The organism is Hyphomicrobium sp. NDB2Meth4 (assembly GCF_900117445.1).
Lineage (GTDB): Bacteria > Pseudomonadota > Alphaproteobacteria > Rhizobiales > Hyphomicrobiaceae > Hyphomicrobium_A.
In genome coordinates this window covers 1,038,049-1,095,241 of record NZ_FPEJ01000001.1, presented here as the reverse complement: position 1 = coordinate 1,095,241, position 57,193 = coordinate 1,038,049, and the positions used below count along the sequence as shown (strand labels likewise).

48 protein-coding genes, 1 tRNA gene and 1 pseudogene (2 of these 50 running past the window's edge) are annotated in these 57,193 nt (G+C 62.8%); 24 read left to right on the top strand and 26 right to left on the bottom strand.

Annotation, left to right across the window (positions count from 1 at the left end; genetic code table 11):
• Positions 1-866 carry the 5' portion of a flagellar motor stator protein MotA gene (motA, locus tag NDB2M4_RS05175; RefSeq protein ID WP_072370967.1) on the bottom strand. 25 nt of this gene lie to the left of the window's left edge, so only the first 866 of its 891 coding nucleotides appear in the window; it begins with the start codon at positions 864-866; its stop codon lies beyond the left edge, outside the window.
• 160 nt (positions 867-1,026) lie between these two features.
• Between motA and NDB2M4_RS05170 the strand changes: the two genes are divergently transcribed.
• From NDB2M4_RS05170 to fliI, 3 genes are all read left to right on the top strand, one after another.
• Positions 1,027-1,809 (top strand): DUF1217 domain-containing protein, encoded by a 783-nt coding sequence (locus tag NDB2M4_RS05170; RefSeq protein ID WP_072371893.1) that lies wholly within the window; start codon positions 1,027-1,029, stop codon positions 1,807-1,809.
• A 3-nt stretch (positions 1,810-1,812) separates the two neighbouring features.
• The gene (gene flgF, locus NDB2M4_RS05165) at positions 1,813-2,538 is read left to right on the top strand and encodes a flagellar basal-body rod protein FlgF (protein WP_072370964.1); all 726 of its coding nucleotides are present in this window, start codon (positions 1,813-1,815) and stop codon (positions 2,536-2,538) included.
• Between the two features lie 62 nt (positions 2,539-2,600).
• Complete coding sequence (gene fliI / locus NDB2M4_RS05160; RefSeq protein WP_083555923.1) at positions 2,601-3,887, top strand: flagellar protein export ATPase FliI; 1,287 nt, start codon at positions 2,601-2,603, stop codon at positions 3,885-3,887.
• Between the two features lie 15 nt (positions 3,888-3,902).
• Here fliI and NDB2M4_RS05155 read toward each other — a convergent pair whose 3' ends face one another.
• The 14 genes and pseudogenes from NDB2M4_RS05155 to NDB2M4_RS05090 form a co-directional block, all read right to left on the bottom strand.
• Positions 3,903-4,394: a hypothetical protein gene (locus tag NDB2M4_RS05155; RefSeq protein ID WP_072370958.1), complete on the bottom strand. Its 492-nt coding sequence runs from the start codon at positions 4,392-4,394 to the stop codon at positions 3,903-3,905.
• Positions 4,391-4,786, bottom strand: a complete 396-nt coding sequence (locus NDB2M4_RS05150; protein ID WP_072370956.1) for a hypothetical protein — start codon at positions 4,784-4,786, stop codon at positions 4,391-4,393. Before NDB2M4_RS05150 ends, NDB2M4_RS05155 begins: the two co-directional genes overlap by 4 nt.
• Positions 4,786-5,319 carry a rod-binding protein gene (locus NDB2M4_RS05145; protein ID WP_072370953.1) on the bottom strand — a complete coding sequence of 178 codons (534 nt, stop codon included), beginning with the start codon at positions 5,317-5,319 and terminating at the stop codon, positions 4,786-4,788. The genes NDB2M4_RS05150 and NDB2M4_RS05145 overlap by 1 nt, the downstream gene beginning before the upstream one ends.
• Positions 5,320-5,379: 60 nt before the next feature.
• Positions 5,380-5,769, bottom strand: a complete 390-nt coding sequence (locus tag NDB2M4_RS05140) for a hypothetical protein (protein ID WP_072370950.1) — start codon at positions 5,767-5,769, stop codon at positions 5,380-5,382.
• A 4-nt stretch (positions 5,770-5,773) separates the two neighbouring features.
• A complete protein-coding gene (locus tag NDB2M4_RS05135; RefSeq protein WP_083555788.1) occupies positions 5,774-6,532 on the bottom strand; it encodes a flagellar biosynthetic protein FliR in 759 nt (252 codons plus the stop codon).
• On the bottom strand, positions 6,529-8,619 hold the full coding sequence (gene flhA, locus NDB2M4_RS05130) for a flagellar biosynthesis protein FlhA (RefSeq protein WP_072370947.1): 2,091 nt from the start codon (positions 8,617-8,619) through the stop codon (positions 6,529-6,531). The genes NDB2M4_RS05135 and flhA overlap by 4 nt, the downstream gene beginning before the upstream one ends.
• Before the next feature lie 74 nt (positions 8,620-8,693).
• Entirely contained in the window at positions 8,694-8,960 is a 267-nt protein-coding gene (fliQ, locus tag NDB2M4_RS05125) for a flagellar biosynthesis protein FliQ (protein WP_072370945.1), read from the bottom strand.
• Positions 8,960-9,376, bottom strand: coding sequence for a flagellar hook assembly protein FlgD (gene flgD, locus NDB2M4_RS05120; RefSeq protein ID WP_072370943.1), 417 nt, complete (start codon positions 9,374-9,376; stop codon positions 8,960-8,962). The genes fliQ and flgD overlap by 1 nt, the downstream gene beginning before the upstream one ends.
• A pseudogene (gene flbT, locus NDB2M4_RS05115) lies at positions 9,373-9,820 on the bottom strand (flagellar biosynthesis repressor FlbT); the annotation flags it as partial. The gene flgD and the pseudogene flbT, both read right to left, overlap by 4 nt.
• The gene (flaF, locus tag NDB2M4_RS05110; protein WP_072370939.1) at positions 9,817-10,164 is read right to left on the bottom strand and encodes a flagellar biosynthesis regulator FlaF; all 348 of its coding nucleotides are present in this window, start codon (positions 10,162-10,164) and stop codon (positions 9,817-9,819) included. The pseudogene flbT and the gene flaF, both read right to left, overlap by 4 nt.
• A gap of 44 nt (positions 10,165-10,208) precedes the next feature.
• A complete protein-coding gene (locus NDB2M4_RS05105; protein WP_072370937.1) occupies positions 10,209-11,258 on the bottom strand; it encodes a flagellar hook-associated family protein in 1,050 nt (349 codons plus the stop codon).
• A 4-nt stretch (positions 11,259-11,262) separates the two neighbouring features.
• A complete protein-coding gene (gene flgK, locus NDB2M4_RS05100; RefSeq protein ID WP_072370935.1) occupies positions 11,263-12,732 on the bottom strand; it encodes a flagellar hook-associated protein FlgK in 1,470 nt (489 codons plus the stop codon).
• A gap of 35 nt (positions 12,733-12,767) precedes the next feature.
• Entirely contained in the window at positions 12,768-14,030 is a 1,263-nt protein-coding gene (locus NDB2M4_RS05095; RefSeq protein ID WP_072370933.1) for a flagellar hook protein FlgE, read from the bottom strand.
• Positions 14,031-14,128: 98 nt separating this feature from the next.
• Positions 14,129-14,800: a response regulator transcription factor gene (locus NDB2M4_RS05090; RefSeq protein ID WP_072370931.1), complete on the bottom strand. Its 672-nt coding sequence runs from the start codon at positions 14,798-14,800 to the stop codon at positions 14,129-14,131.
• 228 nt (positions 14,801-15,028) lie between these two features.
• Here NDB2M4_RS05090 and NDB2M4_RS05085 point away from each other — a divergent pair, with 228 nt between their 5' ends.
• The 3 genes from NDB2M4_RS05085 to NDB2M4_RS05075 all read left to right on the top strand — a co-directional run bounded on the left by NDB2M4_RS05085 (position 15,029) and on the right by NDB2M4_RS05075 (position 16,429).
• Positions 15,029-15,757, top strand: coding sequence for a hypothetical protein (locus NDB2M4_RS05085; RefSeq protein WP_072370928.1), 729 nt, complete (start codon positions 15,029-15,031; stop codon positions 15,755-15,757).
• 104 nt (positions 15,758-15,861) lie between these two features.
• A complete protein-coding gene (locus NDB2M4_RS05080; protein ID WP_072370925.1) occupies positions 15,862-16,062 on the top strand; it encodes a hypothetical protein in 201 nt (66 codons plus the stop codon).
• A 103-nt stretch (positions 16,063-16,165) separates the two neighbouring features.
• Positions 16,166-16,429 (top strand): transglycosylase, encoded by a 264-nt coding sequence (locus tag NDB2M4_RS05075; RefSeq protein WP_072370922.1) that lies wholly within the window; start codon positions 16,166-16,168, stop codon positions 16,427-16,429.
• A 77-nt stretch (positions 16,430-16,506) separates the two neighbouring features.
• Here the strand turns inward: NDB2M4_RS05075 and NDB2M4_RS05070 are convergent, their stop codons facing one another.
• Positions 16,507-18,360, bottom strand: coding sequence for a hypothetical protein (locus tag NDB2M4_RS05070; RefSeq protein ID WP_072370920.1), 1,854 nt, complete (start codon positions 18,358-18,360; stop codon positions 16,507-16,509).
• Positions 18,361-18,562: 202 nt separating this feature from the next.
• On the opposite strand from NDB2M4_RS05070, the gene NDB2M4_RS05065 reads away from it, so the two are divergent.
• Positions 18,563-18,934 carry a Crp/Fnr family transcriptional regulator gene (locus NDB2M4_RS05065; protein WP_072370917.1) on the top strand — a complete coding sequence of 124 codons (372 nt, stop codon included), beginning with the start codon at positions 18,563-18,565 and terminating at the stop codon, positions 18,932-18,934.
• 14 nt (positions 18,935-18,948) lie between these two features.
• On the opposite strand, the gene NDB2M4_RS05060 is transcribed toward NDB2M4_RS05065, so the two are convergent.
• The 6 genes from NDB2M4_RS05060 to NDB2M4_RS05035 form a co-directional block, all read right to left on the bottom strand.
• On the bottom strand, positions 18,949-19,914 hold the full coding sequence (locus NDB2M4_RS05060; RefSeq protein WP_072370914.1) for a cobalamin-binding protein: 966 nt from the start codon (positions 19,912-19,914) through the stop codon (positions 18,949-18,951).
• A gap of 70 nt (positions 19,915-19,984) precedes the next feature.
• Positions 19,985-21,649, bottom strand: coding sequence for an FAD-dependent oxidoreductase (locus NDB2M4_RS05055; RefSeq protein ID WP_072370911.1), 1,665 nt, complete (start codon positions 21,647-21,649; stop codon positions 19,985-19,987).
• A gap of 167 nt (positions 21,650-21,816) precedes the next feature.
• On the bottom strand, positions 21,817-23,787 hold the full coding sequence (locus NDB2M4_RS05050; RefSeq protein WP_072370908.1) for a glycosyltransferase: 1,971 nt from the start codon (positions 23,785-23,787) through the stop codon (positions 21,817-21,819).
• Positions 23,788-23,791: 4 nt separating this feature from the next.
• Positions 23,792-25,204 carry an HlyD family secretion protein gene (locus NDB2M4_RS05045; protein WP_171988026.1) on the bottom strand — a complete coding sequence of 471 codons (1,413 nt, stop codon included), beginning with the start codon at positions 25,202-25,204 and terminating at the stop codon, positions 23,792-23,794.
• Between the two features lie 227 nt (positions 25,205-25,431).
• The gene (locus tag NDB2M4_RS05040; RefSeq protein ID WP_072370903.1) at positions 25,432-27,111 is read right to left on the bottom strand and encodes an acyl-CoA dehydrogenase family protein; all 1,680 of its coding nucleotides are present in this window, start codon (positions 27,109-27,111) and stop codon (positions 25,432-25,434) included.
• A 131-nt stretch (positions 27,112-27,242) separates the two neighbouring features.
• A complete protein-coding gene (locus NDB2M4_RS05035) occupies positions 27,243-27,716 on the bottom strand; it encodes a hypothetical protein (protein ID WP_072370900.1) in 474 nt (157 codons plus the stop codon).
• Positions 27,717-27,972: 256 nt separating this feature from the next.
• Between NDB2M4_RS05035 and NDB2M4_RS05030 the strand changes: the two genes are divergently transcribed.
• Entirely contained in the window at positions 27,973-28,851 is an 879-nt protein-coding gene (locus tag NDB2M4_RS05030) for a YihY/virulence factor BrkB family protein (RefSeq protein ID WP_072370897.1), read from the top strand.
• Between the two features lie 65 nt (positions 28,852-28,916).
• Here NDB2M4_RS05030 and ccrA read toward each other — a convergent pair whose 3' ends face one another.
• Positions 28,917-30,227 (bottom strand): crotonyl-CoA carboxylase/reductase, encoded by a 1,311-nt coding sequence (ccrA, locus tag NDB2M4_RS05025; RefSeq protein WP_072370894.1) that lies wholly within the window; start codon positions 30,225-30,227, stop codon positions 28,917-28,919.
• A gap of 241 nt (positions 30,228-30,468) precedes the next feature.
• Between ccrA and NDB2M4_RS05020 the strand changes: the two genes are divergently transcribed.
• From NDB2M4_RS05020 to NDB2M4_RS05010, 3 genes are all read left to right on the top strand, one after another.
• Positions 30,469-30,846, top strand: a complete 378-nt coding sequence (locus tag NDB2M4_RS05020; protein ID WP_072370891.1) for a hypothetical protein — start codon at positions 30,469-30,471, stop codon at positions 30,844-30,846.
• Between the two features lie 93 nt (positions 30,847-30,939).
• Positions 30,940-32,937 (top strand): protein meaA, encoded by a 1,998-nt coding sequence (locus tag NDB2M4_RS05015; protein WP_072370888.1) that lies wholly within the window; start codon positions 30,940-30,942, stop codon positions 32,935-32,937.
• A 31-nt stretch (positions 32,938-32,968) separates the two neighbouring features.
• Complete coding sequence (locus NDB2M4_RS05010) at positions 32,969-33,322, top strand: hypothetical protein (RefSeq protein WP_072370884.1); 354 nt, start codon at positions 32,969-32,971, stop codon at positions 33,320-33,322.
• Positions 33,323-33,561: 239 nt separating this feature from the next.
• On the opposite strand, the gene NDB2M4_RS05005 is transcribed toward NDB2M4_RS05010, so the two are convergent.
• Positions 33,562-34,602 carry an AI-2E family transporter gene (locus tag NDB2M4_RS05005; RefSeq protein ID WP_171988025.1) on the bottom strand — a complete coding sequence of 347 codons (1,041 nt, stop codon included), beginning with the start codon at positions 34,600-34,602 and terminating at the stop codon, positions 33,562-33,564.
• A 327-nt stretch (positions 34,603-34,929) separates the two neighbouring features.
• Here NDB2M4_RS05005 and NDB2M4_RS05000 point away from each other — a divergent pair.
• A tRNA-Leu gene (locus NDB2M4_RS05000) sits at positions 34,930-35,016 on the top strand.
• Between the two features lie 106 nt (positions 35,017-35,122).
• Positions 35,123-36,418: an MFS transporter gene (locus tag NDB2M4_RS04995; RefSeq protein ID WP_072370881.1), complete on the top strand. Its 1,296-nt coding sequence runs from the start codon at positions 35,123-35,125 to the stop codon at positions 36,416-36,418.
• Positions 36,419-36,433: 15 nt separating this feature from the next.
• Here the strand turns inward: NDB2M4_RS04995 and NDB2M4_RS04990 are convergent, their stop codons facing one another.
• A complete protein-coding gene (locus NDB2M4_RS04990) occupies positions 36,434-37,429 on the bottom strand; it encodes a TolB family protein (RefSeq protein WP_072370879.1) in 996 nt (331 codons plus the stop codon).
• A 293-nt stretch (positions 37,430-37,722) separates the two neighbouring features.
• On the opposite strand from NDB2M4_RS04990, the gene mgtE reads away from it, so the two are divergent.
• The 5 genes from mgtE to NDB2M4_RS04965 all read left to right on the top strand — a co-directional run bounded on the left by mgtE (position 37,723) and on the right by NDB2M4_RS04965 (position 43,161).
• Positions 37,723-39,072 (top strand): magnesium transporter, encoded by a 1,350-nt coding sequence (mgtE, locus tag NDB2M4_RS04985; RefSeq protein WP_072370876.1) that lies wholly within the window; start codon positions 37,723-37,725, stop codon positions 39,070-39,072.
• 118 nt (positions 39,073-39,190) lie between these two features.
• Positions 39,191-39,826 (top strand): DUF975 family protein, encoded by a 636-nt coding sequence (locus tag NDB2M4_RS04980; RefSeq protein ID WP_072370873.1) that lies wholly within the window; start codon positions 39,191-39,193, stop codon positions 39,824-39,826.
• A gap of 155 nt (positions 39,827-39,981) precedes the next feature.
• Positions 39,982-41,103 carry a D-alanyl-D-alanine carboxypeptidase family protein gene (locus NDB2M4_RS04975; RefSeq protein ID WP_072370870.1) on the top strand — a complete coding sequence of 374 codons (1,122 nt, stop codon included), beginning with the start codon at positions 39,982-39,984 and terminating at the stop codon, positions 41,101-41,103.
• A gap of 422 nt (positions 41,104-41,525) precedes the next feature.
• Positions 41,526-41,744 (top strand): hypothetical protein, encoded by a 219-nt coding sequence (locus NDB2M4_RS20155; RefSeq protein ID WP_072370867.1) that lies wholly within the window; start codon positions 41,526-41,528, stop codon positions 41,742-41,744.
• 10 nt (positions 41,745-41,754) lie between these two features.
• The gene (locus NDB2M4_RS04965; RefSeq protein ID WP_072370864.1) at positions 41,755-43,161 is read left to right on the top strand and encodes a lipopolysaccharide biosynthesis protein; all 1,407 of its coding nucleotides are present in this window, start codon (positions 41,755-41,757) and stop codon (positions 43,159-43,161) included.
• 117 nt (positions 43,162-43,278) lie between these two features.
• On the opposite strand, the gene NDB2M4_RS04960 is transcribed toward NDB2M4_RS04965, so the two are convergent.
• Positions 43,279-43,953 (bottom strand): CAP domain-containing protein, encoded by a 675-nt coding sequence (locus NDB2M4_RS04960; protein ID WP_072370861.1) that lies wholly within the window; start codon positions 43,951-43,953, stop codon positions 43,279-43,281.
• A 384-nt stretch (positions 43,954-44,337) separates the two neighbouring features.
• On the opposite strand from NDB2M4_RS04960, the gene NDB2M4_RS04955 reads away from it, so the two are divergent.
• The 6 genes from NDB2M4_RS04955 to NDB2M4_RS04930 form a co-directional block, all read left to right on the top strand.
• Positions 44,338-45,477 (top strand): hypothetical protein, encoded by a 1,140-nt coding sequence (locus tag NDB2M4_RS04955; protein WP_072371884.1) that lies wholly within the window; start codon positions 44,338-44,340, stop codon positions 45,475-45,477.
• A gap of 19 nt (positions 45,478-45,496) precedes the next feature.
• Positions 45,497-48,883, top strand: a complete 3,387-nt coding sequence (locus NDB2M4_RS04950; RefSeq protein WP_139247088.1) for a BREX system ATP-binding domain-containing protein — start codon at positions 45,497-45,499, stop codon at positions 48,881-48,883.
• 552 nt (positions 48,884-49,435) lie between these two features.
• The gene (locus NDB2M4_RS04945; RefSeq protein WP_083555775.1) at positions 49,436-51,865 is read left to right on the top strand and encodes a transglycosylase domain-containing protein; all 2,430 of its coding nucleotides are present in this window, start codon (positions 49,436-49,438) and stop codon (positions 51,863-51,865) included.
• Between the two features lie 449 nt (positions 51,866-52,314).
• Positions 52,315-54,882: a hypothetical protein gene (locus NDB2M4_RS04940; RefSeq protein WP_072370855.1), complete on the top strand. Its 2,568-nt coding sequence runs from the start codon at positions 52,315-52,317 to the stop codon at positions 54,880-54,882.
• Between the two features lie 152 nt (positions 54,883-55,034).
• Positions 55,035-55,619, top strand: a complete 585-nt coding sequence (locus tag NDB2M4_RS04935) for a hypothetical protein (protein WP_072370852.1) — start codon at positions 55,035-55,037, stop codon at positions 55,617-55,619.
• 225 nt (positions 55,620-55,844) lie between these two features.
• Positions 55,845-57,193, top strand: partial view of an alpha-2-macroglobulin gene (locus tag NDB2M4_RS04930; protein ID WP_072371879.1) — the 5' end (the start) only. The gene runs 3,982 nt beyond the window's last position; the window shows 1,349 of its 5,331 coding nt (coding positions 1-1,349); it begins with the start codon at positions 55,845-55,847; its stop codon lies off the right edge, out of view.

Genomic DNA, 57,193 nt, shown 5'->3' with positions numbered 1-57,193 from the left:
TCCCCACCGGCGCCGCTGGAGCTGAGTGCGATCTGCTCCACGTCGTCGATTGACGGGCGCTCATAGACCGAGATGGTCTTGCGGCCGTGCTCGAGCGCGACTTGCGGCATGGCGCCATTCATGAAGGCGAGCAGGGCCTGCTTGACGATCACGTAGGAGCGCAGCTGCTTCTCGCGCAGCGTCTTGATCTTGGTCGCGAGCGGGGTGAACACCGCGTACGACATGAAAATGCCGGCGAAAGTGCCGACAAGCGCGGCGCCGATGAGGTGCCCCAGGACTTCTGGCGATTCATCGAGCGCGCCCATGGCTTTCACAACGCCGAGGACCGCGGCGACGATGCCGAGGGCGGGCAGGCCTTCCCCCACCGCTACGAGCGCGTGATACGGCTTCGTCTTGTCGGTGCGGACGGTGTTGATCTCTTCATCCATCAGCGCCTCGATCTCGTGGGTGCGAGCGTTGCCGATGATGATCAGACGAAAGTAATCGCAGATGAACGTCGTCAGGTCGCGGTTGGCGGCGATGGACGGGAACTTCTGGAACAGGGCGGACTGCTCCGGGCTGTCGATGTGCTCCTCGACCTCGTTGCGGGGCTTTGAGCGAAGCTCGCGCATGAGGAAGTAGAGGATGCCGAGAACCTCAAGGTACTGCTGGCGGCCCGGCGCATCGCCGGTTACCGCTTCCTTAATGCCGGCCCCGGTGTCCTTGATGGTCTTCATCGGGTTGGCAACGATGAACGTGCCGAGGGCAGAGCCGCCGATGATGACGAACTCCCACGGCTGCCAGATAACGCCGACGTGCCCGCCCATGGCGACGAAACCACCGAGCATGCAGGCGAGGGTAACGATCAGGCCAATCGCGATGGTCACGTCAGGGAATCCGAAGTGATTTTATCCTCTTATGAGTTGAAGCATCACTTCCTTGCGTGAAGCTGGCTGCCACAGGGATCCAGATTGCGGTTTGGCCACCAGCTTCGCGAAAGCCAATTCGTGCAGCTTTCCGGCCACCCATTCATTTGGAACCCAGATCGTGCTCACCACCCTCGCGAATTACCGTCTGGTCAGCCAGAACCTGGAGCGGACGCTGTCGGCGACAGCCGAGCAGCCTCAGGTGGAGCGGGAGACCGCCTACTACCTCGAAAACATCGGCAATGTGAAGTCGATCGACGACTTCCTCTCCGACGACAGGCTGTTCAAGTACGCCATGAAGGCGTGGGGCCTGGAGGAGATGGACTACGCCAAGGCATTCATGCGCAAGGTGCTGACGGAGGGCGTCGATGCGGACAAGGCATTTGCAAACACGCTGTCTGATTCGCGCTACAAGGAATTTGCCAAGGCCTTCAACTTCAAGCTCTACGGCGAGACGACCACGACGTGGAACTCTGCAAAGCAGGGCACCGTCGACCGCTACATGCGCCAGCAGCTGGAAGAGGATGCCGGCGAGCAGAACGAGGGCGTGCGGCTGGCGCTCTATTTCGAACGCAACGCTTCGAACATCACGAGCGCCTACTCCATCCTGGCAGACAAGGCGCTACTCAAAGTTGCACAAACGCTCTATGGGCTGCCCGAGACGATGTCGCTGCTCGACATCGACCAGCAGGCGAAGATGCTGGAAAAGTTCATGAACCTCGAGGACTTCCAGGATCCCGTGGAAATTCAGAAGATGCTGATCAGTTTCTCGGCGAAGTGGGACGTCGAGAACTCGACCGCCGCGGAGACGAACCCCGCCGTTGCGCTGTTGCAGCCGATCGAGGCGGGGATCAGCTACGACCTTCTAAACAGCCTGCAGAACCTCAAGCTGGGCGGGGCCTAAGGAATGCAATCAAGCCTCTACGTCGCACTGTCGTCGCAAATGGCCTTCCAGAAGCGCATCGAGACGATAGCCAACAACGTAGCCAACGCTTCGACGCCAGGCTTCCGCCGCGAGGAAATCAAGTTCGAGCAGATGCTGAGCAACTCTGCGAACGAGCAGGTTGCATTTGCATCGACGGGCGATGCTTTCATCAAGCGCGAAGCAGGGCAGACCATCCACACAGGCAATCCGCTCGATGTAGCGGTGCAGGGCGATGCGTGGCTCGGGCTGCAGACGCCGGCCGGTACGGTCTATACCCGCGACGGTCGGATGCAGATGACGCCCGAAGGCGAACTGCAATCCGTCGCCGGTTACCCGGTGCTCGATGTCGGCGGTGCGCCGCTGCGCATCAATCCGAATGCCGGTCCGGTCAAGATTGCCAGCGACGGCATGATCACGCAAAACGGGCTGCAACTCGGCGCAATCGGCCTATTTACGATCGCACCCGACGCATCGCTGTCACGCTACGATAACTCGGGCGTCATTCCTGATAAGGGCGCTGCGCCGGCGCTCGATTTCAACCGCGTCGGCGTCATTCAGGGTCACATCGAGGGATCGAACGTCAACCCGATGTGGGAGATGTCGCAGCTGATCATGGCATCGCGCAGCTACGACTCTGTCTCCAACTCGATCAATCAGTCGGAAGATTCGCTGAAAGAAGCGATTAAAGCGCTGGCGCCCACCTCGTGAGCGAGGTAGCGGGCCGCGAGAGCGCGCGCAACCGCCTCGATGCATTGGCCGACCGCGTGTCGATGGCCAACGCGACGCAGCCCTTGGTGCAGGTCGGCGGCACCATCAGCCAAGTTACACCAGCATTTTGCTGCGTATCCGGCCTGTCGCCATTCGTCAGGCTTGGGGACCGGGTGAGACTGGAAGCCGGCGAGCAGAAGCAGCTGGGCGAGGTGATCCGCCTCGATGAAGCGCGCGTGACCATCAAGACGTTCGATGAGCCGATCGTTGCCGGGCTCGGCGCGCGTGCCTGGCGCATGGGACCGGCCGCTCTCTATCCCGATCCCTCGTGGAAGGGGCACATCTTCAATGCTCTCGGCGCCCCGCTGAGCGATGCCGCGGGGCTGGCGCACGGGCAAAGCGCGGTACTTGCCGATAGAAATGCGCCCGCACCTTTGCGACGCCAGCGGATCGCGAAACCGTTCAAATCCGGCGTGCGGGTGATCGACCTGTTCACGCCGCTTTGCTTCGGGCAGAGAATTGGCATCTTCGCAGGATCGGGCGTGGGCAAGTCTACGCTGCTCGGCATGCTCTCGCGCGCGAAGGGGTTCGACACCGTCGTCATCGCTCTGGTGGGCGAGCGCGGTCGCGAGGTGCGCGAATTCCTCGAAGATACGCTCGGTGAACATCGCGAGCGCGTGATAGCAGTGGTCTCCACGGGCGATGAGAGCCCGATGATGCGTCGTCTTGCGCCAAAAACTGCAACGGCGATTGCCGAGTACTTCCGCGATCGCGGCGAGAACGTGCTGCTCATCGTCGATTCGGTGACGCGCTTTGCGCACGCGGCGCGCGAAGTCGCGTTGGCTGCGGGCGAGCCGCCGGTTGCGCGCGGCTATACGCCGAGTGTGTTCAGCAATCTTCCGACCCTGTTGGAGCGCGCGGGGCCGGGCGAAGAAGGCAGCGGCTCTATTACCGGGATCTATTCGGTGCTGGTGGATGGCGATGATCACAACGATCCAGTGGCCGACAGCATCCGCGGTACACTCGATGGGCACATCGTGCTCGACCGCGCTATTGCGGACCAGGCGCGTTTTCCCGCCGTAAACGTCCTCGCCTCGATTTCACGTCTGTCACAGCTTGGCTGGACGCCGGAACAACGGAACCTGGTGTCGAAGCTGCGGGCCATGATCGCCCGGTTCGAAGACACGCGCGATCTGCGCCTGATGGGCGGCTATCGTGGCGGCGCGGATCCGGAGCTCGATAAGGCGGTAGAGATCGTTCCGAAGCTGTTCGAGGCGATGAAGCAAAGCCCGCGCGATCCGGCCAGCATGGATGCGTTCCAGGAGATGGCGCGGGCGCTGCAGTCGTAACCGGCGGCCATTGCCTCACCGCGAGAAGTTGGGCTGGCCCTTCATGAGGTTTGCGCCTTCGCGTACCTCGCTCTTGGCTACAAAGGCGAACTTCTCGATCAGCACATCCTTGACGAAGCCGTCGCCGAAGCGCTGGTTCACCTGGCCGGCAATCGCTGTCGTCAGCGCCGTCAGGTCCTGCTTCTTCGCACCGCGCATGGCCTCCGCATCTGCAGCGTAAATAGAGCGGAATGCAGCATCGGCAAGGAAGGCATCCGGGGCAACGGACATGCGCTTCAAGATGTCCGATTGCACCGCGAAATTGAATTGCGCGAGCACGTATCCCTGGATTGCTCCTCCGGCGACGATCGGCACGCTGAGCATGCCGGTCTGCATCGTCTCAAGCCCTGTTATCAGCTTGTGGGCCTCTGCCTCCGGCGTGCTGTGCGAGCGCCAGAGCGTTGCCGCGTAGCTCGACAACGCAGTGACCAGACAGATCCAGACCCCGGTGGCGATGAGGCGGATCATCGATAGCCGCCATAGTAGCCGCCGGAGCCTGCGTGCTGCGAGTAGGTTCCATCCCACTCGCTATCCTGGATCGTGTCGGCGACGACCCCTGCGATCTCGCGCACGGCTTCAAGGTGACGGCGCAGCATGGACTGGTTCGCTTCCAGCTTGCCGCGCAGCATGCGCAGGCGGGCGACGAGATCGGAGTCGAGCTCGATGCCTTCCAGCGAGCGGGCGGCGAGCCCAAGCTCGAGCAGGGCCTGGCTCTTATTATTGTTCGATTCCTTGAGGTCGATGGCGGCCCTGGTGCGCAACGCTTCGGTTTCGCGATCGACGAGAACCTCGATGCGCTGCATCGTCCTGTCGATTGCGTTGCGCGCCGCAAAACGGTGATCACGTGAACTCTGAGCCATCATACGTCGTCGACCTTCGTTTGCGTGTGGTGGCCTGCGGCCTGCAAGACCGACTGAGCCGATGAGATTTGCTTCGCGATGCCGATGGTGCCTGTGCGAGCCAACTCTTTGGCGATCTGCTCAGCCATCATCGACTTCCAGATTTCGCCCGCGGTTCCGCGACCGAAGATCGCCTCAGATTCCTTGGGCAGCATGGTCTCGACCATGTTCTGCAGAAGCAGCGCCTCGAACTGGACGTATACGTCGTTGGCCTTCTTTGCGTCGGCGTCGGTATTGGTCTTATCCGCGCTGACGGAGGCGGTGGCGGTGCTCTTGGTGGTCGTGGTAACGCGCGGCGCCTCAGGCGCGTTGGCGACCGCGCGCTTCAGCTCGGTCGTCCAATCCGCGATCTGGTCGGACGCGCTGGTCGCCGCGTGCGCCATCTCGCTGGCCGCGGCACGGCTGAGACGCTCCAGGCGCGCTGCTGCGTCGCGCTGCTTTACAGCGTCGGCGGCGCGCGAGACGCCGAGGATGATGTCTGGACCGGACGTCATGCTCGATCAGCACAGCCCTTTGGCAGCCTGAATGGTAGGTGTGAAAGTCGCTCAATAAGCTTATGGGAGGCTTGCGTCATCGCCGCGTGCGATGCGATCGATGATATCGAGAAGCTGTTTTTCGGCGTCGACTTTGGCGTCCTGTTGCGCGTAGTTGCGTACGAGGCGCTCTGCGAATTTGGTGCGCGTGGCGATGGCGAGCAGGGTGCGCGAGCGGAACTCGATCTCTTTGTCGATGCGGGTTGATTCTTCACTCAGTGATTTCAGCCGGCCGACGTAAAGGCGCTCCAGGCCCGCATCGGCGGAAAGCGCGCTGACGATTTCGCTCTGCTGGCGGGCAATGTCGTCTTTGCGTGCGCGAAGCCTGGCGATCCTCTCTTCTTCGATCTGCTGCAGGCTTTCCTGCACATCGTGCAAGCGCTTTGCCTTCTTCAGCCGCTGCTTGATCATGTGCTCATATCCTTGCCAGCCATTCGGTGAAGCCGCTCATGAAGAGTTGCAGAAGCTCGCTGCTGGTGAAGTAGAGGATCAATCCGCCGCCTGCGAGGACGAACGGAATGGAGATGAAATAGACGGGAATCTGCGGGGTCAGCTTGCCGAGGATGCCGAACATCAGGTTGATCATCAGCGAGTAGACCATGAAAGGGGCGCTGATGCGCAAGGCGAGGAAGAAGGCGTCCGCCAATGCGTCGACGATCTTGATGAGGCCGAAGTTGTCGGCGAGTTGCTTGGCCACCGGCACCACGGCGTATGATTCAACAATGGCGCGGATGATCTCCCAGTGCAGCCCCATCACGAAGATCAGCACCGTTGCCGTTAGAGTGATGAGGCTCGTCACCGCGGCTTGCGGCTCGTCCTCCTCGATGTGCGCGTCGGGCGTGTTGGAGAGGCCGACGAACATGGCGATCGAGGCGCCGGCAAACTGCAAAGCGAGATAAAACATCCGCCCCATCAGGCCGATGATAGCCCCGATGATCATCTCGGATGCGATCAGCTTGAAAACCGTCACCGGCTGCTCGTTGGGGATGGATGCCTTGACGCCCTCGGCGAGCATCGGCGCCAGCGCCAGTGTCAGCGAAATGACGACGAAGAGGCGCACTCTGGTGGGGACACGCGGGGACGAAAAGCCGGGCATCAACATCAGACACGTGCCGATGCGGCAGAAGATCAGGAATGTCGCCAGGATGACTTGCGGTCCGATGACCGAAGTCACGAGATGGTTCCGAGCGACTTGATCTGAACGCCGCGTGCGATTTCGAGATGCGAGAGCACAGGCAAGGTCGCGAAAAGGCGCTCGGTGATCATGCGGACATAGGGGCGCGCATCGGGGGCGGCGACCAGCACGAACTTGTGACGCTGATCCATCAGGCGGCGAATGACGCCGGTCGCCTCGGTGCTGAACTGCTCGATGAGCTTGGGATCGATGTCGAACTCCACGACCTCGCCCTTGGCATCGCGCTTGAGGCTCTGATGGAAGGCTAGCTCCCAACGGTTGCCCAGGCGGAGCACCTTGAGCACGCCTTCGTCGGCCATCTCGCCACAGATCTGCTGCGCCATGCGCAGGCGCACGTGTTCGGCGATCTGCTCAGAACGTGAGGCGTGCGGCGCGATCTCGGCGATAGCTTCTAGGATGAGATGCAGGTTGCGGATCGAGATGCGCTCGGCGAGCAGCAACTTCAATACCGCTTGCAGCCCCGAATAGGAGATGCGCGAGGGAATGATTTCCTCGATCAGGCGGCGATACTCCGGCTCGAGGCGATCGAGCAGGGTGCGCATGTCCTTATAGGACAGAAGCTGCGCCAGGTTGTTGCGGATGACCTCGCCAAGGTGGGTCAGCATTACCGACATGTTGTCGACGGCGGAGAAGCCGTCGCGCTGCAGGGCGCTGGTGAACATCTCGGAAGTCCACATCGCCTTCATGCCGAAAGCCGGCTCGCGCGTTTCGTCGCCGGGCACGTTCGGCGGCTTGCCGTCGCCGATGATGACGAGCACGTCTCCGATGCGCAGCTCCTCGGTGGCGACGACCGTGCCGTGGATCTTGATCTGATAGCTCTTGGGCGGGATCGACAGGTCGTCGGTCAGGCGGATTTCGGGCACGACGAAGCCGTATTGGCGGGCAAAACGGTGACGCATCTTGCTGACGCGCTGCGCCAGCTCGCTGTGGGCAGCCATCAGCGTGCCGGAGATCTGCTTGCCGAGGCACAGCTCCAACTCGACGGTCTTGAGCGACTCCTTGACCGACTGGCGCACTTCCTCCTCAGCCTTGAGCTTGGCTTCGCGCGCGCGGGCATCCTCGGCAGCCTTGGCGGCGGCGTGGCGGCGCGGAATAGCATAGGCGATGAAGACCATGCTCGATCCGAGAACGGCGAAGGGGAGGAACGGCAGGCCAGGCGACAAGGCCAGAACGAACATGACGACGCCGGCCAGCGTCAGAGCGCGGGGGTGGTTGCCGAGCTGACCGAATACCGCCTTCTCGGCGCTGCCGCGGGTGCCGCCTTTGGAAACGAGGAGGCCTGCCGCAAGCGAGATGATCAGCGCCGGGATCTGGGTAACGAGACCGTCACCGACCGACAGCTTGGTGTAGACGTCGGAGGCCTCGGAGAACGACAGGTCGTGGCGCGTCACGCCAATGACGATGCCGCCGAAGACGTTGATGGCCGTAATGATGAGACCGGCGATGGCGTCGCCGCGTACGAACTTCGATGCACCGTCCATGGAGCCGAAGAAGGCGCTTTCCTCTTCAAGCTCGCGGCGGCGGTGCATGGCCTCCTTCTCGTCGATCAGGCCGGCGGAAAGGTCGGCGTCGATGGCCATCTGCTTGCCGGGGATGGCGTCGAGAGTGAAGCGGGCACCGACCTCGGCGATACGCGTTGCACCCTTGGTGATGACGAGGAAGTTTACCGTAATGAGGATGACGAACACGATCGTACCGATCATGAAGTCGCCGCTCATGACGAAGTTGGAGAAGCCGGCAATGACGTGTCCGGCCGCGGTATAGCCCTCCGCCCCGTGCGAGAGGATGAGGCGCGTCGTGGCGATATTGAGCGATAATCGCAATATCGTGGCGATCAGCAGAACGGTGGGAAAGGCCGAGAAGTCGAGCGGCCGCTGAATCCACAGGGCCACCATCAGGATGAGAACTGCGAGGGCGATCGAGATGGCGAGGCCGATGTCGATCAGCGTAGACGGCAACGGCAGGAACAGCACCGCCAAAATGAAGACGATGCCGATGGCAAGGCTTACATCCTGATTGCCGGCACGTTTGACCGCCGGCGCCGACGTGACGATAGATTCGGCCATATGGTCCCCTCGAACGAGGGGCAAGAATTAGCCGGCGAACCTTGCGCGAAGGTGCCCTGGCCAGCGCCGACGCACTAGAATCCGTTCTGGATGCGGCCGTAGATCTGCTCGGCGAAGGCGTAGATGACCGTGCCGATGAATGGGGCCATCAGGGAGGTGACCAGAAGCGTAGCGATGATCTTCGGGATGAAGGTCAGCGTGATTTCCTGGACCTGGGTCAATGCCTGCAGAAGTGCGATGACGATGCCGACAGCCATGGCGGCCACCACAGCGGGGCTCGAAGCCACAATAATGGTCCAGATGGCGGACTGCACGATGTCGAGCGCGTCGGCCTGGTTCATCAGGAGATTTCCACGCCTTCGCCCAGAAGCAGGCGAGTCCCGTCCTCCAGGATGGCAACGGCGCCGCCGGAAATGATGCGCACCGATTCAACCTTGCCGGAGATCGTGCCATCGTCGGTGGTGGCGGTGACGGTGCGGCCAATGATGCCGTCGATCTGGTTAAGGGCCATGGACGTCATCAGGGAATCCAGCTTGGCGTTGGTCTGAATTGCCTGCTCGACGTTCGAGAACGACGCGATCTGCCCCATCCACTCGTTTGCATCGGTGGGGTTTGTCGGATCCTGGTTCTGCATCTGCGCGATCAGCAGCCGCAGGAAGGCCGTATAGTCCAGGGACGCGGCGGAATTCGTCGTCTCCGTGGTGCTCTTATTCGTGGCCGTCGCATTCGTCGCTGTTGTGGTGTTGACCGTAACCATGGGGCCGCCTCAGTGCGTTGGGTGTTGATCTAGCGTCCCAGGCTCCTTGCGCTTGCTCTGGCTGAGGATCGATTCCTCAACGGGGAAGAGCGAGCGGAGCACTTTGAGAGCGTCGAATGGGCGCCCGCGATCGAAGAAGTCGCGGACATCAGTCAATCCCTCGCGAATGGTGGCGTTGTCGACCGAAGCATCCAGCGAGGCGAGAGACTGGTAGAACATCGCATGCGCATCACCGCTGTTGGCCGGATCGATGAGCACCGTCTGTATGATGAAGTAGAGCTGACGCAGCGGAGTCTTGGTGTCGTCGGGGTGGATGACGTGATGCTCCAGAAGGAAGGTCACGTCATTGAGGAATTCAATCGACACCTTGCGGTCGACCTTGAGCACGGCCCCATTGACGTAGATGCGCTCCCCCGGCTTCAGCGATATTTGTAGTTTTTTCATTTCAGCCCTTCGTAGAGTGCTGTTGTCACCTCGATCAAAGGCTTGAAGTCCTTCGATTTGCCGAGGCGGATGCTCTCGGATTCCCGCACCGCCCAGAGACCGATCGAGATGATCTCGGCGCGCAGCTCCTTCGGCAGTGCGTTCTCGGGGCTGGCTAGGTCCTCGAGCAAGGTCGCCCAGACGCGCTGGCAGAACGTCAGCGCCTCGATCGCCTCGCGCGAACCTGCGCCTTTCTCCTCCGCGGCCCTGAAGAGCTCCAAACAGCGCTCGAACACCTGTCGCTCGCGTTCGCGCGCGAGTTGCGGGCTGCTCTCCATCGTGTCGGCGTAAGGGAATTGATACATTTGTCGATCCGCGGTCAGAGGTGTTGTTCGTGGCGCCGGTCAGGTCACAGGTAGTTCAGGATACTCAGTCCCATGATGCGCGCGGTCAGCGCGTACGACGTTTCAATCTGGGTTAGCAGCTGGTTGACCCTGGTCGCCGCCTCGTTCGAGTCGACGCCTTCGAGCGAGGTTATCTGAGTGGTTAGAATATCGATCTGAAGCGACATTCGATCACTCGCGTCGGTGACGCGTTGCTCTGCGACGCCGAGCTTCGACTGCTGGTCGCCAATCTGCTGGACAGCTTCATTGACGACGGTGATCGCCTTATCGATGAGCGCCTCATACGCCGGCTGTCCGAGGCTAGAGGTGCCGAGATCGGCCACCATTGTGTAGGCCATGGCCAGCTTGCGGAAAGCGCTTTCGTTGGCGTTGGTCGATGTCTCGATCAGCTCGCTGCTGGAGATGCGGCTGCGCATGTTGTCCGACGATGCCGATGACCAGTTCGCACTCCACGATGGATCTTCGAACACGTCGGCAAACGTCGTGTTGAGGAAGTTCTCCATGTCCGCGGCGGAGATCGTCGACACCGCAGGGTCGGACTGGGAGAAGCCGAACTCGGCAAAAAATGCATCATCGACGCTCTGCTTGCTGGTCGACGTCGGCGTTGCGAAGTAGTCGGTGAGCGGCTTTACGTCGGAGTTCACGCCCGCAAACAGGTAGCCGCTGCTGAACGACATGTTCATGATGTCGAGGAAGCCGTCGAGGCGGCTCGTTGCATCTGTCTGCGCGCCAAGCGCATTGCTGCCGCCCATGCGCAAGGCGAGAAGCTGCTCTGAGAAATCCTGCGCGGTATCGGCAAGATTCTGAAGCGTCGTCTGCGTCGCCTCGAGGCGGGAAGACACTGTCGAGTTGGTCTCGATCATAGTGGTGAGGCGGGCGTAGTCCTGGCGCAGCGATATCGATTGGCCGGTGCGATAGCCCAACTGCATGCCTACGTCAGCGAACCGCTCGGTAAGCACCTCTTTTTGCGCGTCCGCCAGCTCCTGCTGCACCTTCATCAGTGACTGACGCGTTGCGGCGGAAAGTGCGCTGGTGGAGATGAAGGTCGTCTTCATGCCATTACCCCGCCGCTGCCAACAACGTATCGAGCATCTGATTTATGGTCGAGATCAGCTTGCTAGACGCCTGATACGTGCGCTCCAGTTCGAGCATCAGCGTCATTTCCTCGTCGAGGTTGATGCCCGTTACCTTGTTGAGCGCCTCAGAAGAACGGTCGAGCAGGGTGTAGCGGTATTCGGCTTCTTCGTTGGCTGCCGTGCGGGTCTCCGAAAGCCAGCCCGCCGATGCCGATGCCAAGTCCAAAAGCGTCGCCGACGATGACAGCTTGGTCGTCGCGTCGAACGCCTGCGTGCCGCCCAGCTTGTCTAACTGCTCGTTGATGCGATCGGTGAATGCTGCGGCGCCGTCGGCGTTGTAGAGGTAGGCCGCACCGTTGATACCGCCGTCGCGCAATAGCGTCGCGTCGCCGCCTTGGTCGGGATCGACCAGCGCATTGATGCTTATGGAGCCGGCGAGACCCGCGACGATCGTGCCACCGGCGGGAACTGCGGGCGAGCCGCTCCACGTAAACAGCCCGGTGGCGTCGGCCAGCGAGGGAACGGCGCTCTGGTCGCTTTCGGAGAATGCCGTGATGAGACCGCGCGCGATCTCGTCGAGTTGGCTCTGATAGGTGACGGCGATGTCGTCGCGGACTTTGGCCAGACCCGCGATGCGTCCGGAGCTGATGCCCATGGTCGCCGAGGGGCCGGTGATCGGGACGCCATCGGCATAAACGGCGTTGCCGGCTGTGCCCGCGACGTAGGTGCCGGTCGGCTGGAATGTGATGGTACGCGGTGTCGTATCGAACAGCGTGACGCCGCTATCGGTATAGATCGCCATGCTGTTGTCGGAGCGGGTTATCGTCTTAACCCCAACCTCCTCGGAGATCTGCATGATGATCTGATCGCGCTGATCCTCGTAGTCGGTAATATCCGCACCAGACCGCGTTCCCTTGACGATTTCCGCGTTCACGGATTCGAAGCGCGACAGCAGTGTATTCAGCGTGTTGACCGAACCAGCGATGTCCGCGTCGGCCTCGGCGCGCACGTTCTGGACGAGGGTGGTTGCCTCGTTGAGCGTGCGCGCCATATCGCGTGCCGCGGCAACCGCAGACTGTGCGGTCGCAAGGCTGTCAGGTGCTGCAGAAAACTGTTGGATAGCGTCCGACAGTTTCTGCAGCATTGCCGCCGGGGAGGCGTCGAGTTCGGTGTCGCTTAGACTCTGCTGCAGCTTTTCAATCGAAGATACGATCGCGTCCTGCCCGGCAGCGCTAGACGTCGAGACGAGCACATTATTGAAGAGTGCCGTGTTGACGACGCGAGTTACGGAGGCGAGACGCACTCCGTAACCCGGGATCGTGACGACCTCGGCACTTTTGCGCGAGGCTGTAGTGTCGCCCGCGCGCGCAACATTGCGCGAGAGCACAGACGTTTGCTCCGCCGTGGTAGCGAGGCTCGATATCGCCGTATTGAGGCTGGTAGAGAGCGACATCCAGTTGCAATCCCAAAGCTAGCCCGCGCTCACCTTTAGCGCTTCAGATTGACAAGCACGTCCATCAGCTCGGCACCGGTCTGGAAGACCTTCGAGTTGGCGGTGTAGTTGCGTTCGGCTTCGATCATCGTGGTGAGCTCGGAGGCGAGGTCGACCGTCGACTGCTCCAGCGCACCCGAAACCATGATTCCGAAGCCGCTTTCACCTGGGAACCCAAGCTGAACCTCTCCGGAATTCGCCGTCGCAATAAAGACGTTTCCGGCCAGTGGCTGGAGGTTGTCCGGACTAGCGACACTGGCCAGCGGGATCTTATAGGTCGCCACGCGCGTGCCGCTCTCGAAGACCGCGTAAAGCGTTCCATCCTCGGCGATCTCGACGCTTTCAACGGCGCTCGGAGCGTTACCGTTGACGACGGTGGCGTCGAGAAGCGTGTAGTCCGCACCGAGCTGCGTACTACCGGTCATGTCGATGACAAGGGTAGCGCCATTTGGAATCGGCACCGACACTGAGGTGGGGCTGGCCGACGTGAACGAGCCGGTCGAGTTGTCGAACGTCATCGTCTCCGTCGATAGCGGCCCAGATGCGTACGGGAAGCCGCCGCCCGCGGCGGCATCGGCCTGATTGAAGACGGTGATCTCCCAATCGCCGCCGCCGAGGTTGGTCGAATAGACGTCCAGCGTGATCTTGTTGCCGAGGTTGTCGTAGGCGTCGAGAGAAGTCTTGGCGGTGTACTGCGCCGTCGCGGTGTTGCCAGAGGGCGCATCCGCCACTGGTACTGTACTGGAATTATAAGGAAGGTTGACCTGGAAGGCCGCCTCTGTCGAAGGGGTCGCCTGCAGCGCAAGCGAGCCGATGTTGACAACCTCGAGGCCGCCTGTGCCGTTGGCGACGATCGACGGCGCGCCGTTGGCCAAGCTGTAGCCCATCAACTTGAAGCCAGCCGCGTTGACGAGATCGCCGGCTCCGTCGGGAACGAAGGAGCCTGCGCGCGTCAGGAAGGTCTGGCCGTTCTCCGACGAGACAACGAAGAAGCCCTGTCCCTTGACTGCAAGGTCCGTCACCGAGGTGGTGAAGCTGAAGCCACCCTGCTCGCTGATGGCGTAGCGCGTGTGCGATTCGACACCGCCAGAGACGTACTCCGTTCCCCCCGAATCAAGAATGAGGGAGGAGAACTCCATCGAGGCGCGTTTGTAGCCGGTGGTGCTCGAATTGGCGATGTTATCGGACACAGCTCCCAGGCGATTGGCCTGTGCGGCCATGCCGGACGCGCTCGTCCGCATCGTACTATAGAGACCCATCAGCTTTGCTCCCCGTCAAATGCAACTGCCCAGTGCATTTGAACATTTGCGGCTTGCGCGAAGCTGGATCGGACCTGACTTCCGATTGCGAGGAGCCCTCACGCGTCGAGCAGGCGGTAGCCAAGATAGCGCTGCGAGTCGATCGGGTCGTGGCCAAGCCGGTGACGCAGACGCTTGCGCAGCTTGCTGATGTGACTCTCGATAACGTTCTCGTCGATTTCCTCGGAGAAGAGACCGTAGACGAAATTGAAGATCTGGCTCTTGGTGACGCGGCGGCCCTTGTTGCTCACCAGATATTCGAGGATGCGGCGCTCGCGGCGCGGCAGATGCAGCGGCTCGCCACCGACCTCTGGGTCGCGGCCATCGCCGAAGACGCGGATCTCGCCGCTGACCGCACCTTCAGCTTCGGCCACGGCGCGGCGCTTGATCGCCTTGATGCGCGCAAGGATCTCGTGGATGTGAGTCGGGTTGCCGATGACATCGTCGACGCCAGAGGCAAACAGATCGAGTGTTTCCTGCAGCGATTGATCGACGTTGAGCGCCAACACTGGCGCGCGCGAACGCTGCTTGATCATCTTTGGAAAGATGCGGCGATCGCTGCATTCACCGAGCACAAAGGCTTCGACGGCGGCCAACTCCGGTTCGGGAGCGGTTCTCACCCAATCCTCGAAATCGCACGCAGCAAGGCCCTCCGTCGAGATGCCCTCGCGACCGAATCCCAGCGTGTCTACACACGTCAACTCTTCACGATCATCGACAATAATGATCATCGAGGCCCCCCGAATCGCTCGCGATCAGAATGTCATCCTTCGACTTATGAACAACAACTTACTTGCGTCGTCATTCGTCCTGTAAATCAAATCGTTGAGTGCATGGTGCGGCTTTGCACCTATTGTTGTGCAGGCGACTTTGCAAAGCGGGCGATTAAATAGCGGCGCAAGCTTGGCGCAGGCTGACCATCCTAGACCGGTTACACATTCAGCGATCGGGATGGGCGAATGCTGCCACGGGGATCAGCACTAATCATCGCAAGTGCGCTCGGCCTCCTTGCCGTTCATGCCGCCATATCGCTGGGCGCCGGCGTCATCGCAGCCGTGTTCTGCGCGTTCGCACTCATGATCGGTGGGCCGGTTGCGATCCTCATCTGGTTCGGGTCGCTGACGGACAGGGATGGAAAGTTGCAGGCACGGCGCGCAACTATGGCCATTGAGAAAGCGGATGCCACGTTGTGGCACCAGACCATCGAGGAGGCACGCGCCTCGCAATCGTGGAGCGCGCGCGACTACCACGTCCTGTCTGGCTTCGAGGAGAGGAGCGGCGCCGAGGCAACGGAGCAAAGCTCCCGGCTCGCTGCCGTTGCATCTGCACTCGCCCAGGTGATGCACGAAGGAAAGCGCATCAGCCGCCCCATTTTGGGACTGTGCTTCGTCATTATTTCAGCCACCGGATTCTCGGGATGCGGCGTGCCCGCCGAAGCCTGGAGCATGATCCGGCCGGGCATGGGCACGGCGGAGCTGGTGTCTATTGCTGGCGGACCGGACTACGTCAGGTCGAACGGGACCAATGAAGCCTGGCAATACTGCCGCGATTTCTACGGGCGCGATGAGGGCCGTTATGCCCGCTATTACACGACCGTTCTCGTCAGTAACCAAACCGTGCAGGACGTGCGGCCTTATCCGGTGATGTCGAGCGCGGGATGCGAGGACTTCTATCGCGCGAACTTCTAGGCGCGCGGATTGAGAATGCTCTTCGGACGGCCTATTTATTACTGGCACGCTCATTGCTGAGGGGGTGACTGTAACGTTGTTTGCGTAGAAGGAGCTTGGCTCCCATGGTGACTTGGCGTAACCGCTCGATCGACAGCCTCTCGACAATGGAGCTGCGCCTGGCGCTGGACGATGCGATCAACCAGATCGCCTGGTCGCAGGCTGAAGCTGACTCGACCACCTTCTTTCAGGCACTGCTGGCCGGCTTCGTTGCCGGGGCCGTTGTCGTGACCGTTGCGATCCTGACCTTTTCGCTGATTGGCTGACAGACGCCCACACCTCGCTCGGAACGCAAGCCGTGCTCGGAGAGTTGATAAGCCGGCGTAGAATTAGCCGGTCTGATTCGCTCCGGCTCAACGAGGTGCGCACATGGGTGCTATCGGCACGTTTCTCCTGCTCGTCATTTTTGGTGCAGCGATTGGCTTTGCCCTGAACAGGCATGGCCGCGGCTGGCTCGGACGCCAGGTTACGGCAGCGACAGGGGCGGGCGACGTGACTTACGCGCTCGTCGGCATTGCCGGATCGTTCATGGGCTTCCACATCGCGGCGATCTTGGGCCTGCTGTCACCGCTGCTGATGTATCTCCTCGCCGTGGCCGGCGCCGCGCTGACGGTCTGGCTGTGGCGCGGCTGAGCTAACCGCGCGCACGGTCGAGGAATGGCTTTTCGACAAGCACTGCGGGCGAACACGCCCGCGGTGCTTCTTCGTGTCTAAGCGGTCTTTGTCTCGCGCGTGCCGAATGGCCACCAGCTTTTCTTGGCTGCGGCCTGCGCTTCTTCCGCCTCGGCCTTCTCGATGCTGCCGTCGTCGGCGAGCACCATGAGGATCGGCGTCAGCCCTTCAACGTCCTCAAGCGGGAAGATCTCAATGTCGCGGCGAGCGCGCTCGCTCCATCCGGCGAACGTGAGCGCCTTTTCCGCTTTCGAGAACAGGCCGTGGTTGCGAAGGGGTTGCGCCTTCTCGAACGCAATATCCTCCTCGGTCTTCTCGCCCTCGGCCTTGGGATGATCCTTCAGCCACTGCTTGCGGATGGCGCTGAGGTCGGTGTCGCTGGCGGCGGCTTCCTCGGCCTTGAGCTGTTCGAGCTCACCGCTGCGGAAGAACTTCCACCAGGGTGCGCGTTGGGGCCAACGCACGAGATCGAGATCGTCCAGAACGCCGGCAAGCTGGTTCATTGCGAGCGCTTTCGAGCACTCCTGCTCGTTGCTGGGATCGCAGCTATAGAGATTGGGGATGACAAGGTACGAGTTGCGCTTGTGATAGATGAAATGCCGGCGCACCCACTCCATCGTGGCGCCGGGCGCGCGCTCGATGGCCGTGTTCACGGCGGCGCGGATCTGACGGATCACCTGCGGTTGCGGGCGGCGGCTCTCAGCGGGCGGTGGATTGAGGATCGCCAGCGCAAGAAGCCCCAGGTCGATGCCGATTGTTGCGAGCAGCGCAATCATATCGCGGCCGGTGATCGGCTCGCCGCTCTTGGTCGCGCCCTCCGGTGCAGCGCCGGTGATGTAACCAATGAGGCTCGACAGATATGAGCCGATATTCTCCCACAGCCGCTTGATGGCATTGGCGACGCCAGCGGGGCCTTCGTTGAACGAGGCTTCGCGCAGCTCCAACGTCGCCGGCTGATCGGCCTGCACCGCGGCTTGAGTGAGACGCTGCGCCAGTGTCGGGTCGTAACAAGAGAAGCCGCTCTGCCCCGGAGGCACCGATACGGCGGCGGCGATGGCGCGCATTTCCGTTGCTGTCGATTTGCCGAGCTCGTTGGAGCGGGCGGCGATGTCGCGCGCACGCGAGCGGATGCGCGTTGCCATGGCGTTGAAGCTGGCCTGACGTTCGGCGACCGTATTGCCCTGGAGCGAGGCGACGCTCTGCTGAAGGGCCCCGATGTCGTCCTGGACAGGCTTGATCCAGGAATTCTCTACGCCGTCGCGCAGCGAGGCGATCTGATCGCGTACGGCAACGCGAGCGTTATAGAGCGGGCCGCGCCCAGCTCCCGATGAGGTGCCGCACGAGCCACCGCTGGTTTCCTCGCGCGTCATCTGTGTTTGCGACCAGGTGACGACGCTGTCGAGGCCGACCTTCACGGCATCGAGCCTGGCCGCGACGGCGCTCGCCGCGTCGCCAGCGTCCTGCTGCAAGCCAGCGAGGCCAGTGCGCGTTGCTTCCTCGCCAGCGATGAGGCTCCACCAGAACCCGTAGCCGAAGCCGATCGACCAGATGGCGAGGAACACATAGAGCGGGAAGGTGACGATGCGGTCGGAGAGACGGCGGCCGACACCGAATGACTCGCGCAGCGCCAGCCACATCAGGAAGGTCAGCGCAAAGACGACGATAATGACAAGGAAGTCGTTGGAGAACGAGAGCCCGCCCGGCAGCTCCTGCGAATTGCCAGCCGGGGAGGTCGACACGCCGATGATGAAATCGCGCATGCCGTGCCAGGTGGCGAAGCCGGAGATCAGCAGCAGCATCATCGAGGCTATGCCGATGAGCGTGTTGCGCCCGAGCAGATAGTCGAGTGCACGCCCGAATCCAGAGGTCGATGCCGGCCTCGTCGCTGCCATGTCCCTGTCCCCCGTTTCGCAACAGCTTGTATAGGCCGATATAGGAAAATCGCGCGCTTGTCCCGTAGATCGCGCTTCGGATGCGCCAGGGGCAGCGACGCGTAACGGCCGCGCCACGCGGAATAGAGCTGCGGTCCGGGTTGCCGGGGCGGCGGCCGCGGCATAGGCTCGGGTTTTCCAATAGCCTCCCTCGGTGGTGCATATGGCGAGCGATGGCTTTGATTTTGAAGGATTAGTGCGCGCCGGCTACCCGCTGGAGCGGTTCGAGGCCGGCGAGCGCATTTTCGTCGAGGGTGACGAGGGCTGCACGATGTACGTGGTGCGGACGGGCTCCGTCAGCATCATGTCGTCAGGAGAAGTGCTGGAAACGGTGCGGCCCGGAGAGACTTTCGGCGAGCTTTCGCTGATCGATGGGGCGCCGCGCGGGGCTACGGCCATTGCACGCGAGCCGACAGAGTTGGCAGTGATCGGCGAGGCGGCTTTCAACTATCTGATCGAGCGTACGCCGTCGTTTGCGCTCAGCCTGATGCGACGGCTGTCCAAGCGACTTCGGCGGATGAACGAAAACATCTGAATGGAGCGCGCCGTCTAGCCTGCCTTCGTGGTGATGACGCCGGGAGGGATCATCTCGTACTCGACATAGGCCTTGCCGCGCAGCCCGTAGTTGCATGCATCGGGGTGCATGATCTCGGCCAATATCTCCGCGCTGTCGATGAGGCGAGGGCCAGGGCGATTGAAATAAGCGTTGCCGTCGGCGAGGTAGACTTGGCCGTCGCGCACCGCGCGCAGGTTTTGCCAGACCTCATAATGCACGAGAGGGCGGACCTCGCGTCGCGTCACGTCGATGTCGTAACCGCAGGGCGCTACGACGATGACGTCGGGATCGGCGGCAGCGACATCCTTCCAGGTAATCCAGGGCGATGACTCACCAGTGACGCCGAACAAGCTGATGCCGCCAGCGGTGCTGATCAGCTCGGGCATCCAATGGCCGCCAGACATCGGCGGATCGACCCACTCGATGAACGCAAGCCGCTTTCTCGGCAACCCCATAACGAGCGCTGAAACAGCCGCGAGGCGGCGCTTCATCGAGGCGATCAGCTTGTCGCCCGCGTCAGGGCGTCCAATGGCGTCGGCCACGCGATGAATGTCGCGGAATATGTCGGCCATGGTGTGCGGGTGCATGGAGACGACGCGCGGACGGCTGTGCACGAACTCACACACGGCGCGTTCGACGTCTGCGAGAGAGACGGCGCACACCTGACACTGATCCTGCGTGAGGATGACATCGGGCTTGAGGGCTTCGAGCGCTTCGGCATCGACCTCGTAGACGGACAAGCCGCGCTCTACGAGTGAGCGCACGCGCTGGTCGATTTCGGAGCTGGAGCCGCTGACGTCGAACTTCGGGCGTGTGACCGCAGGCAGGTTGAGGACCGATGGGGGATAGTCGCACTCGTGAGAACGGGCGACCTGCAAATCTCCGGCGCCAAGCGCGTTCAAAATCTCGGTTGAGCTCGCGATGAGCGAGACGACGCGGGGGTGAGATGCCTTTGTCATTGCCAATTGATTGCACCGGCCGCGTCGGGCTGCAAGCGGATTGACGTGCGCACGCCGGCTTCAACCAGCGCTAGGCGACTTTGGCCGACACCGGCTCTTCGGCAAGATAAGCGTGCAGCGCGGCGACGACCTGGGCACCCTCGCCTACGGAAGCGGCAACGCGCTTTACGGATCCCGAACGCACATCGCCGATGGCGAAAATCCCGGGCCGGCTGGTTTCCAAAAGCTTGCCGTTGCCATCAGGGAGTTGCGCGCCCGTCAGCACGAAGCCTTTACCATCCAGAGCGACGCCTGAATTGTGCAGCCAGTCGGTGTTGGGATCAGCGCCGATGAAAAGGAACAGATGGCGGATGTCGTGCTGCTCTTCCTCGCCGCTGCGCTTGCGCCAACGAACGGTTTCAAGACGCCCGTCGCTCCCATCGAGGGCTGTCACCTCGGTGTTGAGCAGCACCTCGACGTTGGGGAGCCCGCGGATGCGATCGACCAGGTAGCGCGACATGCTCGCGTCCAAGTCTCCACCGCGGGCCAGGAGCCAGACCTTCTTGGCGCGGCTGGCGAGATAGACAACTGCCTGTCCTGCCGAGTTTCCGGCACCGACCAGTGCCACTTCCTGCTTCGCACACAGATTGGCCTCCAGGGGTGACGCCCAGTAGTGGATGCTGGTCATCTCGAAGTCGGACAGGTTGGGAACGTCGAGCCGGCGATAGCGAACTCCGCTGGCCAACACGACCGATCGTGCGCGCACTTTGCCCGCGTCCCCAAGCTGGAGCACGAAGGCGCCGCAGGAGGCGTTGCGCGGTTCGAGATGCTTTGCTTCGCAGGGGATGACCATGTCGGCGCCGAACTTCAGCGCCTGATTATAGGCGCGAGCCATCAGCGCCATTCCGGTGATCCCGGTGGGGAAACCGAGATAGTTCTCGATGCGGGCCGAGGCGCCGGCCTGCCCTCCGAAAGCGCGGCAGTCGAGCACGAGCACGGACAATCCCTCGGAGGCTGCATAGACGGCCGTCGCGAGGCCGGCGGGGCCGGCACCGACGATGGCGACGTCATGAACCTCATCGGGGTCGAGCGGCGAGATGAGCCCGATGCAGCGCGCCAGCTCGGTCTCGGACGGATTGTGAAGAAGCCTGCCATTGGGGCAGAGGACGATCGGCAAGTTCTGGAGTGAGACCTCGAACTTCTCGACGAGAACTCGGCCGCAGGGGTCGCTCTCGGGATCGAGGCGCTGATGCGGGTGGCCGTTGCGAGTGAGGAAGCCTTCGAGGCGCAGCACGTCGCCATTTTCCGCACTGCCGACGATGATCGGGCCGCCGGCTCCCGTTTCGAGAAGCCCGATGCGCCGCAAGATCAGCGCGCGCATGATACGTTCGCCGAGCTCGGCCTCGGCGATGAGCAATGAGCGCAGCTCCGCAACGGGAATGACGAGGACGTCAACCGGTTCGCTGGCGATGGCGTCGATGAGCGCCGGGCGTCCGCCGAGCTGTGCCAGCTCTCCCATGAAGCCGCCGGGCTCATGCGTGACGATCAAGGTGCGGCGCTCGCCCTTGGATTGGAACACATCGACCTTGCCGGACAGAATGAGCATCACACCTGGCGCGTGCTCTCCGACGCTGGCGAGGTGTTCTCCGGCTGCGAACGATCGCGGCTGGCCGAAGCGCCTGACGCGCTCGATTTCTTCCGGTAGCAACACCGGGAATGCCTGGGAGTGCCGCGCCTCGACGATCGATTGTGCCATGCCGCGCCCGCTGTGCTGTGGATGAACCCTGCCGTCGTACGAGGCCTATTGCTCGGACGGTTGCGCGGGAATATCAAGTCAAAGATGGCTTAATGACTATTCGGCGGCAGAAACATATCGGCAAGCGCGGGGCGACTTGACCGCTTCTTAGGCAGCCACCGTGCCGACTAACGCAGGACGCGGTTGAGGATGGCGCTGGCGACCTTCGCTGGCTCTATGTCGACAGAGCTGGTGCCGTAGCCGCCACCGTAAATGTGCCGGACGAGGCGGGCATGCATTTCCTGTGAGGGTGCGAACTCGACGGCGAAGTCCCCTACGTCGATGCGCGCGACTTTCGCTTGGACTTCGATGCCGTCGAAAGCGATCTCAACGTCGCTGCCGACCGCACCTGGCGCGGTGCCATAGAGACGCATGCCGCTGACCGAGATATCAGCGATGGGCAACATCGCCTTGTCGGCGCCTGCCAGAACCATGGCCCAGCCCGATCCGCTGAAGCGATCGCCCTGGCGCTGCTGCGAAGTTTCGAAACAGACGAAGCACGCGAGCGTCAGGATGACGATATTGTACCAGCTCCAGAAGAGCGCGATGGCACTGGCATCGGTGAGGGAGCGTGAATCGTCGAACCCGAATGCCCAGATCACCCCGCCCACCGTGATGATCAGATAGGCGAGGAACATGCGCAGCATCTTCCACTGCACGAAGCCCTTGCTGCGATCGCCGCCTTTTGCCGTGACCTCAAACTTATGGCCCTGCGGCTTGAACAGACCTACGAGCACGGACTTGGCGATGTCGTTGGCGACGAGGAGCTGGCTGAGATCGTTCATGATCGGCAGCACGCGCCCTTTGGTGAGCCATGCGATCACGGCCGTCTGGACAACGAGGAACGGGAACAGGTGCGATACGGCATCGGGAACTGCCGCATAGACCGCCTGGATGTTGAACAGGAGATAGACCGCGGGAATGACCAGAGCCGAAAGCCGGAAGGCGTGCGTTGCAGACCAATGCAGGAAGGTGTCGACAAGCATCAGACGCTGAATGAATGGCGTCGACACGCTGGTGCTGAAGGGGCCGCTCGGACCGCGGCAGATTTGCATAAAACCGAGCGCCCAGCGGCTGCGCTGCGAGACATACTCCTTCAGGCCTTCCGGTGCGAGGCCGAGTGAAAGCGGCTCGTTGAGGTAAATGGTGCGATAGCCGATTTCGCTGAGGCGCAGAGAGACGAGATAATCTTCGGTGACGGAGTCAGTCGGGAAGCCACCGATACGCATCAGGGGCTCGAAGCGCAGTATCGAAGATGTGCCGCAGCAGAACGCGCCACCCCAGGCATCCTTCGAGGCCATTACGACATCGAAGAAGAAGCGCTGCTCGTCGGGCCAAACACGCGCGAGCGAGAGGTTGTTCTGGATCGGATCTGGATTGAAGAAGTGCTGCGGTGTCTGAACGACGCCGATGTCATCGTCGCGCGTGAGCGCCAGCGTGCGGTTGAGGAACTGCGCCTTCGGGACGAAGTCGGCATCGAGGATGGCGATGAAGTCCGGCTGTTCTGCCAACTCCGAAAGGTGAAGCAGCGCGTTGTTGATGTTGCCGGCTTTGGCGTGGCGATTGTCCGGGCGGGTGATGTATCCGCAGGAATGCTGTTCGCAAAGCTGCTTCAGCCACTCGCGGCGTCCGTCATCGCATACCCAGAGCCGATAACGCGGATAGTCGAGGCCGAGAGCGCCGATGATGGTGCGCTCGAGGATCGCCTTTTCCTCGTTATACGTGCAGATCAGCACGTCGACGAGCGGCGGCTCGGGCAGCGAGGTGAGCCAAGGCAGGTTGGCTTCGGCTTGCGGTGTCCGATTGATCGTCCGCGTCAGGAAGAGCATTGCGATCGAGGCGCCGATCATCGAGAGCAGCTCGATCAGCGTGAAACCTGCTCCGAACGCGAAGTCCCACGTCAGGCCTATCGGCGGCAACGTGCTGGTGATGCGCCAGGTCATGTAGCGCCAGGCGAGAGCGAGCCCGACGGTGATCGCAATCGTGCGGACGAGCGTGTTGCTGCGGTTGAGCCAAGGCAACAGACCGGCGGCAAGGAGCCCCAGCACCAATCCGGGTAGCACCGCCTCCCAGTAAGTCATGCCCGACGCAACCGGCATGGGATCAGCTCCGGCGTGCGGTGGTGTCGGCGGTCTTGATATTGGTTCCGCGTTCGGCGCTGGCAGAGGTGTCGAAAGTTACCTGACCGGTGCGGCCCACTTCGCATTCCTGGCGTTCGGCGAGAGCTGGAACGGCGATCGTCACGTGGTACGGCTCGCGCGTCAGCGCGGTCTGCTCGATGGCGAAGTTCGAACCGGCCGCGGTGAGACCTGTCAGGCCTACGACGCGGCCGGAGTAGTCCTTGCGTTCGCCGCGCAGGCGGAATTGAGCGGGCTGGCCCACCCAGAGCTTGTTGTAGACGGATTCCGAAACGGTGGCGGTGACGACAGCGCCGGCACAATCGAGAATGCGTAACAGATCCTGTCCGGTGCGCACTTCCTCGCCTCGGGCGGTCAAAGTATCCCAGATGCGGCCACGTACGGGCGCGGCAATGTCCGAAGTCGAGTGCGACGAGAACAGCTCGGATTCTGTCGCCAGTTCTTGTTCGAGATAGGTGAGGCGCCCCTTGTTTTCCTCGACCCGCGCGGAAGCATCGAGAATCTGCTGGCGGATCTCGTCCAGGCGCTGCGCGGAGCGCGGCAGGTCGTTGTAGCTGTCGCCGACAAAGAGGCCCTTCTTCGCGGCCTCGAGCTCGATCTTGTTGCCCTCGATGCGGATCTTGGCGGCCTCAATGGCGAGCTGCGATGTTTTGAAGTCGCGCTCGGCGTGAAGCAACGTTGCGATGGTCTGCGAGCCAGTCACGTTGAGCTTCTTGGCGCGCTCCATCGCCTGCCGAGCGTCCTCGTGCATCGCCTCTGCGCTCGACACCTGCACTTCGAGCTCGGATGCGCGCGCTTCGAGCTGCTTGATACGGCCTTCCTGGAAGGCATTGCGCTGCTCGACGAGGTTGGCTTCGATACCCTTGAGCTGAGCGACGCGCTTCTCGGATGCGTGCATGTCGGTGGTCAGCGCGTTGATCGTGCGGCGCAGGTCGTCGAGGCGGCCGCGATCGGCGCGAATGTTCGTGATGTGCAGCAGCTTCTCGCCGGCTTCGACCTCGGTGCCGATGGAGATCGTCGGGGCGATCAGCGATACTTCTCCGTCAATCGGGGCGCGCACGTTGATAAGGCGCGCATTGACGGTCGCTTCGGCGCTGGTGGTTGCCAAAAGGCGCTGCAGCGGAATCCAGCCCAGCGCCAGAGCAACGAGAATTGCGATGAGCGACTTGGCTCCTTTGCGGCCGGTGAAATCCTTTAACTTTTGGCGCAGGCCGATACTCTTGGCCGGCTCTTCATTGTGCTTGCGCAGAAGCACCTCGCGCAGATCGTCATCGATCTTCTTCAGTCGATTGACGGCGTCCGCTGACTGCGAAGCTGGGGCTTGCGGTGCGCTGTCGGACATGGGTGACTGGGACTGCTCTGATTTCCAAATCGACATGTTCGTCATATCCAATGGATGCAATTCCCAGCGCGCCCCGAGAGCGGGCGCGGGGCTGCGATCACAATTCAGCCGACAGAGTAGTCAAGGCTGGTTAACGCGAGCATTGCCTCATCTGCGGCATTCGCTTGCTCGCTTAAAAGTTCATGAAAAGGCACTTCAATTGCTGAAAACAAAACGCCCCGGCGCTAGGGCCGGGGCACTGAAGTGGCGAAGCGTAAGCGCTGTCAGTTGGCGCTCTCGAGCAGGCGGCGGGCGATGACCTGCGCCTGAATCTCGGCGGCACCCTCGAAGATGTTGAGGATGCGCGAGTCACACAGCACGCGGCTGATCGGGTATTCGAGCGCGAAGCCGTTGCCGCCATGAATCTGCAGCGCGTTGTCGGCGTTGGCCCAGGCGACGCGGGCACCGAGCAACTTCGCCATGCCGGCTTCGAGGTCGCAGCGCAGGCCCTGATCCTTCTGGCGAGCCGAGAAGTAGGTGAGCTGGCGCGCGACCATCGTCTCGACCGCCATCATGACGACCTTGTTATAGATGCGCGGGAACGAATAGATCGGCTTGCCGAACTGATTGCGCTCCAGCGCATACTTGAGGCCAAGGTCCATCGCCGCCTGAGCGACGCCAACCGCACGTGCCGCAGTCTGAATGCGGGCGGCCTCGAAGGTATTCATGAGCTGTTTGAAGCCCTGGCCCTCGGTGCCACCGAGGAGCTGGTCAGCCGGCACCTCGAAAGCGTCGAAGGAGATGTCGAACTCCTTCATGCCGCGGTAGCCGAGCACCTCGATCTCGCCGCCCGTCATGCCTTCGGCAGGGAACGGGTTCTCGTCTGTGCCGCGCGGCTTTTCAGCGAGCAGCATGGAGAGGCCCTTGTAGCCGGCCTCGTTGGGATTGGTGCGCACGAGCAGCGTCATCAGGTCGGCGCGGACGGGATGCGTGATCCACGTCTTCTGGCCGGTGACCTTGTAGGTGTCGCCTTCCTTCACTGCACGCGTTTTGAGCGAAGCGAGGTCGGAGCCGGTGTTGGGCTCTGTGAACACGGCAGTCGGCAGTATCTCGCCTGAGGCGATCTTCGGCAGATACTTCTGCTTCTGCTCGTCGGTGCCGTTGTTGAGGATGAGTTCGCCGGCGATCTCGGCGCGGGTGCCGAGCGAGCCGACACCGATGTAGCCGCGCGAAAGCTCCTCGGAGACGATGCACATGCTCTCCTTGCCGAGGCCGAGGCCGCCGAACTCTTCCGGCATCGTCAGGCCAAACACGCCGAGGTCTGCAACCTTCTGGATCACTTCGAGCGGAATGTAAGCGTTGGCAAGATGCCACTCGTGCGCGTGCGGAATGACCTCCTCGGCGGCGAAGGTGTGCATCTGATCGAAAATGGCGGCGTGGGTCTCGTCGAGGCCGGGGTCGCCGAACGTCGCAGCGTTGGGCTGGGCGGCGATGAGGTCGGCGAGGCGCTTCTTGACGTCCTGGGTCGAGCCCGCGGTGATCATGTCCGCCACCTCGTCCTCGTACCGGCGGATCTCGGCTTTGGAGACACCGAGGTGCTCAGGGCGGATCAGCTCGAGCTGGCTCATCGGCAAGCCACCAGCGATCTGGGCGAGGTATTCGGCGAAGGCGGCAGCGAGGATCAGTTGCTCGAATTCGCCGAAGCGGCCTTCGGCGGAAAGACGCACGCCCCAGTCGTGCATCTGGCGCAGGCCTTCGACAGCCGTCGCCAGCCAGGCAAGGCCATGCGCGGCGTGCTGGGCGTTGTCGACGCCGCCAGCAGCCTCGACGATGGCGCGCACACCCGTCTTGGCAGACTGAAGCACCTTATCGGCAGATGCGACCGCGCGATCGGCGCGTTCAAGCAGCGCCGCTGGGCCGGCTGAAAGAATATCCTGCTCGGCCGTCTTAACCGCGGTCGACATCGTCTTCCTCCTGGGAAATTCGTTGAGGGGGCGCCGGGGATGGCGCCAAACTGGTGCTGCGTTGCAGAATAATGCACCCGCTCGTCAAGGCAATTCGTGCCGCAGGCACGTGCATTTTGTGCCGCGGGCTGTCAAGCGCCCGACAGAGCCTTGAAGAACCGGCCGCCCCGGCCAGTCGCAGCGGCCAGCCGCTCAACCAGCGATGCCGGCTGCATCGAAATGGGCCGCTCGGGCCCCTTTTCCGGCGCTTCCTGCGGGTCGGAGATCTCGACGATCTCGACGATAGCCTCGTCTCCGTGGCCGAGAAAGGTCTCATAGCCGTTGAGCAGAAGCTGCGGATCGCGGCGTTCTTCGATCAAATGTCGTAGCGGACGCGGATCGGCGGAATTGCCAGCGCCCGGATCGTCAAAAACGACATTGCCGGCGGTCTCGATGATGGTGACAGACGCCTCGGCGGCAAGGTCGTCGGAGTAGTCGGGCTCGAGGCTGGTGAGGGTCTGAAGAGCGGCGAGCATACGCAGGCCGGCTTCCTCATCGGCTCCAAAGCCGTGCTCGGAGCTCGATGCGGGAGGGATAGGCGGCGGCTCGCCGCCCGGTGCGGCCATTCGCGCGGGACGCGTCGGCCGATATCCTGCGTGGGGGCCAGCGGTGCCCCCTGTTCTGTCTCCCGCGGCCACCCGTTCCTCCGCAGCTTTGTTGGATACCAGTACATTCTAGGAAAAGCGGGCGGCGGCGTCTATGCGGGCCAGTATCGGCTTTGCAGCGAATTTCGTAGCGCGGGCGCGGCATTGCCGGCATAGACCCAGGGAGCATGCGCGGGTAGGGTCCGCCACCAATCGTGTCGGGCTACGGGAGAAGGGAATGCAGCGCTACCGCACGTTGCTCGAGGCAATCTACCGCCTCTATGAGCATAGCGGCTTTGCCATGGCCGGCGCGGTGGCGTTCTCGTTCGTCGTCTCGCTGTTCCCGTTCTGCATTTTTCTCGGCGCCGTATCTGGCCTGTTCGGGGGCCGCGATCTTGCTGCGCAGGCCGTGAACCAGCTGTTCGAGATCCTGCCTCAAGGCGTAGCGGCCGGACTTGCGCCTCAGGTCGAGGCGATCATGGGGCGCACGCGCATCGATCTTCTGACGGTCAGCGCGGGCCTGTCGCTCTTCTTCGCGACCAACGCCATCGAGACGCTGCGCACGGCGCTCAACGGGGCATACCGGGTGGTGGAGAAGCGGCCGTATCTCTACTGCCTGGCGCGCAGCATGATGTTTGTCTTCGTCAGTGCTGTTTCGATGCTGGTGCTGACGTGGGTGGTGGTCGTCGGCCCAGCGCTGGCAACACGGCTCGACCCGTCCTTGACGAATACCTTCACGCTGATGCGCTCGACCTGGATGGGGGCGGCGCTGCGCTATGCCTCGGCAGCCGCGGTGATCGGGGCGCAGCTTCTCGCGTTCCATCTTTGGCTGGCGGCAGGAAAGCGGCGCATCAAGGATGTGTGGCCGGGCGTGCTGGTTTCCACCGTGCTGTGGCTGACGCTGGCGAGCCTTTACTCTTACTACCTCAACTTCAGCGACTACACGCGGTTCTATGCCGGCCTGTCGCAGCTGATGGTGGCAATGATCTTTTTCCAGATGACGGCAGTGATCGTCATTCTGGGTGCTGAGCTCAATCGAGGGATTTATGAGTTCAAGCGCATGAGTGGCATGGGGCTCGACACGGTGGCTGCGCCGATGTCGTCGCGGATCCGCTAATCAAATCAGCAGGCCGTTGATAGGATCGATGCCATCCCGGAGGACCGGGATGGCATCTCCACGTTCTACTTGTTGTGCAGGCGCTGGCTGGCTTCGAGGACGTCCTCGAACGTGCGCAGGCCCGTCGTCGGCGCAGACACGAGCACGGACATGTTGCCGGGCTTATGCTCATTGCGCATCATGCGCATGTGAGCTTTGGGGATCTGCTCCCACGGGAAGACCTCAGACATGCACGGATCGATGCGGCGCTCGACGACGAGCTTGTTCGCCTGCGAAGCCTGCATGAGGTTGGCGAAGTGCGAACCCTGCACGCGCTTCTGATGCATCCAGAGATAGCGCGCATCCATGGTGAGGTTGTAGCCGGTGGTGCCGGCGCAGATGACCACCATGCCGCCGCGCTTCACGACGAATACCGAGACCGGGAAGGTTGACTGTCCCGGATGCTCGAAGACGCTATCTACGTTGTTGCCCTTGCCGGAGATTTCCCAGATCGCGGCGCCGAATTTGCGCGCGTTCTTGAACCACTCGTCGTACTCGGGCGTGCCGACCTTAGGCAGCTCACCCCAGCATTGGAAGTTCTTGCGGTTGATGACGCCGCGAGCGCCAAGCTGCATCACGAAATCGCGCTTGTCGTCTTCGGAGACAACGCCAATGGCGTTGGCGCCGGACGTGGCGCACAGCTGCACCGCGAACGAGCCAAGGCCTCCCGAAGCGCCCCAAACGAGCACGTTATGGCCCGGACGCAGCACGTGCGGACGGTGGCCAAACAGCATGCGATAGGCCGTGGCAAGAGTGAGGGTGTAGCAGGCGCTCTCTTCCCAGGTGAGGTGGCGCGGGCGCTCCAGAAGCTGGCGATCCTGGACGCGGCAGAACTGGGCGAAGGAGCCATCCGGCGTCTCGTAACCCCAGATGCGCTGGCTGGGCGAGAACATCGGGTCGCCGCCGTTGCACTCCTCGTCGTCGCCGTCGTCCTGGTTACAGTGAATGACGACCTCGTCGCCCACCTTCCAGCGCTTCACCTTGGAGCCGACCGCCCAGACGATGCCCGAGGCATCGGAACCGGCGATATGATAGGGGTTCTTGTGGCCGTCGAGCGGCGAGATCGGCTTGCCGAGCGAGGCCCAAATGCCGTTATAGTTAACGCCAGCGGCCATCACCAGGACGAGCACATCGTGGCTGTCGAGTTCCCAGGTGGGAAGTACCTCGACCTGCATCGCCGTATCCGGCTCGCCGTGGCGCTCCTTGCGGATAGCCCAGGCGTACATGTTCTTGGGGACGTGTCCGAGCGGCGGAATCTCGCCGATTTCGTAGAGGTCTTTCTTTTCGGCAGTTCCGGCGCCCGCAACCTCAGTCCTGGCGGCGCTTTGGCTCGTCATTCTTGGCTCCCGTGATGGAAATGCCGGCCCTGAGGCCGCGGCTGGTGGATTGCGGCGCCATCGCCGCAGTTGTCTGGAGGCGTTTCAAGCACGATTTCGCGCTGCAATGAAGAGGCTGTGCCGCCGCTATGCGTTCGTGTCAACCAGCCTTTAGGAAAATTGCTTCTAGAAGCGGTCTTTAGCCCCCAATGGGGGAGGGCGTGTTGAACGCTCGCGGCGCACAACGGCGGAACTGGGCGGCATGGTCGATTTTCTGCACAGGGCTATTACCGTCGACACCTACACGCTGGTCGTGGTGGCCCTCCTTTCGGGATGGGCAGGGGTGCTCACCTTGCACGTGCTTTCACGCACAATGCTGGCGCTGGTATTCGTGCCGGGCTTCATCCTCGGCGCTCTCGTCACCAACTACGTCTTTGAAGTTACTGGATTCTACCCGACATCCGATCGCGAGACGAACGTCGTCATCGCCTGCACCATGGGCATCATCATCGCGCTATTTGCACTTTTGATCGTAATGCGCTTTACCGCGGTCATCGCCCGTTTGCGCGTCGACCACCACCGCTTCAGGCATGACATCAAGCCGAAACCGGCATTCTCGCGCGAGCCACGGCGGCTCTAGTCCGCCGGCCGCATTGCGGCAAAGATAGTTTTGCATTGCGTCGGCGGTTAAGGGTACTTTACGGCAACACCCGAACCCAACCGAGGTTTACGAATGCGCGAAGGCAAGAGCGGGTCCGAGAGCCGGACGCCCGACAAGCCCTGGTTATTCCGTACGTACGCAGGTCACTCGACAGCCGCCAAGTCGAACGAGCTTTACCGGAAGAACCTTACCAAGGGGCAGACGGGCCTTTCCATCGCCTTCGACCTGCCTACGCAGACCGGCTATGACAGCGACGACGAGCTCGCCCGCGGCGAGGTCGGCAAGGTGGGCGTGCCGGTGTCTCACATCGGCGACATGCGCACACTGCTGGACGGCATTCCGCTCGACCAGATGAACACGTCGATGACGATCAACGCCACGGCTGCGTGGCTGCTGTCGCTGTACGTGGCATTCGCGGACGAGCAGGGCGCTTCGCGCGACAAGCTCACCGGCACGATCCAGAACGACATCATCAAGGAATACCTGTCGCGCGGGACCTACGTGTTCCCGCCCGAGCCTTCGCTGCGGCTGATCAAGGATACGATCGTCTTCTCGTACCAGAACGTGCCGAAGTGGAATCCCACCAACGTCTGCTCGTACCACTTGCAGGAAGCGGGCGCGACGCCGGTGCAGGAGCTGGCTTACGCGCTGGCGACGGCGCTCGCCGTGCTCGATACCGTAAAGGCGTCGGGCGAGGTGCCGGCTGAGAAGTTCGGCCAGGTGGTGGGTCGCGTATCGTTTTTCGTCAACGCAGGCATGCGGTTCGTCACCGAGATCTGCAAGATGCGCGCGTTCAATGAGCTCTGGGAGGAGATCACGCTCAACCGTTACGGCGTGACGAACCCCAAGGAGCGGATGTTCCGCTATGGCGTGCAGGTCAACAGCTTGGGCCTCACCGAGCCGCAGCCAGAAAACAACGTTTACCGCATCCTGATCGAGATGCTGGCGGTGACGCTGTCGAAGAAGGCGCGCGCTCGCGCGGTGCAGCTTCCGGCGTGGAACGAGGCCCTGGGCCTGCCGCGCCCGTGGGATCAGCAGTGGTCGCTGCGGATGCAGCAGATCGTGGCGTACGAGACCGACCTGCTCGAATACGGCGACATCTTCGATGGATCGGTCGAGATGAGCCGCAAGGTCGAAGAGCTGAAAGAGCAGGCCAAGGCAGAGCTCGCTACCATCGAATCGCTCGGCGGCGCTGTGGCGTCCATCGACTACATGAAGCGGCGGCTGGTCGAGAGCAACACGTCGCGCCTTGCCGCCATCGAGAGCGGCCAGCAGATCGTCGTCGGCGTCAACAAGTGGACCGAGACCGAGCCCTCTCCGCTGACGGCGGGCGAAGGCGCGATCATGGTCGTCGATCCGGCCGTCGAAGCGGAGCAGATCGAGCGTCTCAAAGCTTGGCGCGCATCGCGCGACGACAAGGCGGTCAAGGCCGCGCTTGCCGAGGTGGAGCGGGCGGCAAAAGAAGGCCGCAACATCATGGAATCCTCCATCGCGGCTGCGCGCGCGGGCGTTACCACCGGCGAATGGGGAACGACGCTGCGGCGCGTGTTCGGCGAATACCGGGCGCCGACGGGCGTGGCGCAGGCTGCGGTTGCGCGCGAAGGGCTGGAGCTCAACAGCGTGCGTGCTTCGGTCGACGATCTTTCGAACAAGCTCGGTCGGCGACTGAAATTCCTGGTCGGCAAGCCGGGCCTCGATGGCCACTCGAACGGCGCCGAACAGATCGCCGTGCGTGCGCGCGACGTCGGCATGGAAGTCGTCTACGAAGGCATCCGCCTGACCCCGGCGCAGATCGTGCGCGCGGCGGTGGACGAAAGCGCGCACGTGATCGGCCTGTCGATCCTGTCCGGCAGCCACGTGCCGCTGGTGCAGGAAGTGATGGAGCGTCTGCGCAAGGAAGGGCTAACGGACGTTCCGGTGGTCGTCGGCGGTATCATTCCGCCGGAAGACGAGGTGAAGCTGAAAGCGTTCGGCGTCGCCGCGATCTACACGCCGAAGAACTTCCAGCTGAACGACATCATGGCCGATATCGTGCGCCTCGTGGACAGCCAGGCGATGGCTGCCGCATAAACTGCGGGCACACCAATAAGGAAGAACCGCCATGCGTGAGGAAACGCGGCGCAAGCTCGAGCGCACGTTGTGGATCGAGCGGCTGAAGAAGATCGCAATCGGCGCCGCAGCGCTGGTCGTGATCGCAGCCTATTTCGTCTACGAGGACTATGACGCGCGCATCGACAATGTGCGGGTGCCGGCGACGGTGTTGGCGGTTGGTCCGCTCAACATCAAGAACTCGCAACTCGTCGAAGAAGGGCTGTCTGTGGAAGTCGCTCTCGATGATGGCGGCCGCAAAGTGACGGTCATGGCGATGAAGAAGACCGATCCGCACGTCGGAGATCACGTGCAGATCACCGAACATCGCCACCACACGGGAAGAGTGACTTATTCCTGGAAGTAACACGAGCGGTGGCGGCGAGCTTGTGCTGTCGAGCCCTCGCAAGCTGATGGCCGGCGCTCGCGCCGGGGCGCCTTGCGCCCTGGCTGCGCAGTTATTCCTGGAAGTGACACGAGCGGTGACGGCGAGCTTGTGCTGTCGAGCCCTCGCAAGCTGATGGCCGGCGCTCGCGCCGGGGCCCGTTGGGCCCTTGCCGCTGCGCGGCGGTGATGATCTTGGAAGTGAGACGAGTCGCGGCGGGGTCAGGCGTCTTCGACGTTCTTGCCGGCGATGGCGACGTCCTCGCCCAGAGTTTCGCGCACGTAGAGCCGACGGACGGCCACATCGAGGACGATGGCGAGCGGGTAGCCGAACAGAAGTCCAAGTGGCCCGAACAGAATGCCGATCGCGATGACCGCGAAGAGACCGACTGCGGGCGGCAGATCGACAGCGCGCCCGGACACGAGCGGCATAATGATGTTGCTTTCAATCTGCTGCACAACGATGAACAGGACGACCGTCCACGCGGCCAACTCCCAGCCCTGCGTTGAGGCAAGGAGCACCGCGGGTACTGCCGCCATCACCGGGCCGACGATGGGAACGAATTCCAGCACGCCGGCGATAAAGCCCAGGGCGAGCGCCGATGGCACGCCGATGAGCGCCAGGCCGATGCCGGAGAGAACGCCGACAAGCACCATGGCGATGAGCTGAGCGCCGAGCCATAGGCGCAATGCGTCGCCTGCGTCATTCAATGTGGCAGCGACCTTCTCTTGCGCCCCCTTGGGAAACAGCATCAGCAGACCGTTGCGATACGTCTGCGGATCGACAGCGATGTAGACGCCGGCGATGAGCACGACGAACAGGGTGGCGAGGCTGCCGACGATGGTCGATCCCCAGGACAGCGCGCTGGCAAGGAGATTGCCGACAGAGGATCCCTTCAGAAGCTGCGAGACCGACTGGAACGGCTCCGATTTCGACAGGGCCGCCGTCGCGGCCGGCAGCTTCTCGATGAGCTCGCTCAGCTGGTTATTGATCTGCGAGCCGAACAGCACGCCGACGGCGACAATGAGCGTCAAAACACCTAATCCAGCACCGAGCAGCGAAAGCTTCGGACCGATCCCAGTCAGGCGCTGGAGCGGCTCGGCAATGGCCCGAAGTACGACGGCGAGAAGCACCGCTCCGAAGCCAAGCAGCAAAATGTCGGCAAGCATATAGAGTGCCGCGGCGCCAGCCAGAATGGCGACCACGATCAGCACGCGGCGTACGAAGTCGGCTTCGGGAAAATCGGCGGAGCGGATCGGCACGTTCTGTTCCTTGCGAATGGCCGCGCCCGGCAACGCCCGGCTGGTGAGTGAGGTTCCACTTCCGCGGCTGGTCCGGCACATCGTGGCACGCGATGGGTCGAAGTGCAGGCGCGCCTCCCCACATCAGGGAGCCTCAAGCGCATGAAAAAAGTCTCAATGCCGGTTGCCTCTCCCACTGGCGAAGAGGCGCTGATGCCGAGGCTTTTGCAGCCGGTGGCCATCCCAGCACACGATGCGGCCAAGGCGATGGGGAGCCGGAATCTGCCGCAGATTGGGGACTTCCCATCGCCTACCAAAGGCTGTAGCAATGCCCCGCCTCTGAAGGTCGCCCGGATGGCGGAACTGGTAGACGCACGGGACTCAAAATCCCGCATCCGCAAGGGTATGTCGGTTCGACTCCGACTCCGGGCACCACCTCCAAGAGCACTTTAAACTGTCCGCAAGCGTGGCCTTTCCGACTGTGCCCCGGGGACAGCGTTCCATTTTCCGCGGCGGCAAGCATTTCCAGGGGGCAGGCATTTTGGCCGACACAGAGAACGTCTCGACGCGCCGCGTGCTGCTCGCAAGCCTCGCCGGCACGGCTATCGAATTCTTCGACTTCTACATCTACGCGACGGCCGCGGTGCTGGTGTTCCCGCACCTATTCTTCCCCAACGCCGACCCAACGACAGCGACGCTGCAGTCGTTCGCGACGTTTTCGATCGCGTTTTTTGCGCGTCCCATAGGCGCAATGCTGTTCGGGCACTTCGGAGACAGGATCGGCCGGAAGGCGACACTGGTGGCAGCGTTGCTGACGATGGGACTGTCGACGGTGATCATCGGCTTGCTGCCGACGTATCAGTCCGTCGGCATCCTGGCGCCGATCCTTCTGGCTGCCTGCCGCTTCTTCCAGGGCCTTGGCCTCGGCGGCGAGTGGGGTGGAGCGGTGCTGCTGGCGACAGAGAATGCACCGGAGTCGAAGAAGTCCTGGTTCGGAATGTTTCCCCAACTCGGCGCGCCGATCGGCTTTCTGTGCTCGACGGGCATCTTCCTCATCATCACCGAGTTGCTGACGGATGAGCAGTTCATGTCGTTCGGCTGGCGCATCCCGTTCATCGCCAGCGCATCGCTGGTGCTGGTGGGGCTCTATGTGCGGTTGCGCATTGCCGAGACACCGGCGTTCAAGCGGGCGATCGAGAATGACGAGCGGGTGGAGATGCCAATCGTCACGGTGTTCGCGCGTCATGCCTGGCTGCTCGTGCTCGGCACGTTCGGCGCTCTGGCAACGTTCGTGCTGTTCTACCTGATGACAGTGTTTGCGTTGAGCTGGGGCATCAGTTCGCTCGGCTACACGCGGCAGGAATTCCTGCCGATACAGATGATCGGCGTGATCTTTTTCGGACTGACGATTCCTCTCTCGGCTTGGCTCGCGGATCGCTATGGCCGGCGCCTCGTGCTGTTGTGGGCAACGGCGCTGATCGGAGCATTCGGGCTGCTGTTTGAGCCGTTGTTCGGGGCAGGAGGCGTGGTCCAGGTCGTGCTTTTCGTGATCGTCGGGCTGGCGTTGATGGGACTGACCTACGGGCCGCTCGGCACGGCGCTGTCGGAGCCATTTCCCGTCGGGGTGCGCTATACAGGGACGTCGCTGGCGTTCAACGCGGCGGGCATCTTCGGTGCGTCGCTGGCGCCCTACATCGCGACGACACTGGCCACCAGCTACGGCATCTCGGCGGTGGGGTATTATCTACTCGGCGCTGCCTGCCTCACGTTCCTGGCGTTGCTGGGGCTCGGGCGATTTGGCGAGCGTGGGGCCGTGCCCGCGTTACAGCGCGGATAGGCGCCATGGTCGATCTCAACGTGGCGCGCCGATCCGCAGCGTGGGCGCGGAGAGGATGTCTCGGACGTCCAGAGTACCGAGATTCTTCGTCTCTGATTTCTCAATATCGAACTGCTTAAAGACGTAGCGGTCGCCCGTCCGCTCAATGAAGCGCACGACATCGTTGTCGACGGATACAGGATTCGAAAGCGACATAGCGGCATTGGCGCCCGGCGGAATGACCGCGATGGGTTTCTTCGACGCAAGGTTCGCTACGACTATATCGTAGATCCAACTGCCAGCTGCCTTGGAACTGCGGGATGAGCTGAGGAAAGCTATGTGCTTACCGTCGGGCGATAGACTTGGCTTTGAATTATAGTTCTTGCCATGACCGATGCACGGCTTGCTTGTGTCACCACCGAAGTCGGTCAGCTCGAAGTCCTTCCCCACTTTCGCGCAGTAGATGTGACTGTCGCTGCGCTTGTTGGCTTGCATCATTTCTAATGCGATGACGTCTCCGCCGGCAGAGACGGATGTCAGGCTGACCGCGCCAACATCTGTGAGCCTGCGCGGCTCGGCGCCAGATCGGAAGAGAAACAAGTCAAAGTGGCGATAGGCGAGAACCTGGCCTTTTGTGCGAGGATCGGTCCGGCTCTGTAAGGGCGACGCGGCGTACAGCAACGCGCCATCAGGCAACACGAACTTACTGCCGATGCCTTCGACGCTCGACAACAAAGGCTCGCATACTGCTTTGTCACCATCGCATCGGAATAGAGTGCTTTGGAGGCCTGCCGCAGAAAATGGTGGGTTAATTTGCGGGGCGTCAGTCACCAGAAATGCATTTCCGATCAAGAGCGTCGCCGGCCAGAGGTGACCGGTGGCGCTTTGGTAGACTTCAAGCGAGCGATCCTCAGGTGAGTAGACGACGAGACGCTCCGCCTCGCCCTCCTTGCCATGGAGAAACGAATAATGCGTCTTGTTGGCCGACGTGGTGAGGAGGGCCACTAGCGCGACTCCCAAGCGGATCGGCATTGGCATCTCCTTTACGGCAGGCGGTGCATCCTCGGCGTTGCCAAGGCTTGGGTATCGAAGGTGCCTCAACAATTGGATAACTCACGGCGACGCTCCCCGCTTGACCGCGCAATGCCCGGAGTTCATAGGAACGGCGACGGCGGGCGCCGAGGCGCCCACCGATCCTGGAAGAGAGAACGAAACCGATGCCAAGCGACAGTAACAGTCGATTGTACGCGCCGTCGCGCAGCATCGTGGCTTGAGCCATAGGGCTCGCCACGGGCACGCCGCGACGGCGGAACCCGAGGTGAGCCATGGAAGACATCGTCGCGGCAGGCGCCGCGCAACCGTTTGCCGATCTCAGCATTGCCGACATCGTCGCCCACCTCAACGAGGAGGACGTCGAGAGCGCGGCCGCGGTCATCTCGCATCTGCCATTGGAGCGCGCGGTCGACGTGCTCGATCGGCCCGAGCTTGCAGAGGGCGGGGAAATCCTGCTCGAGCTGCCGGGCAAAATGGCAGGCCGTATCCTCAAAGGCATGTCCGCGGACCGTGCGGCCGACACGCTGCGGCAGCTCGACGGGTACGACCGCAGCAAGATGCTAGCAGAGGTGGACTTCGAGACGGCGATGCAGCTCAAGCTGCTGCTAGCGTACCCGGAAGGGACGGCAGGCAGCTTGATGACCACCGAATTCGCGAGCGTGCCTTCGACCTATACCGTCGCCAGGACGCTCGATTATATCCGCGAGGTGCAGAAATCGCGCGAGACGGTCTACGCGATCCTGGTGCTCGACAATCGCACGCGCAAGCTGGTGCGCATCGTATCGCTGCGCGAGCTGATCACATCCGATCCGCAGCTGCCGATCCTCAGCGCCGGCGCCGGCAATGAGCCGATCTGGGTGTCGCCCGAGGCCGATCGAGAGGAGGTCGCGCGCCTGATCTCAATTCACGACCTGCTTTCGATCCCGGTGCTCAATCCACGTCATCAGGTTCTCGGCATCATAACTGTCGACGACGTGATCGATACGATCGTCGCGGAGAGCGACGAGGACGTGCAGAAATTCGGCGGCGTCGAAGGTACCGTCGAGCCGTACCTGCAAATTGGCTTCCTGCAGATGATCCGCAAACGCGCCGGCTGGCTATGCGTGCTGTTCGTCGGCGAGATGCTGACGGCCAGCGCCATGCAGCATTTCGAGGACGAACTGGCGCGGGCAGTGGTGCTGACGCTGTTCATCCCGCTCATCATGAGCTCGGGCGGAAACTCGGGATCGCAGTCGACATCTCTGTTGATCCGCGCGCTGGCGCTCGATCAGCTTCGGCTGCGCGACTGGTGGCGGGTCGCCGTGCGCGAAGTTCCGATGGGGCTGGTGCTGGGAGGTATTCTCGCCACGCTCGGTATCGTGCGCATCGTCGCGTGGCAGATGCTCGGCATCTATGACTATGGACCGCACTGGGCCCTGGTTGCGCTGACAGTTGGCGCGGGCCTCATCGGCGTCGTCATGTTCGGATCGCTGGCGGGAGCAATGCTGCCGTTCGTCATGAAGCGACTTGGCTTCGATCCGGCCAGCGCATCGGCTCCCTTTGTCGCCACGCTGGTCGATGTCACCGGCCTCGTCATCTACTTCAGCGTGGCGTTGATCATCCTGAACGGCACTCTGCTTTGACCCTGCCCATGAGTTGCCTATGCCCCGGTGCGTTCGATGCAATCGCACCCCGGGGCAACACGGGACGTTGACTGTTTTTGTCTAGTCTTTCCCTCGAAGACAATTTCGAGGGACCACCATGCCCGCGCTATCGATCGGTGACTGCATCAGCTACGGCTGGGAGACATTCAAGAAGCGCCCGTGGTTCCTCATCGGCGCGTTCCTGCTGGCGATGATCATCACTTCGGTGCCCGGCATGTTCGGTCCACAGCCGCACATCGGACCGGATGGACAAGAGATCATGCCGCCGATGACGGCGTTCCAAGTGATCATGTCGATCGTCAGTGTCGTGGTGTCGTTCCTGATCGGCATCGGCATGACAACCCTGTCGCTGCGGGCTCATGACAATGTGGCGACGGCAGAGATAGGCGACTTGTGGAATCCAGGTCCATTCTGGCGCTTTGTCGGCGCACACATCCTTTCGGCGATCCTGATCGTGCTGGGGCTGGTCGCGTTCGTGATCCCGGGGATCATGATCGCGGTGGGATTGTCGTTCGTCCCCTATCTGGTCGTTGAACGCGGGCTCGGTCCAATTAAGGCAATGCAGGAGAGCTGGCGCATCACGAACGGCCACAAGTGGCCGCTGTTCCTGCTGATCCTGGCGATGGTCGGCCTTAATCTTCTAGGCGTTCTGGCGCTTGTCGTGGGCGTCCTCGTCGCCATTCCGGTGACGATGATCGCCTTCACGCACGCCTATCGTACGCTCGCGACCTAGCCGCGGGCGGCTTAGCGGCGGTCAAATACTACGTTTAATGCGCGTTCTGACTGTGCGCGAGGGGTCACACACGCCCCGAAAGGTCCGCTCGCTGCGTTGCGGGCCCGGCGACGAGTATGTTATCCGGCAAAGTCGAAGATTGTCGGGGGAACTTGATGCGTCGCGGCACCGCATTCGTCGCCCTACTTTTGCTTGCAGTCATGGCGCCGCGAGGAGCCGCGGCGGGGCCTGCCCTCGTGGTGGAGCTGTCGAACAGCAAGGTGCTGTTCGCCGAAGATGCGGACGCTGTCTGGCACCCGGCTTCCCTTACGAAGATGATGACCGCCTATCTCGTCTTCGAGGCGTTGAAGGCGGGTAAGGTCACGCTGAAGTCCAAGGTCACTTGCTCGGCTGCGGCGCATGAGCAGCCCCCGAGCAAGATCGGGCTGGCAATCGGCCGGCAAATGAGCGTCGATCTCGCCTTGCAGTCGCTGATCGTCAAGTCGGCCAACGACGTGGCGATGATGCTGGCGGAAACCGTCGGTGGCAGCGAGGCAGCCTTCGTCGAGATGATGAATGCGAAGGCGCGGGCGCTCGGCATGGACCGCACCTTCTTCGTCAATCCGAACGGCTTGCCGGCCCCGGCGCAGGTGACGACCGCGCGCGACCTCGCAAAGCTGGCGCGGGCCGTCATCAACGATTTCCCCGAGTACGCGCACTACTGGCAGAAGTCAGAGATGCGGCTCGGCAAGCAGCGCCTCGTCACGCACAACGGGCTATTGCAGTCGTTTGCCGGCGCCGACGGCATGAAGACCGGCTTCACCTGCGATTCCGGCTTCAATGTCGTGGCCACGGCCACGCGCGACGGACGGCGTGTGATTGCGGTGGTTCTGGGTGAGAACTCGAGTGCAGAGCGCAACATCCGCGCTGCCAGCCTGCTAGAGCACGGTTTTCATCAGACAGGCTGGAAGCAGCTCTTCAACTCCACGACGATCGACAACATGCCCTTAGCACCGGCCGTTGGCGTCCGGAGCGTGCGCAATGACGTCGTCTCCTGGGGCTGCAGCGATCGCAAGGCCCGGGTGGCGAAGAGCAAGGCCAGGAAGAAGAAGAAAGACGCGGTCGCCGCGGCTAAAAAGAAGAAGCCGGCAGTGAAAGCAGACGAGCCCGAAACAGTGACGGTGGACGTCGATCGCGGCGATGCCGCAGCCCAGGGCGATGATGCGGCGCCGGCCACGGTGCAGCTGAGGGGCACGATGCCTCCGCCCGCCGCCGCAGCGTTCCAACCGCAGCAGTAACCAGCGCGGGCGGATCGCCGCCCGGCGCTACGAAACGTCCCTAAACAATCAACTCGAGCTTTCCGTCCCGGTATGGGCAGCCGCTCGGCGCGGGCCGATCCGGTACATTCTGCGAGGGCGGGGGTGCGGCCTGAGTCTCGGCTGGCTGTGTAGCGCCTGTACCGGGCGCGGCTGTTCCGGTCTGGGCTGTTCCGGTCTGAGCCAAGGCGTGAGTTGCCGTGACCAGCAATGCCGCCGCGGAGAGGACGGTTAACCGCATCAATGAGGACATCGCGACCTCCTAACTGCTGGCGCGAGCCTAGCACGTTTCAGGCAGCCGGCAGGGTTCCATTTTGGTGCAGGAAGGGGTGGCGCGCTTCTTGCTGACCTATTTGCACGTCAGCTCGGGCTGGCAAGAGATTCACGACGGGAACTTATAGCCGATGGCAAATGTCTGGCAGGAAAAGCCATCCATAGACGACGACCCCGAGTCCGACGCAATGGCGGGCGTGCTCGAGGCGATGCATGGACTGTACGCTGCCGAAGTGGCCGATTTCTTCTCGGCGCTTCATTCCAAGACGGGAGATGCGACGCGCTCCAACGCGTGGGCGGACGTGGCCGAGCGCGTGCGCGAGCGCCAACGCGACCGCATGCTCTCCTGATGCTCTCACCATGAGCCAGCCCACCGCGACGATCGCACAGACCGATGGACGGCTGGGGCAGCTGCTTAAAGCGCTGCCGGCAATTCTGGCCGACATCTATCATGCCAGAACGGAGCGCCACCGCGCCCAGCGCGATGCGTTCGCCGTGTTTGGCGTGCGTTGTGCCAGCGCAGGGCTGCTCTACCTGTCACAGATCGTGCTTGCGCGCTGGATGGGCGGCTATGAGTACGGCATTTACGTCTTCGTGTGGACGTGGGTGATGATCCTCGGCGGCCTATCGGACTTAGGTCTCGGGGTCGGCACGATCAGGTTCATCCCGCACTACCGCGAGGGCGGCGACAATGCGCACGTGCGCGGCATGGTGCAGGGAGCGCGCCTTGTCTCGTTCGGCGTCGGCGCAGTCGTGGCAACGGCTTGTGCTGGCCTGCTCCACTTCTTCAGGCCGTTTGACAATGCCTTCATGCTGCCCGCCTACGTCGCGCTGCTGTGCGTGCCATTCTATTCACTCACCTGGGTGCAGGACGGGATCGGCAAGGCCTTCGCATGGATGAGCCTGTCGATGGTGCCGCCATACGTACTGCGGCCGGCGCTGGTTCTTATCTCAATGATCCTGGCGATGGCGCTTGGGCTGCCGATGGTGGCGATTACGGCTGCTGCGGCAGCAGTCGTTGCGACGGGCGGGGCGTGTCTCGTGCAGGCCGTGCTGATGCGCATGCGCGTCAGGGAGACGGTCGGCGAGGGCTCGCGCAGCTACGACTTCCCCCTTTGGTTGAAGGCGAGCTGGCCGCTGCTGATCGTCAACGCTAGCGAGCTGACGCTGCAGAGCGCCGACGTGCTGATCGTCTCGCATTACATGTCGCCGACCGACGTTGCCATCTACTTCGCCGCGGCGAAGACGATGTCGCTCATTCTCTTTGTGCACTATGCGGTGGGAAGCTCGGTCGCGAACCGGTTTTCGGCGCTGGCGGCGCGAGGGGACAAAGAGGCGCTCAACAGCTTTGCGCGTGAGGCTTCTCACTGGACGTTCTGGCCGTCGCTGGCGGCCGGCGTCGGCATCCTGGCGCTCGGCATTCCGCTGCTGTGGCTGTTCGGGCCGCAGTTCGTTGCCGGTTATCCGGTGATGCTGATACTCGTGGCAGGCTTCCTGTTCCGTGCGGCCATGGGGCCCTCGGAGTTCCTGCTGAACATGCTGGGCAAACAGCGGATCAGTGCCGTCGTGCAGGTCTCGATGGCGCTGTCGAGCATTGCCCTCAACCTGCTGCTCGTGCCGTTGTACGGCCTGATCGGCGCGGCGATCGCGACGTCAGTTGTGCTGTCGCTGGGCGCGCTGGCAAACAGCGTTGCGGTGAGCCGCACGCTGGGCATCGAAGTCGCGGTGTGGCGGAACCTGAAGCGCACGAAGCGCGAGAGCCTCTGACGCCGGAGCGTGAAGTTGCTGGGGCGCCTTCGCCATAGCTTGTGCCGGATCCCGGATAGCCACTCACTTCGGTCGCGGCTTCCGAGATGACAGGTGGGGAGCTTGTCGAAGCTCGCCTTACATCGGCGAGCCGATCACCAGCGTCCAGAAGGATTTGAACTCGGTGCGCGGATCCTGCACGAGCGCGATGCCCATGTGTGTCGCGTCAGGCAGCAACAGGTTCTTGTTGTGGCCCGGGCTCTCTTTCCAGCCGCGCATGACCTCAGTGAAGTTCACCTGGCCGGTGCCGACGTTCTCGGCAGCAAGGCGCGCGTGATAGCCGGTGCGCTTGACGCGATCCCACGGGTTGGAGCCGTCGGAGCCGTAGTGCGAGATGCGGTCCCACTTGGCGAGGTCGCGTGAGTGGGCCTTTGCCGCCTCGGTCAGCTCGGCATTGAGCTTCAGAGGCTTCAGCCCCTTATCCCTGCGGTACTGATTGATGATGTCGCGCGCCTTCTCGGCGTCGAGCGCGGTTTGCGAGTAGTCGCGATCTGAGAGAGCACCGGTCGGAGCCTTCTCAAACGATCCCTTGGGAGCCTGATCAAGCGCGGCATACTGCTGGCCGGCGACGGCAGGGGTCTTGGAGCGCGGTGCGGACGGCTCTCCGCCGAGCGCTACGGACTGCGTCTTCGGCGAAGAAGCAATCGACCCAGTGGTGTCGGGCTCGGTGTAGCCCGATGAAATGGTTCCGGAGCCGAGGCTGCAGGCGGCCAGCGCCACAGCGACAGCGGCGCTAAGTGCGACGCGATACATACGAGCAACTCCCGCATAGAGATGAGCGGTACGACGGTTGATCATCGCGTAGACCCGTTAACTCGCCGTTAATGCTAAGGAGTTGTAACCGCACGCCCGAAACTGACCCTAATGGCCGCACAATCGGAATTCGTGTGGCGTCCCCCCGGTTGCGCCGATGGCACAGACAAGCGCCGATGCGATCACGCGTTAATATGTTGTTGGCAATTTGACGCCGGTAGGGCGAAACGCGGTCAGCATCGCGAAAACTTGCGGCGCCGATGCAACCAACTGTGGGCTAACGCCCCGCCCTCTTGAAGCCACGGGCATCTCTCACACTATTTGCGCTAGCGGCCGGTGATTCGCGCGTACGGCCATGTCAACGCCACTGAGGAGATGCGTTGCATGTCGGCCCTGAGCAAAAACGCGCAGGCGCTGCCGGTGAACGGCGCGTTACCGGGCGGTTTGGATAATCTCATTCTCGCGAGGATCGCGTGCTCGGGCGGAGCAACGCGTGCGCAGATCATTCGCGACCTCGGTCCGATCGTGACGGGCAAGATCTCTGCCGCGCAGTGGCGGACGATCGCCGACACGACCCTTGCCAAGCTGATGATGGCGGGGCTCGTTCGGGATCAGAAGTCCCGACTGCGCCTCGGTGAAGAGGGTGAGGCAGAGGTCGCTGAATATTTCGGCGAAAAGCACGCACACTCGCGGACCTGGAACGATCAACGTGACTTGTGGCTGGTGGCGAAGGCGCTCGGCGTCGACGCCAGCAAGCCGGGACTGCGTAGCGCTCTGTCGCGGCTCGATGGGCTGTCGGCGATGGTGGTGCAGCACGCATTCGGATTGTCGATGCGCCAGGCGCTCTCGCCCTCGAAGTTGCGGGCAGCGCTGGCACTGGTGGCGTTGGAGCGCGCATTTGGCGACAACGTGAAAGAAGGGCTCGGCAAGGGCACGGCGCTATCGGCCAAGGCCGGGCGCGTCCTTGCCGGGCAACTTCTTGCCAAACCACGTGAATTGCCGACTGACGCGCGTCTCATCACGGCGCTGTGCGCCGACAAGGTGGCTCAGCCGCGTTTCGACCTGGCGGCCTTGCGCATTGCCGTTCTGCGCAGCCTTGCGGATGCACCATCAGCACCCACAAAAATTGCGCCGCCAGCACCAAAGCCTCCCTTGCGCGGGATAAGCGAATCACTTTCGCAAGCACCCATCACACTCACACCGCAAGTGGAAGTGGCGGCGCAGCGCCCTGGATTGGCGCAATTTTCCGCCGGTGTGCTCAACGCGGCACGGACGAGCGCCGAGGGCTGGCCAGGCGCTCGCAAGGCGTTTATCTCTCGGGTGTGGGACGCGATTCGCACCTCTCACCCCGAGTGGGGTCTTTCAGAGATCGAATTCAAAGACATGCTGGCCGGCGCGCACCGCGCAGGACAATTGGTGCTGGCTGGCGCGGACCTAAAAAACAAACAGAACATCAAAGAGTTCGAGGAGTCCGCAATTCTCTACAAGAATACCGTTTGGCATTACGTGCGTGTCGAGGATTGAGGTCGAGGGGCATCGCCTGATGCAGCTTAAAGAAGCTTCTCCGCAACCAGCTCCGGACCGACTCTTTTCGGCGTTCGAGCAATCGATCACCTGGGAAGACGACATCTGGCGGGCCGATCCCGTCGATGTGGCGGAGGTGCACGCCAAAGCGCGGCGCAAATTCACCGATCTTTTGTCGAGCATCACGTCGGGGAAGGGCCCCGGCACGCAAGACCGCATCCTGCTGTTCCATGGACAGTCCGGAGCGGGCAAGACGCATCTTCTGCGCGCGCTGCGCACGAGTGCTCATCGCGATGGCACGGCCTACTTCGGCTATGCGCAGATGACGCCGGATGTAGCGAACTACGCCGACTATTATCTGCGCCGGCTGGTGCACTCGCTGGAGAAGACGTACGACCCGGATTCATCGGGCGAGACGGCGCTGCAGCGTCTGACTGGCCACCTTGTCGCCGATGCCGCCGTCGATGCGAAAGATCTACAGAACCTGCGCGAAGCGAACCTCGATGAGGCAAAGCTCGCCAAGCTGGTTTTGAAGATTGCCGACGACATTGTCGCCGCGCCGAAGTATGCGAGCCAGGAGCTCGACATCAATGTGGTGCGGGCGATGCTTTATCTGGAGCGTCGCGATCCGCGCATCGATCAGCGCATCCGCCAGTATCTGCACGGCCGGCCGCTGACCGATCTGGCACACCAGGCCGTTGCTGCGCTCGATCCGAACGACGGTGAAGACCGTGCGTTCGAGATTATCGCTGCGCTCGGCGCACTGATGTGGACGGTCGACCGTGCGGCGCTGGTGTTCTGCGTCGATCAGGTCGAAGACTTGCGCTTCTTCTCGGATGCCGAGGAGCGCTTCCAGCGCGCGGTGCGCGATCTCATCCAGATCGCCAATCGCGTGCCCAACGCCATTCTGATCATCTCGTGCCTGGAAGACTTCTACGGTCAGGTGCGCGGCGTGCTGGCACAGTCGTACATCGACCGCATCGAGAAGGCCGGGCCGGTGGCGCTGCTGGAGTCGCGCACGCCGGAAGAGGCGCGGCTGATCATCGCCAAGCGGCTGCAGCACATCGCCGAGTCGAGTGAATCGGGCGCTGGATATTCTGATCCGTCGGCCTACTTCGGTCCTCAATTCTTTGAGGAGTTCGCCGGCCTTTCGACGCGGCGCCTGCTGGAGCATGCGCACAGCAGGCTGCGCAGCAAGACGGCTCCGGAAGCGGACGAGCCGGACGATGGCGGGGCGGAAGAGGAAAAGGGCGGTGGCGGTTTCATCTCGCGCCTTGCCGCTGCTCTCGGGCTTGGCCTTGCCGACGATGGAGACAGAGCGCCGAGCTACGCTTCGTCCAGCATCGACTATCGCGAGTCCTGGGAGCGGTTCCAGAACGCCTCGGAAGCGGAGATCCCATCCGATGAGCGCGAACTACTCGACGTTCTGGGCGGTGCGCTTGGCCTTGCCAAAGAGGAATGGGCCGGGACGATCCAGCTCAACACCGAGCGGATCGAGCTTGGCGACGACCTTGCGGCCATCGACTTCACGCTGCGCCATCAAGGCGGCCTGACGACGGACGGGCGCGTCTTCATCTGTAACAAGCCCACGCAGGGCGGTGGTCTCAAGCGCCAGCTCGATCGCGTGCTCGCCAATATGGGCGCGAAGCAGTGCTTCATGCTGCGTGCGTCCGACTATCCGCCGAACCGGAAGAACCAGACGGCGACCGCGTTCCGCAAGTTCCGCGAGAACGGTGGACGTGCGCTGATCGTGCCGCTGGCGGAGTGGGAGCGGATGATGATGGTGCGCGAGTTCCAGACGCACCATCGCCAGGATCCGGGTTTTGCCGGGTGGCTGTCGAACGCCAAGCTGCTTTCGAACCTGCCGTGCATCATCCAGCTTCTGCGTCTCGATCTGCTCGGGCGGGCGCTGCCAAAGTCGGCGGCGGCAGAAGCAGAGGCCGCAGCCAACGGCACGAAGGCCAATCGCGGGCGCACGCTGATGGGTGCGCTCGACGAGGTGACGCCGGCGGAGGAAGCCGAGCCACAGGCCGCGGAAGAAGAAGATTTGCCGCTGTCGGTCATTCTGGATGAGAACGGGTCGACGGAGAGCATTGCTGCCGGGCGCGTGCTGCGTCAGGGCGGACGTCCCGTCACACTGAACAAAGACGTGCTGAAGCGGCACGCGGCGGTACTCGGTGGCTCGGGCTCCGGTAAGACGACGTTGGCGTTGAGCCTGATCGAGCAGCTGCTGCTGCGCGGCATCCCGGCGGTTCTGATCGACCGTAAGGGTGACCTTTGCAGCTACGCCAACCCGGACGTTTGGCGCGAAAACGACGAGGAATTCTCCGAGCGGCGCGGCGAACGCGAGAAGCTGGCCGACGCTATCGATGTCGCGGTGTTCACGCCCGGCCGCGCCTCGGGGCGCCCGATCTCAATCACGCTGCTGCCCAACGGCATCAACGAACTGCCCGAGCACGAGCAACAGCTGCTGGCGAACCTTTCGGCGGCAGCGCTCGGCGACATGCTGCATCTGAAGCACTCGGCAACACATCAGAAGCAGTGGGGCACGCTGTCGGTGGCGCTGCGCATCCTCGGATCGCGCTACAGCCGCGAGGTGACGCTGGCCGACCTCATCCACCTGCTGGAGGATGAGGATCCGGAGCTGTCCGACCTCACGCAGCGCATGGATCCGTCGGGCAAGATTCGCCGCGATCTCGTGGCCCAGCTCGACAGCTTGCGGCATCGCAACTCCGCCCTGTTCGAGGGTGGTGGCGAGCCACTCAGCATGGAGGCGTTCCTCGGCCGCGGCCAGTATGCGCGCGAAGGGCGCACGCGGCTGTCGATCATCTACACCGGCTTCCTGGGCGACAACGAAAACATCCTCTTCTGGGTGTCGCAGTTCCTCTCGGAAGCGCTGCGCTTCTGCCAGCGCAATCCGAACGACGAGTTGCAGGCGGTCGTCATGTTCGACGAGGCCGATCTCTATATTCCGGCGAACTCGAAGACGGCGACGGCCGAGCCGCTGCAGAGCTTGCTGAAGCGCGCACGCTCTGCCGGTCTTGGCATCATGCTCGCCACGCAGTCGCCGGGCGATCTCGACTACAAGAGCCGCGATCAGATCACGAGCTGGTTCATCGGCCGCGTTCGCGAAGACACGGCGCTGCGCAAGCTCAAGGCGGCGTTCCAGAGCGAGTCCGGTCTCGAGCCCGCTGCGGTGCTTCCGGGACAGACGGTGGGCGAGTTCCATCTGGTTCAGGAAGGGCTGGTTAGGCCGATGAAGGCGCAGCGCTCGTTGATCATGGCGGAACAGGTTCCGTTCGATCGCATCGAGCAACTTTCTCGCGAGACGAAGGGGCAGGACGAGCGTCAGCTACGCTTGTTCGACCCACCGGCGCGGGGCGGTTCGACCCAGAATGTCAAGTGAGCGTGATGCGCCGGCGCAACGCATCCACAGGTTGGTTGACCTGCCGACGCTAGCGCAAACGCTATAGGTCCGCGGAGACCAAAGTCCACTAGAGGATTTGCTAACGTATTTGCTGCGCTTGGATTTTCCGGCGCAGCAAATGGCGTTTATCGCGGCCGCCCAACATGGCGCCTTCGCAGTTGCGAAGCTACGCTCCGTTTTCCCCGTAAACAGGGCGTGTCAACTAGATTCTTCTGATGTAAATTCGACAAGTGGCCGGGAATTTTAAGGGGGTCCCCGGCAACATGCGTTGAGTGCGGAGAGTGGTCGTCGCGTATTTGGCGGCGGTTGTGCGGGGTTAGTGTCATGGTCGCGAAGTCATTCGTGATGCTTGTTGCAGCGACGGTGTTAGGACCAGCCGTGGGCGTCGGCTTGTTCGTGCTGCTGCATACCTTCTGAGGGCTGGCGCTATTTGCTAAAGGCGCCATCTGACGGGGCCAATATCGCCATAAACACGGGCTAGTTGTCGCTCGCATCGGCGCTTGGGCGCTCTTCTCCTGCGAGCGGCAGGTCATGCTCGGTTTAATTCGCGTGCTGCTGCGGTCGCTTGAACTCGTGGCGCTGCTGCCGTTTCGCATTTTGCAAATCGTACTCGACGGCGTCGCGTTCAATCCGCGACTCGGGCCTCTACGCCATGTCGCCAGTGCGGCCATCGCCTATACGCTGCTCGCAATCTTCCTCGTCTATGTCTTCGCGCCTATCCGCGGGGCCATCGGCCATTACACGCAGGGCGACAAGCTGCACTATGATGCCGAGCGCTGGCTGGCGACGGCGATCTACGACGCGCGCGGGAGCTTCGTCGGCACGTTCGATCCGCGCCTCGATAGCCTACGTGACGTCAACTATTCGAGCGAGGCCATCGACCTTGGCGATTACGTCGCCAACCCGGATCACAAGTCGATCCCGGTGCGCGAAGTGCCGGAAAGCTACTGGCAGTGCCTCGTCTATCATGAAGACCGCAACCTCGGCAGCCTGCTGAACCCGTTCGGCATCGACCTTGCCGGCGTGCTGAAGATCCCCTTCTCGACCGTTCGGCGCTCGATTGCAGCAAAGCGGCTCGTGGTTGGAGTGGGCGGCTCGACGCTGGCGATGCAGTTCGTGCGCGTCATCTATAAGACGCCGCCCAGCCAGCACGAAGGCGCGATGACAAAGCTGAAGCGCAAGGTGGGCGAGTGGTGGCTGGCGCCGGTGGTTTACCGCGAGCTGACCGAAGGCGGCGACAACAGAGAGCTGAAACAGTGGGCGGCCAATCATCTCTGGCTGGCACAGCGCACCGGCGGCTCGCCGCTGCACGGCATAGAACTGACGAGCCGCATCGTGTTCGGCAAGGAGGCGGCTGACTTGTCGGTAGCGCAGCAGTTCGTGCTGGCCTCGGCGGTGAACAGGCCGATCATCCTCTTGGAAGGCAGCGAGCGGCTCAACGCAGTGCGCATGGATCGCTGGCGCTACCTCACCGAGGTGCGGGCTCGCACGTGCGCGGAGAAACTGATCAAGGACGAAGCTCTGCAAAAGGAAGTGCTGTTCGAGCTGGTCGCCATGGCGGCAGGGCCGCCCGATCCCAAGATCAAGCCGCGGCTGCAGGATGCCCTCGACAAGTATGCGCCGGGATTGGCGCTGCCGGCACAAGCCAACCCGGTTGTGCGCGCCAATGCGCTGATGCCCGCAGCGCGGTATGGCCTGCGCGAAGAAATGAAGCAGCGCTATGGGTTTGGCTGGCGCGATCACGTGCGCGGTGTGACGACGACGTTCGATGCGGCGCGGAACCTGGCGTTCGCCGACGCCGTGCGGGCGAAGCTTGCTGAGGTCCACGCGCGTTATACCAGCAAGATCGATGCGGCGTTCACGCTCGACCCGGCGAAGATTTCGGCTGAGCGGCGCAGCCCGGATGTGATCGTCGCTGCGGCCAACGCCAAGGGCGAGATCGTGCGCTACTTCGAGCAAGGTGAGAACGCTGCTTACTTCGGCTCGCCGTTCGCTCGGGAGGCGGCAACGGGCCTCTACGATGCCCGGCGCGAAAGCCGCATGGTCGCTTCGACCGGCAAGATCATCGCGGCGATCGCCATCGCCAATACGATGCGTGACACGCCGCAGTCGGTCTATCTCGACAAGCAGGCGCCTGCGCAGGGGCTCGAGGGCTGCGGGCGCGGGAATGAGAGCCATGGGCGGCGAGCTCTGACGGCCTTCGCCTGCTCGCTGAACGATCCGCTGATGACGCGGACGGCGCAGGTGGGCCAAGCACGCGTGAAACGGCTGATCGATCAGCTCGGCTACACGATGCCACCAACGAACGCGGACGGGAGCGGCACGCCGCCTTCGACGGCCGTGGTGCTGGGCCAGGTTGCAGCTGCGCCCCGGCGGGTGCACCAGCTTGCAGGCGTCGTGCTGGCTAGCCTCATCGGGCGCGGGGCGTCTCCGCTGCCGATGCCAACGCTGGTGAAGGGCTACGACTTCACGAGCCTCGATGAAGACGGGGCCGGAGATGCGCCGGGTAGCGTCGTTCCCAACAAGATCATCCGCGCGGGCGCGCGGCCGCTGGTACAAGCGCTGCTGCAAGCACCGCTGTGCTACGAGGCCGGCGGCAGGCCGACCGGAACGCTGAAGGATCTTTCCGGCTGGTGCGCGCGCCGTCATCCCGGCGTGAAGCTGCACTTTGCCAAGACCGGGACCCAGGTGACCGAGGATATCTCGGCGACGGTCGATGCGTGGATCACCGGGGGCCTGCAGTTCTCGAACGGGGCAGCCTATTCATACGTGGTCGTCGTCGGCACCGGCTCATCGAGCGCGCCGTGGGCGCATAACCTGCACGCCTCGCAAGTGGCGGTGCCGCTGGTCGATGCACTGCTGAAGGACTTGGAAGCCGAGGCGACGGGGAAGAAGCAGCCAGCGCCGGCAAAGGCGAAGGCGACCGCGCAGAAGGGCGGCGCAAGGCTCAGCGCGAATTAGGGTTTTGGCTGACACGAGCTGATAGAAGCTTTGCATGCGGCGAACGTCGCGCGAGTTGATGGCCGCGCCTTGGCGCGGCGCCCCTTGGGCGCATGCCGCTTCGCGGCGACGATGTGCACAAGCGCCGCCTCCCAACACCCGTCATCCTCGGCTTTATGCCGGGGATCCATCCCACAACGCATTTGGACACTCGTCGTAAGCGGATGGCTGGGTCCTCGGGGCAAGCCCGTGGATGACAGGGCTGATGCTGTGTAGGGCGGGTTCCGCCATGCATGCGCCGTACTGGCGACAAAAACGAAGCCTACGAACACCCTCGGATCACTTACCGGCACGATGGGACACTGAACGGCGAAAGAGGCGTTTCGCGCATTCGGTGGTTGGAGGCTTCGCGCGCGTTGGCGTCGCGGGCTTGCGATTACCTATGCCCGATGGGTTGAGCAGGGTCACATATGTCGTTGCGGACGGGCGCGCCGTGGTCGCGCACGAGGACTTCCAGCAGAGGTTTCAGCGCTCTTAGCCACGACAGTGACTGGGCCGAGCCCGACGCTCCCAAGCGCGACTGGAAAAAGCTCGTACTCATCATCGGCCTCGCGGCGCTGTCGTGGGTCGCAACATACGTTGGCATGCTCGAGCTAATCGAGAGCAACATGGGCTCGCTGCCCCTGGTGCATAAGCTGATCATCGGCTTCTCGGTGGCGATGCTGATGACCATGGTCGTGTGGCTGCTCGACCAGATGTTCTCGCCGATCGACTGGTTCACCCGGCTCGCCTACCTCGGCGGCTACGTGTTCCTGACAATCATCTCGGTCGGGTTCGGATTCGGCTTCTACTGGAAAGTGCTGGAGAGCCGCTCGGAGGCGGCAAGGTCGGCGGAAAACGCTGTCGGGCAGGTGCAGTCCTCGCTCAACGGTGCAGCGACGCGGCTGGAGCAGTTGCAGGCGACGCTGGTGCAGCTTGCCGCGCTGTCCACGGACAAGGCGGCCATCGAGCGTGACAAGGGGACCTCGTGCCCCAACTCATCGCCGGGCGATGGACCGCGGCGGAAGATGCGCGATGAGGACGCGGCACGCTTCGGCTTCGCATCGGATTTCGTCAAGGGACGCGTGACGTCAATCAAAGGCGACATGGCGGCGCTCGACGGCGAACTGGCCAAGATCGTCTCCAACGACGCCTCGACCATCGACAAGGCGAGCGGCACGCGTAACGAATTCATGCGCACGCTGGGGCGGCGCCTCGACATGACTGTTACGGGCTTCAACGCGTTCCGTACCGATCCCCAATTGCGCCAGATCCGCACCGACCTTGCCGACCGCGCCGAGCGCACAACCATTAGTGTGGGCGGTAAGTCTATTTCGTGCCCCGATGCGCAGTTGCAGGTGGCACTGCGCGGCGTGGTGCGGGCAATCGACCAATTGCCGACGCTGGAGAAGCCGGAGATCGCGGCCGTCGAAGGCTCGGAGGCGACGATCGAGGCGTTCCGGCGCCTGACGGCGACGTTCGTCGGGCTGATGTCGTTCGAGCTGCCGCCGTCGGCCGACGAGTTGCGCCTCCTACAGCAGAAAGCCGTGCAGTCGATCGACAATCCCGCGGCACTGCGCGCGCTCAGCACAGAGGCGGCCGGGCTTTCGAAACGTGATTACATTCCGCTCGGCATTGCCGTGTTCGTCGACCTGTGCCTGCTGCTGGTTTCCATCGGGCGGCCGATGAACCGGTTCGTTGCCACGCGCCAGAGCATGATCGAGGCCGAGCGCGGCCCGGTGTTTCCTATCTTGTCGCGGTTCTCGGAAATCCATAACCACGAAGAGACGCGGCGCACGTTCGACGTATTCCGCGAGGTGATCTTTGAAGCCGGCGGCACCTATTACGTCGCCGTGCCGCTCAACGCCCCGCGTGGCCATCCGAACCGGGAACAGCTGAAGCGCGACGCGCAGGCGCTGGCGAACCTTTGCTATGCGCTCGAGGGGCAAGGCGTTCTCAGCCGGCCGTGGAAAATCGCGCCTGGGCTCGTTGCGCATCGCAAGTTGCGCCGCCAAGGCTCCAAGTTCATCGAGTGCTACCGGGACAACCATATCGCCCCGGTGCCGCGGGCGGCTCGGGCGCTGCGGTCTCTATTCATTGCAGACCGGTACGGCGACGAGCGGCCGGCCTTCCGGCTGTACGCCTTCAAGCGCGGAGCGTGGCCGGAGATGATCCTCGGCGCAGTGATGGGCGCGGCCAGCCGGGTGGAGGCGGAACGGCGGCGGGAAGAGGAGTTGCGAGCGAAGGTCGAGGAGGTGGCCGAGGTGCGCGCTGAATTCGAGCGCGAGGTGTCCGAGGCGGCGCGTCCACGCACTGCCGAGACGCCCAAGGCCGAACCCGGTCTCATGCTGCGCCGGCGCCGGCGACCCAATATATTCCAGCACCGGCCCGGGACCGCGCAGGAGCCGCGGACGCGTCCGGCTACCGCTTTTTCCCATACTGCGGATGCACAAGGTCCGGCCCCGCATGGTGCCGATCGTGTCAAGCGCGAGCTGAAGCCCTCCATTCGCACCGAGGGACCAACCGACAAGACATTCCGGCAGCGGTTCGGCAACTACGCCGGCCTCGCCGAGGCGGAGCTGGCGACGTACGAGGACGTTGAGGAAGCCGCTAGCCACGCCAACAGCAACACGGCGCATACGACGCCCGCGGTTGAAGAGCCCGCGGTGGTGGTGCCGTTCCCGGCTCCCGCCCAGCCGCGCGGCGAATCAGAAGCCAACGCATCGATCGGGGTCGAGCTTCGACGCGAGACGGCGACGTTCCACGTTCCGTTCGGCGAGGGGGGTGCGCTTCCGGAAGCAATCCGCAAACTGTCGGACGCACTGAAGCTAAGCTCGAACGAGGTTGCGACAGATCAGCTCGAATTGGCTCTCGCGGCGCCGAAACTGGCGCCTGCAGACGAGAACGAATCGATCGCATTACCCGATCTCAGTGCTCCACAGGAAATAGAATTTGCAGACTTCGAGCCGCCACGAGTGCTGCGCAGGATGGTGGACTAAGCCGTTGTGTGAGCTTGCACGAATTCGCGCTCAGCCGGGCGCTCTGAAACGCTTGATTAACCGAAATGTCAGCTTAATGGCCGGCAACAGCAACAATCCTCGGTGGGACATGTCTCGCGCTTCAATCCGGGGCAACATGGGGGACTACGGTCATGTCTAACGAAGCACCAACTCATCTGCATGGCCAATCCATTGCCGAGAAAATCTCGAAGCTGACGGCGTTCATCGCCGATGACCTCGATGCTCGTGGCGCGCACGGTTTGCTCGCCAGCGGTGGATGCTACCTCCTCGTTGCCCGCTCTCCAGAAAGTCCGGTCGTGCAGGCTCTACGCGGCCACGCGGAGCGCATGTCGTCGATGGGGATCCGCGTCCGCGCCATCTTCAGCGACGTCGACCAGGCCAACCCGGTACACCTGTCGGCTCCTTTCTCCATGCCGAGCGAGTGCCGGATCGTGCGCGACTCGCGCCTGCTTGCGGCTCACGAGCAGCTTTCGCTGTCTCTGACCAGCACCTGGATCGGCGACTGCATGCGCCGCGAGCCCAATAAGCGCGATGCCTTCGAGCAGTATGCCGGCGACTGCGCCAAGACCGGCGCGCATGCCTCGCGCTCGTTCGAAAACCTCTGGCGCGTGACGGCGCCACTGTTCGCGGTGCCGCCGCTGGCTGCCCTGGCGCAGATGCCCGAGATCGCCGCGTTGGGCGAAGAGGCAGCGCCTTATGGGATGCGCCGCCAGTAAGCGGTCGCACGCTACATTTTGAGCCATTCGGGAGGCCGGCGCTGACAAGCGTCGGCCTTTTCGATTTGGGCCGGCGCAAACACCCGCAAATGGCGGAAAATGCCGGCAAGTCCTTGGTTATCGCCACCGCGTGGACATTGGCCCCCCTTCGCCTTCACCGGGACACCTAACGCTCCGATACTGCAAATGGATCGTTTCGGCTCAGCTCCCCCAATGGTGGCCACAATGCATTTAATCGCACGCATCTTTCTCGCCTTCTGCCTCATCTTGCCTTTTGCGCCTGCGATGGCGCAGCAGCAGACCTCGCAAGAGGTGCATCCGTTCGCACATCAAGGCGTCAAAGGTGACGCGCAGCGCTATGAGGCGTACCTCAAAGCGAACTGGAAACTGTCAGGGCAGAGCGCAGCCGACCTGATCCGCGAGGGCGGCCGCGCAATGGCAACGGACCCGCGCGCCGCCTCGCGCAGCTATGCCGGCGCGGCGGTTGCGGATGCGCAAGATGCCGAAGCGTGGATCGGGCTGGCGCGCGCACTGCTGGCGATCCCGCCCGATCCGAGCAAGGATAGCGAGCGTTACGATCTTCCGGTGAATGCGTCGGGCGCGGCCTACATCGCTTACGAACGCAGCAAAGACGATCCGCAGCGTGCGCGGGCTCTTGCTGTGCTCGGTGATGCGTTGCAGCGGCGCTCATACTGGCGTCCGGCAATCGATGCGCTGAAGACGTCCCTCGCCCTCGCCGACAATGGCGCGGTGCGTGAGAGCTACGATAAACTGCGCGCCGAGTACGGGTTCCGCATGACCGATTACAAGGCGGATGCGGAGACGTCGGCGCCGCGCCTTTGCCTGCAATTCTCGGAGAGCCTGGCACGCGGTCAGGTGGATTTCGCCAAGTTCGTCTCGGTAGACGGCAAAGACCCGCAGGGCGTCGTTGCAGAGAACGAGCAGCTGTGCGTCGAAGGCCTCGCGCACGGGCAGCGCTACCGCGTGCAGGTGCGCGCGGGGTTGCCCTCAGCCGTCGAGGAGGAGCTGCAGAAGAATATCGACATTGCCGTCTACGTGCCGGACCGTAAGCCGTTCGTGCGCTTCTCGGGCAAGTCGTACGTGCTGCCGAGCCGCGGCCAGCAGGGCATCCCGCTGGTGTCGATCAACACGCAGAAGGTAGATGTCGAGGTCTATCGCATCGGCGACCGCAACCTAGTCGGTGCCATCGAGGGCGGCGATTTCCAGCGTCAGCTGCAGTCGTACGAGGTCGATCAGATCCGTTCGCGCAGCGGTGAGAAGGTTTTCACCGGCTCGATGGACGTGCCGCAGAAGCTGAACGAGGAGATGACGACGGCGATGCCGGTGACCGACGCTGTCGGCACGCTGAAGCCGGGCGTCTACGTGATGATCGCCAAGCCGTCGCAGAAGTCGCGCAACGACTATGGCACCGAGGCGACGCAGTGGTTCATCGTGTCCGATCTCGGCCTCACGGCGTTTTCGGGTGATGACGGCGTGCACGCGTTCGTGCGCTCGCTGGCAGATGCGACGCCTTCCGGCGAAGTCAACGTGAAGCTGGTCGCGCGCAACAACGA

Bases quoted from the DNA above. Each gene is read 5' to 3' on its own strand.
- NDB2M4_RS05150 (WP_072370956.1), bottom strand. From the start codon at position 4,786: ATGGCTCAGAGTTCACGTGATCACCGTTTTGCGGCGCGCAACGCAATC.
- mgtE (WP_072370876.1), top strand. From the start codon at position 37,723: ATGGAAGACATCGTCGCGGCAGGCGCCGCGCAACCGTTTGCCGATCTC.
- NDB2M4_RS05035 (WP_072370900.1), bottom strand. From the start codon at position 27,716: ATGGCCGCACCGGGCGGCGAGCCGCCGCCTATCCCTCCCGCATCGAGC.
- NDB2M4_RS04975 (WP_072370870.1), top strand. From the start codon at position 39,982: ATGCGTCGCGGCACCGCATTCGTCGCCCTACTTTTGCTTGCAGTCATG.
- NDB2M4_RS04950 (WP_139247088.1), top strand. From the start codon at position 45,497: ATGCAGCTTAAAGAAGCTTCTCCGCAACCAGCTCCGGACCGACTCTTT.
- flgF (WP_072370964.1), top strand. From the start codon at position 1,813: ATGCAATCAAGCCTCTACGTCGCACTGTCGTCGCAAATGGCCTTCCAG.
- NDB2M4_RS05075 (WP_072370922.1), top strand. From the start codon at position 16,166: ATGGGTGCTATCGGCACGTTTCTCCTGCTCGTCATTTTTGGTGCAGCG.
- NDB2M4_RS04990 (WP_072370879.1), bottom strand. From the start codon at position 37,429: ATGCCGATCCGCTTGGGAGTCGCGCTAGTGGCCCTCCTCACCACGTCG.
- NDB2M4_RS05090 (WP_072370931.1), bottom strand. From the start codon at position 14,800: ATGATCATTATTGTCGATGATCGTGAAGAGTTGACGTGTGTAGACACG.
- NDB2M4_RS04965 (WP_072370864.1), top strand. From the start codon at position 41,755: ATGAGCCAGCCCACCGCGACGATCGCACAGACCGATGGACGGCTGGGG.
- NDB2M4_RS04955 (WP_072371884.1), top strand. From the start codon at position 44,338: ATGTCGGCCCTGAGCAAAAACGCGCAGGCGCTGCCGGTGAACGGCGCG.
- NDB2M4_RS05030 (WP_072370897.1), top strand. From the start codon at position 27,973: ATGCAGCGCTACCGCACGTTGCTCGAGGCAATCTACCGCCTCTATGAG.
- NDB2M4_RS05060 (WP_072370914.1), bottom strand. From the start codon at position 19,914: ATGACAAAGGCATCTCACCCCCGCGTCGTCTCGCTCATCGCGAGCTCA.
- NDB2M4_RS04960 (WP_072370861.1), bottom strand. From the start codon at position 43,953: ATGTATCGCGTCGCACTTAGCGCCGCTGTCGCTGTGGCGCTGGCCGCC.
- NDB2M4_RS05015 (WP_072370888.1), top strand. From the start codon at position 30,940: ATGCGCGAAGGCAAGAGCGGGTCCGAGAGCCGGACGCCCGACAAGCCC.
- flaF (WP_072370939.1), bottom strand. From the start codon at position 10,164: ATGTATCAATTCCCTTACGCCGACACGATGGAGAGCAGCCCGCAACTC.
- NDB2M4_RS05065 (WP_072370917.1), top strand. From the start codon at position 18,563: ATGGCGAGCGATGGCTTTGATTTTGAAGGATTAGTGCGCGCCGGCTAC.
- NDB2M4_RS05050 (WP_072370908.1), bottom strand. From the start codon at position 23,787: ATGCCGGTTGCGTCGGGCATGACTTACTGGGAGGCGGTGCTACCCGGA.
- flgD (WP_072370943.1), bottom strand. From the start codon at position 9,376: ATGGTTACGGTCAACACCACAACAGCGACGAATGCGACGGCCACGAAT.
- NDB2M4_RS20155 (WP_072370867.1), top strand. From the start codon at position 41,526: ATGGCAAATGTCTGGCAGGAAAAGCCATCCATAGACGACGACCCCGAG.
- NDB2M4_RS04945 (WP_083555775.1), top strand. From the start codon at position 49,436: ATGCTCGGTTTAATTCGCGTGCTGCTGCGGTCGCTTGAACTCGTGGCG.
- NDB2M4_RS04980 (WP_072370873.1), top strand. From the start codon at position 39,191: ATGCCCGCGCTATCGATCGGTGACTGCATCAGCTACGGCTGGGAGACA.
- NDB2M4_RS05010 (WP_072370884.1), top strand. From the start codon at position 32,969: ATGCGTGAGGAAACGCGGCGCAAGCTCGAGCGCACGTTGTGGATCGAG.
- NDB2M4_RS05145 (WP_072370953.1), bottom strand. From the start codon at position 5,319: ATGACGTCCGGTCCAGACATCATCCTCGGCGTCTCGCGCGCCGCCGAC.
- NDB2M4_RS04940 (WP_072370855.1), top strand. From the start codon at position 52,315: ATGTCGTTGCGGACGGGCGCGCCGTGGTCGCGCACGAGGACTTCCAGC.
- NDB2M4_RS05085 (WP_072370928.1), top strand. From the start codon at position 15,029: ATGCTGCCACGGGGATCAGCACTAATCATCGCAAGTGCGCTCGGCCTC.
- NDB2M4_RS05055 (WP_072370911.1), bottom strand. From the start codon at position 21,649: ATGGCACAATCGATCGTCGAGGCGCGGCACTCCCAGGCATTCCCGGTG.
- NDB2M4_RS05020 (WP_072370891.1), top strand. From the start codon at position 30,469: ATGGTCGATTTTCTGCACAGGGCTATTACCGTCGACACCTACACGCTG.
- NDB2M4_RS05095 (WP_072370933.1), bottom strand. From the start codon at position 14,030: ATGGGTCTCTATAGTACGATGCGGACGAGCGCGTCCGGCATGGCCGCA.
- NDB2M4_RS05070 (WP_072370920.1), bottom strand. From the start codon at position 18,360: ATGGCAGCGACGAGGCCGGCATCGACCTCTGGATTCGGGCGTGCACTC.
- NDB2M4_RS04935 (WP_072370852.1), top strand. From the start codon at position 55,035: ATGTCTAACGAAGCACCAACTCATCTGCATGGCCAATCCATTGCCGAG.
- flhA (WP_072370947.1), bottom strand. From the start codon at position 8,619: ATGGCCGAATCTATCGTCACGTCGGCGCCGGCGGTCAAACGTGCCGGC.
- NDB2M4_RS05080 (WP_072370925.1), top strand. From the start codon at position 15,862: ATGGTGACTTGGCGTAACCGCTCGATCGACAGCCTCTCGACAATGGAG.
- NDB2M4_RS05045 (WP_171988026.1), bottom strand. From the start codon at position 25,204: ATGTCGATTTGGAAATCAGAGCAGTCCCAGTCACCCATGTCCGACAGC.
- NDB2M4_RS05040 (WP_072370903.1), bottom strand. From the start codon at position 27,111: ATGTCGACCGCGGTTAAGACGGCCGAGCAGGATATTCTTTCAGCCGGC.
- fliI (WP_083555923.1), top strand. From the start codon at position 2,601: ATGGCCAACGCGACGCAGCCCTTGGTGCAGGTCGGCGGCACCATCAGC.
- NDB2M4_RS05140 (WP_072370950.1), bottom strand. From the start codon at position 5,769: ATGATCAAGCAGCGGCTGAAGAAGGCAAAGCGCTTGCACGATGTGCAG.
- flgK (WP_072370935.1), bottom strand. From the start codon at position 12,732: ATGTCGCTCTCTACCAGCCTCAATACGGCGATATCGAGCCTCGCTACC.
- NDB2M4_RS05105 (WP_072370937.1), bottom strand. From the start codon at position 11,258: ATGAAGACGACCTTCATCTCCACCAGCGCACTTTCCGCCGCAACGCGT.
- ccrA (WP_072370894.1), bottom strand. From the start codon at position 30,227: ATGACGAGCCAAAGCGCCGCCAGGACTGAGGTTGCGGGCGCCGGAACT.
- fliQ (WP_072370945.1), bottom strand. From the start codon at position 8,960: ATGAACCAGGCCGACGCGCTCGACATCGTGCAGTCCGCCATCTGGACC.
- NDB2M4_RS05155 (WP_072370958.1), bottom strand. From the start codon at position 4,394: ATGATCCGCCTCATCGCCACCGGGGTCTGGATCTGTCTGGTCACTGCG.